Source organism: Kitasatospora sp. NPDC048545, assembly GCF_040651155.1.
In the GTDB taxonomy this organism is placed as follows: domain Bacteria; phylum Actinomycetota; class Actinomycetes; order Streptomycetales; family Streptomycetaceae; genus Kitasatospora.
Genome location: NZ_JBEZIQ010000019.1, coordinates 1 through 47,425 on the forward strand (window position 1 = coordinate 1; position 47,425 = coordinate 47,425).

A 47,425-nucleotide genomic window follows, 5' to 3' on the forward strand; every position below is an offset into this window, starting at 1 on the left:
CCGGGGCTTGACGCCCTGTCCGACGTTTCAAACTCTAGCCGATCCGTACTCCGAAAAGCGAATCCGCCGCAATCCGATAAAACGAACACGCCAAAGCAAGAACCGAGTCATGACGCGAACACGCGAACGTGACCCAGCCCGAACCTGGGAAGTGGTGTTTCAGAGGATTGGCTGCCTCGGGACCGTCCGCGCTGGTGCGTGTCCGGTGCTCCCTGCCAGGCAGCTCGAAGAACACTAGACCTCTGGGGTGGCCGAGTCAAGCGCCGCAAGTGGATTTTCGGCTACCGCATCCGCCGGCAGGTGGAAGGCCAGGACCGCGACGTCGTCGTCGTGTTCCGAGGTCACCCCCATGGCCCTCAGCAGCCGCGCGCAGATCACGTCCGGGGCGCCGATCGCACCGGTCAGGGTCCGGGCGAGGAGGTCCAGGCCCTGGTCGATGTCCTCGTCGCGGCGTTCGACGAGGCCGTCCGTATAGAGGACGCCGGTGGTGCCGGGGAGCAGGCGCAGGGTGTGGGACACGTGCAGGCCGTCGCCGGTGCCTAGCGGGGGGCCGTTCTGTTCCTCGCTGCGCAGGATGGTGCCGTCGGGGCAGCGCAGCAGCATCGGGAGGTGGCCGGCCGAGGCGTAGGAGAGGGTGCGGCGCCGCGGGTCCCAGACGGCGTAGGTGCAGGTGGCGATCTGGTTGGCGTCGATCTCCATGGCGAGGCCGTCGAGCAGGCGCATCACTTCGTGCGGGGGCAGGTCGAGCCTGGCGTAGGCGCGGACGGCGGTGCGCAGCTGGCCCATGACGGCGGCGGCCCGCAGGCCGCGGCCCATCACGTCGCCGATGACGAGTGCCGTCCGTCCGCCGTCGATGGCGATGACGTCGTACCAGTCGCCGCCGACGGCGGCCTCGGCGCCGCCGGGCTGGTAGGTGGCAGCGACCCGCAGGTCCGCGGGCTGGTCGAGCTTCTGCGGGAGCAGGCTGCGCTGGAGGGTGACGGCGGCCTCGCGCTGGCGGCGTTCGGCTTCGCGGAGCCGGGCGGCGGCGAGGACCTGGTCGGTGACCTCGGCGGCGAAGATCAGGACGCCGGTGGGCGGGCCCTCGACGGGGGTGTCGCCGGTCTCGCCAGGGCCGAGCGGGACGCAGGAGACGTTGTAGTAGCGGTTGCCGGTGAGGCCGAGGATGCAGCGGGCCTTGACGCTGCGCGGGCGGCCGCCGCGGATGACCTGGTCCATGAGGGGCAGGACGCCCATGGTGCCGAGTTCCGGGAGTGCCTCGCCTGCGGGCAGGCCGGTGGGGCGTTCGCCGAAGAGTTCGCGGTAGGCGCGGTTGGCGTAGCCGAGCTGGTGGAGCGGGCCGTAGGTGACGGCGACAGGGGCGGGGATGCGGTTGAGGACCTCGCGCAGGTTCTGGGGTTTGTGCGGGTCGAGGAGTTCGGCGGTGGTGGTGGGGCTGGTCGGGTCGCGGGGGCTGGGCACCACGACGCCGTCGGCGCAGGGCGCGCCCTCGTCGGTGCCGGCCCCGGCGGACGGGGTGGCACGCCAGGGGACTCCGGTGAGCCGCGCGCTCCAGCGCATGAGGTTCAAACGACGGCCGCTTCCTCGTTTTCCAGGCATATCATCACTTTTTGTGTACGCGGCGGCACACGGGGTAATGACCAGGTCGGGCTGATCCTGTCAGGCGGAGGCCCGATTCCGGAAGTCGCGCGCCCGGCGTGGCCGTCCGATCGACATCCGGCCCGGGTCGGCGGGGACCGTCAGCGGGGCGCATCCGGTCCGGTGTCGGACGGCCGGCCTAACGTCGGGCCGAACCCGCCTTCGAAGGCCGAACGCGGGTTCTCCATCGCGCCCAGCGAGACCGCCTCCCGGGAGAACACTCCGCCCAGCAGCCAGTCCACCAGCACCCGCACCCGGCGCTCGGCACTCGGCAGCCGTCGCAGGTGCCGCGCCCGGTGCAGCCACCAGGCCCGCCGGCCGGTGAGCTTGCCGCCCCGCCGGGTGTGCGCGACGGCCCGGCCCGGACCGAGCGAGGTCGAGCAGGCGGCGGGGCCGGGCTCGTACGCGGCCAGTCCCGGCGCGTGCGGACCGCCGTCCAGGGCCACCGCGATGTTGCGGGCGAGCAGCTCGGCCTCGGCGAAGGCGTGCTGGGCGTTGGGCGCGCAGGGGGCGCCGTCCGCACGGGGATCCGGCACGGCCGCGCAGTCGCCGGCCGCCCAGACTCCGGGCAGGGCGCGACCGTCCGGTCCGACCGCCTGCAGGGTGGCGAGGCAGCGGACCCGGCCGAGGGTGTCCAGCGGCAGGTCGGTGTCGCGCAGCAGCGGGGACGGCCGGACGCCCGCCGTCCAGACCAGGGTGCGGGCGCCGAAGCGGCTGCCGTCGGAGAGCGCGACGACCCGGTCGACCGCGGACTCCAGGGTGGTGCGCAGGCGGATGTCCACGCCGCGTTCGCGCAGTTCGCCGAGGGTGTGCTCGGCGAGGTCGGGTGCCTCCTCGGCGAGGATCCGGTCGGTCGCCTCGACCAGGACCCAGCGCAGGTCCTCCGCACGGACGTTGTGGTAGCCGCGCACGGCGGCACGGACCATGTCCTCCAGCTCCGCGAGCGCGCCGACGCCCGCGTAGCCGGCGCCGACGAAGACGAAGGTGAGCGCGGCCTGGCGCAGCGCGGGGTCGCGGGTGGCGGAGGCGAGGTCGAGCTGTTCCAGGACGTGGTTGCGCAGGCCCACCGCCTCGCCGACGGTGGAGAAGCCGAGGCCGTGCTCGGCGAGGCCCGGCACCGGCGCCGTCCGGGAGACCGAGCCGGGGGCCACCACCAGGACGTCGTAGGGCAGTTCGATCGGCGCGGGGGGTTCGCCGGGGCCCGCGGCGTCGGCCAGGGCGCGGCGGGCGGCGTGTTCGATCCGGGTGATCCGGGCGGTGATCACCCGGCAGTCCGGCAGGACCCTCCGCAGCGGGACGACCACGTGTCTCGGGTCGATCGAGCCGGCCGCGACCTCGGCCAGCAGCGGGTGGTAGGTGAAGTAGGCCTGGGGCTCGACGACGGTGATCTCCACCTCGCCGCGCCGCAGCCGCTCCCGCAGGCCGCGCTGGAGGTGGAGTGCGGTGGCCGTACCGGCGCAGCCTCCGCCGGCGATCAGGATCCTGATGGTGCACCTCCTGCCGATGTGACGTCTCGTCCCGGCCCCGCGGCCGGGGGTGTCCCCCCATCACGCCCCCCTATGAAGGACCGGCAGGGGTGGTCTTGTCCACAGTCCGTACGGGGCGGCTTGCGACGCGAGTGGCCGCCGTGGCCAGTTGTGCTTCCTGGGCGACTTTCTGACGCACTTTCGGCCGCGAAGAGCCGTGAACTATGGTCGGATTGTGTACCGGGGCAGCCGCCGCCATGACAATCGGCGGCGACGCACCGTGGAGCGGCCACTACGGCCAGTTCCAGCGTTGGCGTGAGAACCCGACTGGGGCGCAGTCATCCGGGGAAGGTTAGTTCCCGGACAGGGCCCCGGACGGTGCCGACGCGCCGAGCCGGACGTGGACCCGGCACGGCGGCACGAACCGTGGTCATCGGAACGGGACGGGCGGCACGAGCGATGGGTCATCGGGTCATTTCTGACGGGCTGAGCTGCACCGGGGGGTGCGGGGGCGGGCGACGACAGGGTCCGGATTCGGACGCCTGCGGGGGAGAGTTGGGATGATGGATCAGGAGCAGGTGTTGGGGCGGACGGGCGCACCGCAGGCCGGGCCGGGCGTGGTGCCCGAGCAGCGCGGCCCGGTGGACCTCCCGGCGCAGACCGGGACGGTGCAGGTCGGCGTGGTCCAGGCCGCCGTCCCGTACCGGAGCGAGCCCGCACAGGCCACCGTGCCGGTGCCCGGGGCCCGGCTGCGGGTGGACGCCCGGCGGAACCTGGAGAGCGTGCTGCGGGCGGCCCGCGAGGTGTTCGGCGAGTTCGGCTACGGCGCGCCGATGGAGGAGGTCGCGCGTCGGGCCGGCGTCGGGGTCGGCACGGTCTACCGGCGGTTCCCGAGCAAGGAGGTGCTGGTCCAGCGGATCGCGGCCGAGGAGGTGGCGTGGCTGACCGCGCAGGCCCGCGAGTCGCTGTACGGCGGCGACGGCGCCTGGGACGCGCTGGCCGGCTACCTGGCCCGGGCCGTGAGCAGCGGCGCCGGACGGCTGCTGCCGCCGGAGGCGTTCCGGTACGCGGAGGAGCTGGGCCGGGTGCCCGGGCAGCGGGCCCCGGAAGCGCCCGCGGCGGTCCGCTTCGACCTGCGCGGCGAGGAGGCCCGCTCCGGCGGGGCGGCCGAGCCGTCGGCCGCCGACGCCGATCCCCGGCTGCTGCTCCAGCTGCTGGCCGCGCTGGTGGCGCGGGCCGGTGCGGCGGGCGAACTGCGGCCGGGCGTCACGGTGTCGGACGTGGTGCTGGTGCTGACCGCCTCGGTGCCCGTGCACGCGGCCCGGCCGTCGGTCTCGACCCCGGCGCCGGTCGGGTTCTCGCCGGTCTCTCCGCAGACGGACGGTCAGGCGCTCGCCGGTCCCTCGGACCGGCTGCTGCAGATACTGCTGGACGGTCTGCGGGCGCGCTGACGCCCGGTGCCGGGTGCGCTCGCCGCGCCCGGCAGGTGCGGGAGTCGGAGGATCACCGGCGCGCGGGACAGGAGCGCGCGCCGGGTGCGGACGTCGCACGACCCGGCGCCGCACGCTGGGCGAACACACCCGCGACGGCCCCACGGAAGAGTGGGGAACGGCCGGTCCGGCTACCGCCGGTCCCTGCGCTATGCCATCCTTTGCCCGTGGTTGGAGCCAATGTCCGAATGCGCGCCCTTCGCGCGCCGTCGGCGCCGTACGACGGGGAACCTTGCGCCTACGCACTCCCGCGCGCCCTGCCACACTACGGGGGCTGTCGTGGAATCTGGGGTCCGTTGTGAGCGCCGAGGAACAGAACGACTACGGGTACGGGCTCGACTTCGGAGGCCTCCCCGGTAGTACCGCCGAAGGGTCCGCCGCGGGCCCCGGCGGGGTCGGCGGTCCGGGTGGCGTCGGCGGGCACAGCGTCGACGGGCGCGGCGGCAGCGGCGGACGCGGCGGCGGTCCGGCCCAAGTGCCGGGCGGCGCACCGGGTTCGGCGGCCGGACACGTCCCCGACCAGGCCGGGATGCCCAGCCGCGAATCGCTCTCCGCCTCCGCCGCCGCGCTGCCCTCCGGCCGGGTGCCCGGCCAGGCCCCCGCGGGCCGGGGCGGCGTCACCCCCGAGGCGTTCGTCGGCGAGCCGTTCGGCGGCGGCCGGCGGCCCGCGCGCCCGACCGTGCCCGCCCCCGCCGACCCCGTGGACGGCGAGCGCCCTCCCTCGGACGCCGAGTTGACCGCCCGGGTGCGGGCCGGCGACGACACCGCGTACGAGGAGATCTACCGCCGGCACGCCGAGTCCGTCCGCCGCTACGCCCGCACCTGCTGCCGGGACAACTTCACCGCCGAGGACCTCGCGGGCGAGGTCTTCGCCCGGACCCTGCAGGCGCTGCGGGCGGGCAAGGGACCGGAGTTCGCCGTCCGCGCGTACCTGCTGACCGCCGTGCGCAACGTCGCGGCCGCCTGGCACCGCAGCGAGCGGCGCGAGCAACTCGTCGACGACTTCGCCGTCTTCGCGCAGACCTCGGCCGCCGTCGTCGACCTCGACCTGGCCGACCCGGGCGCCGACGCCTGGGCGATGGCGATGGCCGACCAGCGGATGGTCATGCAGGCCTACGCCGAACTGCCCGAGGACGACCGGGTGGTGCTCTGGCACACCGAGGTCGAGCGGGAATCCCCCAAGACCGTCGCCGTGATGCTCGGCAAGACCGCCAACGCCACCGCCGTCCAGGCCCACCGGGCCCGCGACCGGCTCGCCGCCGCGTTCCTCCAGGCGCACGTCTCCGGCAGCCAGGACCGGGCGTGCGAGGCCTACGCCAACCGGCTCGGGGCGTACGCCCGCGGCTCGCTGCGCAAGCGGGCCTCGGCGGAGGTCGGGCGGCACCTCAAGGAGTGCGACCGCTGCACGGCGGCCTGCCTGGAACTGACCGAGATCAACACCGGCCTGCGTGCGCTGCTGCCCGGCGGCGTGCTCGTCTGGATCGGCGTCGGCGGCTTCGGTGCCGCCGCGGCCGCGGTCGGCGGTGTCGCCGCGGTCGGCGGTGCGGCGGCCGGGACCGCGGCGGCGACCGCCGGGTCCTCCGGCGCGGCGGCCGGCTCCACTGCGGCCGGTACCGCGGCCGGCGCGGGTACGGCGGGGTCCGGGGCCGGTGCGGGCGCCGGTACGGCCGGTGCCGGTGCGGCCTCCGGCACCGGTGGCGGCGGCGCCGCCGTGGCCGGCGAAGGCCTGGGCGCCGCCGCCAAGGCCGGGATCGCCGCCGCCGTCGCGGTGGCCGCGGCCGCCGTCGCCGCGTACGCGCTGACCGGCTCGTCCGAGCCGCAGCCCCCGGCGGCCGCTCCCCCGGCCGCCGGCGCCCCGGCCGTCCCGTCCCCGGCACGGCCGGCACCTCCGGCACCCGCCCCCGCGTCGCCCCCGCCACCCGCGCCCGGCACTCCGGGGCCGGCGCCGGCCCCGGAACAGCCCGCGCCGAGCCCCAGTGCGAAGCCGACCGCCAAGCCCACGCAGGCCCCGCCCGCCCCCCGGGCCTCGAAGCCCGCCACCCCGGCACCCAGCAGCCCCCCGGCCCCCGGGCAAACCCCGACTCCCCCGGTCGTGCCCCTGCCGACCCTGCCGCCGGTTCCCACGCCCGAGGTGCCCGTCGTCCCGACGCCCACCCTGCCGCCGGTGCCGACGCCGACCGCCACCCCGCCCTCACCGCCCGCGCCCACCGACTTCTGGGCGGACGTGCTGCCCGTGGTCAAGCCCGGCGGGAACCGGGTGCCGCCGTCCGGACCGAGCATCCGGCAGAAGGGCAGCGACGGCTTCTGGCAGCGCGTCGGCGGCTGGATCAGCGGCGACTACCACCGGCACGCCCTCACCGTGCACGCCCCGGCGACGACCCTGATCGACCTCAACCGCAGCTGCACGTCCTTCGACGCGGTGGCCGGGGTGGACGACGTGACGCTCTCCCCGGGCGGGGTGGTCTTCTCCGTCCAGGGCGGCGACGGCCGCACCCTGTGGCGGTCCGGGACGCTCGCCGCCGGTGACGGGGCGGTGCCGGTGCACGTGCCGCTGGCCGGGCAGAACTCGATCCGGCTGGTGGTCACCCCGGCGCACGGGGTCTGGTCGGCGCTGAACGTCGCGGACTGGGCCGAGGCCCGCTTCAGGTGCTCCTGAGGCGGGTCCCGGGGCGGTGACCGGCCGGGTGGAGCGCGGTCAGACGGCGCAGGCGCCGTCCGCGCAGCCCTCCCCGGCCGGGGCGACCTGCACCGGGGCCGGCCGGCGCTCGCCGATCTCGGCGGCGACCTGGTCCAGCACCTTGCGGAAGGTCCCGGCGTCCTGGCCGCCCTGGACCGCCCACTTGCCCTCGAACACGAAGGTCGGCACGGCACTGATGCCGAGCTCCCGGCCCTCGGCCAGCTGGGCCTCGACCTCGGCGGTGCCCTCGTCGCCCGCCAGGTAGGCGGTCACCCGGTCCCGGTCCAGACCGGCCGCCACGGCGACGTCGGCCAGGGCGGCGCGGTCGCCGACGTCGACGCCGTCGGTGAAGTGCGCCTTGAGCAGCGCCTCCTTCAGCCGCCCCTGGACCGCCGCGCCGTACTCGGCCTCGGCGAGGTGCAGCAGGCGGTGGCCCAGGAGGGTGTTGGCGTGCAGTGCGGCGTCGAAGTCGTACGTGATGCCCTCGGCCAGGCCCAGCTCGGCCACCCGGGCGTCCATCGCCACGGACTGCGGGCCGTAGCGGTCGGCCAGCCAGGCGCGGTGCGGGCTCGCCGTCGCGGGGGCGTCCGGGACCAGCTGGTACGGGCGGTAGACGACCTCGACCTGCTCCCGGCCCGGGAAGTCCGCGAGGGCCTGCTCGAAGCGGCGCTTGCCGATGTAGCACCAGGGGCAGGCGATGTCGGACCAGATCTCGACCTTCATGCGGGGGTCTCCAGGGGGCGTCTTGTCAGAAGTGGACGAGATGGGTGAACGATGAACCATCTCGGTACATTCCCGACAACTCCCTGACCTGCCGGTTCACCCCGCGGGCGGCGCCGGGACCACCAGGACCGGGCACGCCGCGTGGTGCACCAGCGCAGAACTCACCGAGCCCAGCAGCAGCCGGGCGAACCCCCCGTTGCCCCGGGTGCCGACCACCAGCGTGTGCTGCCGGGTCGCCGCCTCCAGCAGCACCTCGATGACGTTGCCCAGCACCACGTGCAGCGACATCTGCCCCTCGAACGGGGCGGGGCGCTGCCGCTGCACGGCGGTCACCGAGCGGCGCAGCCCGTCCGCCGTGCTCTCGACCAGCGTCTCCACGCTCTCCCGCACCAGCTCCGCCATGCCCGGCGGGTAGCCGGCCGGCGCCGGGTTCACCACGGCCAGCACGTACAGCGGCAGGCCGAACAGCTCGGCCTCCGTCATCGCCCGGTCCAGCGCCCACAGCGACCCGTCCGACCCGTCGCACGCCGCCAGCACCCCCGCCGGCCGCCCCGTCGGCGGCCGCCCGAGCACCGACAGCACCACGGGCACGTCCCGCCCCGCGCTCCCACCGGCCACCGCACACCCTCCTCGCCCGGGATCCACAACCCCGCCATCATGGCCCGCCCCGCCGACGCCGCGGCCGCCACCGCGCCGAGAGGAGGCGACGGGCGCCCGGGGGCGCGTCCCGGCTGTCAGGGACCGAGCGCCGGGGGCTCGGGGTGCGGGAGCCCGGTCCAGCAGGCGCCGTGGCGGCGGGCGCGGACGCGGCGGAGCCAGAGCTCGGTGGAGACGAGGTCGGCGAGGCCCGCGAGGGCGGCCGGGGAGAGGGGATCGGCGGAGCGGGCGAGGCCGGCCCGGACGGCGGGGAGGTCGATGAGGCCGGCTTCGGCGAGGAGGGGGGCGTCGAAGAGTTCGGCGAGGCCGTCGGCGGCGAGGCGCAGGCCCGCGCGGGCGGGGGCGGTGCGGTCGGGTCGGGGGCCGCGGCCCCAGTCCGGGGGCAGGTCGGTACGGCCGGCACCGGTGAGGACGGCACGCAGCAGGGCGTGCCGGGCGCCGGGCTGGAGGCGGACGTCGTCGGGGAGCAGCCGGGCGGCGCGGACGACCTGGTTGTCGAGGAAGGGTGCGTGCAGCCGTTGGCCGGGCTGTTCGGCGGCGTGGACGAGCGTGCGGAAGGAGCGCGCCTGACGGTAGAGGGCGTGCCGGGCTCGGTGCGCGCCGGGGTGTTCGTCGGGCGCCGGTTTGCGCGCCGCCACCCGGAGTCGCAGGGCCACCGAGGAGAGTGCCTCGTCGGAGAGCCAGCGGGCCGCCGGTCCGGGCACGCACCAGGCGAGGTCGACGGCCGAACGGCTCCCGGCCGTCCCGCCGCCGTCCGGGACGTGGCGGGCGGTCAGTCTGGCGGCGGCCTCGTCCAGCGCCTCCGCGTAGCGGACCCGGGAGAGCCGGTGGGCGGCCAGGACCACGGTGAGCGGGGTGCGCAGCGCTCCGGTCAGGACGCCCGCGGCGGCCCGGTCGGCCCCGGCCAGCGCGGCGACCGGGGACAGCAGTTCACGCGGGCGGCCGGCCCGGATGAGGTCGGCGAGGCGGGCCGGGTGGCCGTCGAGGACCTGGCGGGCGCCGTAGCCGGTGAGGTGGTCGGTGCCGCCGGCGTCGAAGCGGGCCTCGGCCCGCGCGGCGGCGACGAGTTCGGGCCCGGGTTCGTCGGTGAGCCGGCCGGCCTGCGGGTCGGTGCGCAGGCCGGCGTACGGGAGGGTGCCGGGGTCGGGGTCGAGCACGGTGTGCCGCAGTCGCGGGGTGTCGGGGGCGAGGGCGAGGGTGGCCGGGGGCTCGGTCTCGCCGAGCGTGACGGCAGCCAGTTGTTCGGGGGCGGCGGGGGCCCGGGGCGCGGCGCGGGCCCAAGAGCCCTTGACCGCGCCGTTCCTGGCCCAGGTGGCCGCTGCGGCCTCCGCGGCCCCCGGCGCGGCGTCGACCCCCGCCGTCCTGCGGGCCGGGACGGTCGCCGCGGGCACCGGTGGCAGCGGGACGGCGGCGGCGAGCAGGGCGACGGTGGCGGAGGCCGTGCCGTACGAGAGGTCGACGCCGAGCCGGGCCCGGCCGGCGGGGTCGGGGACCGGTGCGGTGGTGCGGACCCGAGAGCGGACGGACTCCAGCAGGGCGCGGGTGAGTTCGCGGACGGCGGGCGCCTCGTCGCGGGGCTGCTCGGCGGAGGCCGGACCGTCGTAGGCGGACAGGTACGGACGGCCGCCGCGGATCCCGAGCACGTGGCCGGGCGGCACCTGCTGGACGCCCAGGTACGGGGTGCCGGTGCCGAGCGCCTCGGGGGACTCGGGGCAGGCGAGGCGGGCGGCGAGGTGGCCGGTGTCCAGCGGGGCGCCGACCAGGTCGGCCAGCGGCAGGGCGGCGGTGGCGTAGGCGATGCCGTTGCCCCAGGGGGTGTGGAACACGGGCCGGGCGCCGGCGAGGTCGGTGAGCAGCAGGGTGGAGCGGGTGCCGGAGCGCAGCACGACGGTGTAGCTGCCGGGCCAGGCGGTCAGGTGGCGGACGGCGCCGCCGCGGGCGGCGGCGAGACCGGCGGCGAGTTCGGCGTCGGTGGCGCCGCAGTGGCCGAGGACGGCGAGCCGGGTGGTGGCGGGGGTGTCCTCGACCGGGTCGGGAGCGGTGGGCCCGGTGCGGACCACCGCGGGCGCGCCTGGGCGGAGGGTGGCCAGGCGGATCTCCTCGGGGCGCCAGTCGCCGACGGCCCAGAGCGGGTCGGGGCCGCCCCACAGGGGGCGCGCGGCGATCGGTGCGACCGCGCCGAACCCCTCGTGCACGGGTGCACCCGCCCGGGCCGCGCCCGTGCACCAGCCCGTCAGCCACCGCATCGTGCCTCCACCGGACGAGGACCTGCATCCGCGCGGCGCGTCCGCCGCCGGGCGGGCGGCCGGGTGGGGTGTGCCGTGGCGGCCCGCGCGCGTCCCGACGTGCCCCGCGAGCCCGACGCGTCGTCAGGGACATCGTGCCACCGCTCGGCGTCACCGTGGCCGGTGTTGCGGGTTCCGGTTCGGGGTGACCGGCCCGGGGCGGGGCGCGACGGTGTCCGGCGGGCGGCCGACGGTGGGCAGGGGCGGTGTCCGGCGGGCGGCCGGCGGTGGGCGGGGCGGTGTCCGGCGGGCGGCGGAACCGGGCGGGCCGGGCCTTCCCCTCCCCGGCCCGGACCGCCCGCGGGCCGCCTTGGCATGGGCATCGCGAGATGGCCGAAAGGCGTCGCCCGGCCCGGGAGGGCATCCGCATGCCCTCCCGGACTTCACCGCCGCCCGCGGGGATCGAGGCGGCGGCATCACCCGGCCCGCCGGGTCCTCGACGGCGGGCCGACCCACGACCACCAGCGAATCGCCGACCAGCCGGTCGGGCCAGGGGGCACGGCCGGGCGCATGTGAACACGGGACCGGAGCACAACGCTCCGGCGCGCGGGCCGATCGGCCGGATCCGAGTGGTCCGGACCAACCCCCGTGCGGCACCGGCGAGTGCGCGATCCCGCCATCCGGAATGGGACCTCTTAACCGTCGGAACGCGTCCGACTACTCTAGGTACTGCAGCTACGGCCCGGTGCCGCCCGGGCCCCGCGCACAAGGCCGCAGGAGGTGCAGCCGCCACCATGACCGTCAGCCCCCGTGGACCGAACGAACGGCTCGGCACGCTCCTGACCCTCGCCCAGATCAGCAACGCCGGGCTGGCCCGCCGGGTCAACGACCTCGGCGCGCAACGCGGGTTGACCCTGCGGTACGACAAGACCTCGGTGGCCCGCTGGGTGAGCAAGGGCATGGTCCCCCAGGGGCCCGTGCCGCACCTGATCGCCACCGCGATCGGCGGCAAGCTCGGCCGGCCCGTCCCGCTGGAGGAGATCGGCCTGGGCGACACCGACCCGGCGCCCGAACTCGGCCTGGCCTTCCCGCGCGACGTCGCCGAGGCGGTCCGCTCCGCGACCGACCTGTGGCGGGTCGACCTCGACCTGCGCCGGGGCCCCGGCGGCGGCCGGTGGAGCGACAGCCTGGCCGGCACCTTCTCGGTCGCCGCCTACGCGACGCCCGTCTCCCGCTGGCTGATCGCCCCGGCGGACGGCTCGGTGGCCCGCGAGGTGCCGCGTTCCCCGAGCGACACGTCCTCCTACCGGGTCGGCCACTCGGACGCCGCCAAGCTCCGCGAGGCCGCCCAGGAGGCCCGCCGCTGGGACTCCAAGTACGGTGGCGGGGACTGGCGTTCGTCGATGGTGCCGGAGTGCCTGCGGGTGGAGGCGGCGCCGCTGCTGCTGGCCTCGTACAGCGACGCGGTCGGCCGGGCGCTGTTCGGCGCGACGGCCGAACTGACCCGGCTGGCCGGGTGGATGGCCTTCGACACCGGGCAGCACGAGGCCGCCCAGCGGTACTACATCCAGGCCCTGCGGCTCGCCCGGGCCGGCGCGGACGTGCCGCTCGGCGGCTACGTGCTGGCTTCGATGAGCCTGCAGGCCGGCTACCGGGGCTTCGCCGAGGAGGCGGTCGACCTGGCGCAGGCCGCGCTGGAACGCAACCGGGGTCTGGCCACCGCCCGCACCATGAGCTTCTTCCACCTGGTGGAGGCCCGGGCCCAGGCCAAGGCCCGCAACGCGGCAGCGTGTGCGACGGCGCTCGGAGCGGCGGAGAGCGCACTCGAACGAGCGCGCGCCGGGGATCCCGATCCGGCGTGGATCGACTTCTACGCCTACGACCGGCTCGCCGCCGACGCCGCCGAGTGCTTCCGCGACCTCGGAGTGCCCTCCAAGGTCCGGCAGTTCACCCGCGAGGCGCTGGCCACGCCCACCGAGGGCTTCGTCCGCTCGCACGGCCTGCGGCTGGTGGTCTCGGCGATGGCCGAGGCGGAGGCGGGCAACCTGGACGCCGCGGTCGCCGCGGGCGAACGCGCCGTCGAGGTGGCCGGCCGGATCTCCTCGCAGCGCAGCCGGGAGTACGTGGTGGAGATGCTGCGGCGCCTGGAGCCGTTCCACGGCGAGCGCCGGGTGCGGGAGCTGGCCGAGCGGGCGCGGGCGGTGATCGTCGCCCCGGCGTGAACGGCGGCGGGCCCGGACGGCCAGGGCAGCAGCGCAGCCAGGGCAGCCAGGGCGGTGAACGACGGTCCGGACGGCGCAGGACGGCCTGACGATAAATGAGGTGCGACGGCGGGAGGGGCCTGGCTAGGGTCTCTCTCGTCCGGGTGCGCAGGCAGAGGTTACTTCCACTCCTAATGGGCAGGTCGCGGGTTCGAATCCCGTCACCGGCTTCGGGCCGGTGTAGCTCAGTGGCCAGAGCAGCTACGTCACCTCAGCCGTCTTGAACTCCGGACACTTACACGTGAATAGTTCGTCCGCACCTCCCGGTGCGACGGCAGCGGTTACTTCTGGTAGACGCCGGTTCTCCGGCGTAGCGGTTCGAGCCCGCGAAACACCGCCGCCGACCTGATCTCGGGAGGCAGCGCGCTCCGGAGTGCCCGGTGCGCAGGCGGGGGTTACTTCGGATCTTGCGGTTCCGGGTTCGAGTCCCGGGCGTGCCGTGCGCGAGCTCGGCCGCTGGCTCAATCGGGTAGAGCACAAGGCATACACCTCCGCCGACGTCGACCGTCCCACGGTCGGCACGATCTCGGGCACCCCGGACGCAGCATGCCTCCCTCCCACTGACACCAGCACGCCGAGGGGGGCTGTCGCATGTCCAGGTTCAACATTCGCAAGAGCAAGGCGGGTCCGAGTTCGCCGGTGGCCACGACCGGACAGCTCACCCGCAACCACAACGGCGGCGTCGGCCACGTCCGCGACCGCAAGTCCGAGCTGTTCCTGCTCGCGGTGGCCAACATGGTCGGCAAGGACACCTACTACGAGCACGGCGGCGACCGCGACGACCGCTACACCGCGCTCGTGCGCGAACTCGCCGTCGCCGAACCGGAGTGGACCCTCGGTCTGCTGCGCTGGCTGCGCTACGGCGCGCACATGCGCACCGCGGCCCTGGTGGGCGCCGCCGAGTTCACCCGGGCCCGGCTCGACGCGGGCGCCCACGGGCACTCCCGGCAGGCCGTCGCGGCGGTGCTGCGGCGCGCCGACGAGCCCGGCGAGCTGCTCGCCTACTGGACCTCGCGCTACGGCCGGGCGCTGCCCAAGCCGCTCAAGCGCGGCGTCGCGGACGCCGTCCGCCGCCTCTACGACGCCCGCTCGCTGCTCAAGTACGACACCGCGGGCAAGGGCTACCGCTTCGGCGACGTGATCGAACTGACCCACCCCTCGCCGGACCCGGACAAGCCGTGGCAGGGCTCCCTGTTCGCGTACGCGCTGGACCGCCGGCACCGGCCGGAGGAGGCCGTCCCGCCCGCAGCCGACCCGCTGCTGACCGCGAACCGCGAACTGCTCGCGCTGCCCGTCGAGGAGCGTCGGGACGCGGTGACGGCCGAGGACGGCGCCGAGCGGCTGGCCGCCGCCGGGCTGACCTGGGAGGCGCTGGCGGGCTGGCTGCGGGGGCCGCTGGACGCGCCGGTCTGGGAGGCGGTCATCCCGTCGATGGGCCCGATGGCGCTGGTGCGCAACCTGCGCAACTTCGACCGGGCCGGGGTGTCGGACGCGGTCGCGGCCGAGGTGTGCCGCCGGATCTCCGACCGGGGCGAGGTGCGGCGCTCGCGCCAGTTCCCGTTCCGCTACCTGTCCGCGTACCGGCACGCGCCCTCGCTGCGCTGGGGGCACGCGCTGGAGACCGCGCTCGGCCACTCGCTGGCCAACGTACCGGAGCTGCCGGGCCGGACGCTGGTCCTGGTGGACCGCTCCGGTTCGATGTTCGACCGGTCCGGCGGCCCGACCGAGCTCAACCGGGCCGACTCGGCAGCGATCTTCGGCACCGCGCTGAAGGTCCGCGCCGCCGAGGCGGACCTGGTCGAGTTCGGCACCACCAGCCGGGTGGTCGAGGTCGGCCGGGGCGAGGCGGTGCTGCGGGTGCTGGACCGTTTCTCCAGCCTCGGGGGCACCAACACCGCCGAGGCCGTCCGCACCCACTACCGGGGCCACGACCGGGTCGTGATCGTCACCGACGAGCAGACCGGGCCGAACCACTGGGGCGGCGACCCGCTCGCCGCCGTCCCCGCCCGCGTCCCCGTCTACACCTGGAACCTGGCCGGTTACGCCCCGGCCCACGGCGCCAGTGGCGGGGCGCACCGCCACACCTTCGGCGGCCTGAGCGACGCGGCCTTCCGCCTCATCCCCCTCCTGGAGGCCGGGGCGAACGCCCACTGGCCCTGGGAGGAGTAGCAGGACCGGCGGCCGGTGAGGCCGTCGGTCCGGCCGGCGGCCGGGAAGGGATCCACGGGGGTGGTCCCTTCCCGGCCGTCCGGCGTCGCGGCGCGCAGCGTTCGCGCCCTCGACCCGTGCGGGCCGCCGTGGCAGCATCGGCGGCGGGGCGGCCGGGCGAGGCGAGGAGCTTGCGGTGGCGGACGAGGTCGACGTGCTGGTGGTGGGCGGCGGGATCGTCGGACTGGCCACGGCGTACGCGCTGACCCGGGCGCGGCCGGGGGCGCGGGTCGCGCTGCTGGAGAAGGAGTCCGGCTTCGCGACGCACCAGACCGGGCGCAACAGCGGAGTGATCCACAGCGGCGTCTACTACCGCCCCGGCTCGTACAAGGCCCGGTACGCCGTCGCGGGCGCCGCCGAACTGGTGGCGTTCTGCCGCGAGCAGGGTGTCCCGCACGAGGTGACCGGCAAGCTGATCGTGGCCACCGGCGCCGCCGAACTGCCCCGGCTGGCGGCGCTGGCGGAGCGCGGGCGGGCGAACGGCATCCCCGTCGCCGAACTGGACCGGGCCGGGATCGCCCGGTACGAACCGGAGGTGACCGGCATCGCCGGACTGCACGTCGCCACCACCGGCATCTGCGACTTCCCGGCCGTCGCCGCCGCCTACGCCCGGCTGGCCCGGGAGGCCGGCGCCGACCTGCGGACCGGCAGCGGGGTCCGGACGGTGGCCCGGCGCCGGGACGCGGTGACGGTGGGCACCGCCACCGGCGAGCTGCGCTGCCGGGTGCTGGTGAACTGCGCCGGGCTGCACAGCGACCGGATCGCCCGGCTGGCCGGGGACGAGACCGGCGTGCGGATCGTGCCGTTCCGCGGCGAGTACTACGAACTGACCGAGCAGCGGAGGGACTTGGTGCGCGGCCTGGTCTACCCGGTGCCCGACCCGGCCTTTCCCTTCCTCGGCGTGCACCTCACCCGGGGCGTCCACGGGGACGTCCACGTCGGCCCGAACGCGGTGCCCGCGACGGCCCGCGAGGGGTACGACCGGCGCACCGTCAGCCCTCGCGACCTGGGCGGGACCCTGGCCTTCCCCGGTACCTGGCGGATCGCCCGCCGGCACTGGCGGTACGAACTCGGCGAGCTGCACCGCTCACTGTCCAAGCGGGCGTTCACCGCGGCCGTGCAGCGGCTGCTGCCCGCCGTCTCCGCCGAGGACCTGGTGCCCGCCACCGCCGGGGTGCGGGCCCAGGCGGTGGCCCGGGACGGCTCGCTGCTGGACGACTTCGCCTTCGCCGGCTTCGACCCGGCCGACCCGAGCTCCCCCCGCCGCGCGGTGCACGTGCTGAACGCCCCCTCCCCCGCCGCGACGGCCTCGCTGCCGATCGGCCGGGAGGTGGCCCGACGGGCGCTGGCCGCCCTGGAGGCGGGCGGATGACCGGGCGCGGGGGCGGACGGACCGGCGACGACAGCGGCCACCGCGGGCCCGGGGAGCGGGCGGCCCGGGCACCGGAAGCAGGCGGACCGGGCACCGGGAGCGGACGGCCCGGCCGCGTCACCGGACCCCGGATGAACCCCGTCACACACCCCGTCGGGCGCCCCGCGCGGCCCCGTAGACTCGGGGGATTGTGACTGCCACCGCCCCGATCCCCCAGCCCTCGCCGTCCGCCCGGATGTCCGCGGCACCGGCCGCCTACCCCGCGCCGATGTACCCGCACAAGGCCACCGAGGCCCAGCACCGGGAACGCCGCATCCGCAGCTTCCAGCCGCGCCGGGGCCGGATGACCAACGCCCAGGCGAGCGCGCTGGACCGGAGCTGGGAGACGTACGGCATCCCGATCGACGGCACCCCGCTCGATCTGCGGGAGCTGTTCGGCGAGCTGCCGGTGACGCTGGAGATCGGCTTCGGCATGGGCGAGACCACCGCCGCGATGGCCGCCGCCGACCCGGCCATGGGCATCCTCGCCGCCGACGTGCACACCCCGGGCCACGGCAACCTGCTCGGGCTGCTGGAGCGCGACGGCTCGGACAACGTCCGGACCGCCGCCGGCGACGCGGTCATCCTGCTGCGCGACATGATCCCGGACGCCTCGCTGGCCGGTCTGCGGGTCTTCTTCGCCGACCCGTGGCCCAAGCCCAAGCACCACAAGCGCCGGCTGGTGCAGTCCGGCTTCCTCGACCTGGTGCTGCCCCGGCTCGCCCCCGGCGCGCTGGTGCACTGCGCCACCGACTGGGAGCCGTACGCGGAGCAGATGCTGGAGGTGCTGTCCGCCTCGCCGGAGCTGGAGAACCTGCACCCCGAGGGTGACGGGACCGGCTGGCTGGAGCCCGCCGACCACCCGGACGGCAGCATCCCCGGTTACGCACCGCGACCGCAGTGGCGTCCGGTCACCAAGTTCGAACGGGCCGGGATCGCCAAGGGCCACGTGGTCCACGACCTGCTGTTCCGCCGCCGCTGACCCTCCGGCCGCCGTTCGAACGGCGGCCGCACGGCGACCGCGCCGACGCGCCCCGGGCGGACGGTTCGTCCCGAGTCCTCCCGGCGGACCGCCGCCGTGGCCTACCCTGTGCCGCATGGGCAGCCCGTCCGGCGGCGGGTCCCGGCCGACCGCCCGGACTGTCCGGACGGCTGTTCAGGTCGCCGCCGACGCACCGGAGACGGTCCCGCGCACCGGCGACACCCGGACCATCCCGGGCCCCCGGAAGCGCCGGGACCGCCGCCTGCTGCCCCGGCCGGGCGGACCGCCGCCGGCGGCCGCGGACGCCCCCGCCACCGGCCGGCCGCCGGGCCGCCGCCGCTCCGTGGCGCTCTCCTCGGTCACCGCGACCGCCGTCCTCACCCTGATCGGCTGCGGGGTGCTGATCCTGCACCTGGTCCAGCGGCAGACCGGCACCGTCGGGCTGCTGGTCGGGCTGGGCCTGGCGATGGTGCCGCTGCCCTTCGTCCTGGGCGGACTGGCCTGGCTCAACCTCACCGCCCGGGTGCCGCTGCGGCACACCGTGTTCTGCCTCGGCTGGGGCGCCTGCGCCGCCACGACCGTCGCCATCCTCGCCAACAACTGGACGGCCGACTACCTGACCAGGCACCAGGGGCGGCTCGGCGAACTGCTCGGCGCCGGGCTCGCCACCCCGGTGATCGAGGAGACCGCCAAGGCCACCGCGCTGCTGGTGCTGCTGCTGCCGTTCGGCCGACGACTGCGCTGCCGGGGCCGCCGCACCGGGCGCCCCTGCGCGCCGCTGCTGCGCAGGTCGCCCGAGCCCCGGTGCCCCCGCCCGTACCGGCGCCGCCCGGTCGGACCGCACGCCCGGGGCCGGCTGCGCCCGTACCTGCGGCCGCTGCCCTACCTCCGCCCGGCCCCGCCGTCCGGCGGAGCGCCGCACCGCCGCTCCCGGCCCCGCACCCTGGCCGCCGGGGTGGTGCTCGGCGGGATGACCGCGTGCGGCTTCGCCTTCACCGAGAACGTCCTCTACCTGGGGCGGGCCTTCACCAGCGACCAGCGGCAGCGACTGGACAGCATCGGCCTCGGCGATCCGCCCAGCCTGCGCGACTTCGACGGCACCGTGCAGACCTTCGTGCTGCGCGCCCTGCTCTCCCCGTTCGCCCACCCGCTGTTCACCGCGCTCACCGGCATCGGTCTGGCCGTCGCCCTGACCACCGGCCGGCGCCGGCTCGCCCGGCTGGCCGCACCGGCCGGGCTGCTGGCGGCGATGGTGCTGCACGGCACCTGGAACGCGGCCGCCGACCTCGGCACGGACGGCTTCCTGGTGGTGTACGCGGTGCTGATGGTGCCCTGCTTCGTCGCACTGGTCTGCTTCGCGGCCTGGGCGAGGGCCCGCTCGGCCCGTGCCGCCCGCCCGGACCGGCGCGCGGCACGGGGCGGGCGGGGAACCGCCGGGCACTCCGTCGGGGCGGCCTGAGGCCCCCGGCGGGCCGCCCGGGACCCCGCACCGGGGGCGGCCGGAGAACGGATTTCCCATTGCGGCGACTTCCACGTATTGTTGTGTTCACCGACGCGGGGTGGAGCAGCTCGGTAGCTCGCTGGGCTCATAACCCAGAGGTCGCAGGTTCAAATCCTGTCCCCGCTACTCAGTAGCCGAAAGGCCCGGAGGATTTTTCCTCCGGGTCTTTCGCGTTCCCCGGGCGGTTCCGGGGCCGGCTGCGGACCGCCCCGCCGAGGGCCGCGATTTAATCCGTTGCCCTCCCGCCGGTGGGCTGCCTATCGTGGCGGCACACTGAAAGGAGGTGATCCTGAGTTGAGTTCTTTCGGGATGCGTGAGGTGGCTGCTCGCTAGAGCCGCCCCTGCCTGCGCAGGGTGAGGCCCACGGCCTCCGGCAGGCGAAATCCACAGCAGTCACCCGGCCCGCGGGCTCACCGGTACATCCCCGGTGCCTCGGCGCCTGGCCAGTGCACGGGCCGGCGCGGAGGAGCAGCCCGCGGGTCGTCTGCGTTTCTCCCCCGTGTCTCGACCGGGGATGCCCATCGGTGCTCCGCAGGTCGCTGCTCCCCGTGTCGTAGCCGGGGCGCGCCCGGGACGTTCTCGTGGTGGGGCCCCGGCACTAGAGTCGGCGCGGAGTTCCGGAGCGGAGCGGCACGGGCACAGGGGGTAGGGGATGGCGATGGCGAAGGCGCGACGGCCGGGCGGCGGTCCGGCGCTACGGACGGCGCAGCGGGGTGCCGCCGCAGTACTGGCCGGGACGGGGCTGGCCGGGCTGCTGCTGTTCGCGCTCGGCCGGGACCACGTCTGGCAGGCGCTCGGCGGCGGACTGGTGACGGCCGGCGCCTCGGCGGTGCTCGGCGGCGGGCTGGGCTTCCTGTTCGGGGTGCCCCGGGTGCGCGGCGGCTCGGAGCAGCCGCAGGGCTCGTACGTGCCGAACACCAATCTGGAGCAGGTCTCGGACTGGCTGACAAAGGTGCTGCTGGGCGTCGGCCTGACCCAGCTCGGTTCGCTCGGCGAGCGGCTGCACGGACTCGGGACGGCGCTGGCGCCCGTGCTCGGCGGTGGTGACGCCGCGGTGCCGTTCGCGGCGGCGCTGGTGCTCTACTTCCTGGTCCTCGGCTTCCTGGCGGGCTGGCTGGTGACCAGGCTCGCGCTGCCGCAGGTGCTGAACGACGCCGACCGCGCCCTCGACCTCTTCCTCGCCGGGCAGGACCGCGACCGGCACGGCGACAAGGTGGGTGCGGACGACCTGCGGGTCCGCGCGATGCAGCAGCTCGGGCTGCTGGGCGGCAGCGCGGAGCACCCCGCCGCGCTGGCCGGGCAGTTGCCGCCCGCCGCGGGCTCACCGGCCGGGCCGGAGGGCGTGGTGGCCGAGGTCCGCTCGACCGCCCGGCGTTCGGCGCTGACCGCCGACCAGGTGCGGGACCTCTTCGCGGACGGCTCAGAGGGGCGGCGGATCCAGGCGCTCGCGCTGATGCAGGGCGACCCGGCGCTGGCGGACCTGGCGAGCGTGCTGGAGGCGATCGAGCACCCGCGGTCGGGCTTCGAGCAGTACCACGCGCTGCTGGCCGCCCGGGGGCTGCTCTCCCGGCTGCCGGCCGCCGGGGCGCAGCGGCTGCGGGACGCGGTGGCGGCGCAGCTGGTCGATCCGCGGGGCATTCCGTACGCGTCGGACCGCAGTTGGCTGGCGGAGAAGATCCTGTCCCGGCTCCAGGTGACGGCCTTCGTCCCGGCGCAGCCGTCCGGCCCTGCCGTACCGGCCGGGGACGCAGGTCCGGCCGGAGGCGCCGGGGGCGCAGGTCCCGCCGGGGGCGGTTCCTAGACGGTGAAGCGCAGTTCGGGCTGTTCCCAGGGGGTCTTGGGCTGCGGCGGCCTGGTGCCGGTGCGCTCGGCGCCCATCCGCAGGTAGAAGGGCTCGGCGGGCGGGTGGGACACGACCTTGACCGCGCTGATCCCCGTGACCCGGGCACGGTCGAGCATGTCCGTGATCAGCTGCCGTCCGATGCCGAGTCCCTGGGCCGGGTCGGCGACGAACATCAGGTCCAGTTCGGCCGGTTCGCGGATCAGCGCGTAGAAGCCGAGCAGTCGGTCGTCGGCGCCGTCGACGGCCATCCGCACCTCGTGCCGGGCGAGGTAGTCGGGTGTCACCCGGTAGCCGTCGATCATGGCGGCGTAGGCGCCGCGGTAGGCGGCGGAGGCCTGGATCAGCTCGGTGAGCCGGTCGGCGTCGGCTGCTCCGGCCCGCCGGATCGTGATCTCGCTCATGCGGCTAGTATAGGAGTGACACCCATGAATGACCATTACATTCCGGCTCGGCGGCGGCGGTCGGCCGCCCTCAGCACCAGGACGCGACGGGTGCGGCCGTCCTCCGCGCGGGGGAAGCGGCGGACCTCACTGGCGATCCGGCACTCGCCGAGCGCGTACCGCAGCGGGTCGAGGTGCCCGCAGCGGCGGCCGTGCCCGTCGTGCAGCGGCTGGACCCGGACCTCGCCGTCCTGCGAGGTGACCCGGACCAGTTCGATCAGGGCGGCCAACTGGCGCTCCGGATCGAAGAGTTCGGGATAGGCGAAGAGCAGGTAGCAGCTCAGGGTGAGGGCGAAGGTGCCGTCCGCGAAAGGCAGCCTGGGCAGCGCGGCGGCCACGTAGCGCTGCGGGTGCGCGGCCGAGTCGGCGGCGAACAGCAGGCGGGCCCGGTCCCAGCTGCGCAGGTAGCGCTCGGGCCGGTGCGGGAGCGGCGAGGGGTAGAGAAACGGGCGGGCGGCCATCGCGCCGGCCATCGCCGCCCGGGCGGTCAGGGCGCGGTCCGCGACCACCGGCAGCGGCAGCGCGTACGCCGGGTCCGCGGCGATCACCCGGCAGCCCAGTCCGCGCGCCTCGGCGGCCAGGCCGGCCGCGCCGCCGGGGCAGTCCAGCAGCGGCCCGGGGAGGGCGGCGAGCTGGGCCCGGGTGAGGTCGAACAAGGCGCAGTACTCGTCCAGCGGACGGGAGGTGACCAGAACGTCCGGGGGTTCGGGGGGAATGCCTGCGACGGCCACCCGGTCATCCGAACACGCGGCGGCCCCGGCCGCATCCGGAGTGCGGACGGGGCCGGGGCCCGGTGGTCGGCCCGTCGCCGACGGCGGTGTTCAGCGGCCCAGCAGGCCCTGGGCGGCGGCCCGGTTGACGTTGGTCAGGCCACGGACCAGCTGCGCGGTGAGGAAGACCAGCACCACCCCGACCAGCGAGAACCCGGCGATCTGCCACATCCCCTCGATGTAGTAGACGTGCTGGACGTGGTGGCCGTCGGTGTAGTCGAACAGCTTGTACCCGCGCCAGTCGGTGTAGGTCGGGAACACCCAGTGGTAGACGGGGTAGAGCGCCATCGCCCAGCCGACCAGCAGGAACACCAGCGTCATGGCGAAGCTGAAGACCGCCCAGGGGAACATCACCACCTGGTGCAGCGCGGCCTTCCAGCCCGCGCCGTCCGCCAGCCGCGCGGTGATCGCGCCCCAGGCGCCCGGACGGACCGGGCGCACCGGCTTCGGGCCGGGGACGTCCAGGGCCAGCATGCCGCGCGCCCGGGCCCGCTCCAGCCGGCCGAAGCCGCGGCCGGCGGCGGTCAGGCCGGCCAGCACCGGCAGGCCGAGGGCGGTGACGAAGGTGCCCAGGCCGAGGCAGAACAGGGTGATCGCGACGGTGAAGCCGGCGATCGCCACCGGCAGGCCGCTGAGCACGTAGCCGATCTCGCGGTAGTAGTGCGCGGAGAACGGCGCCGCCCAGAAGACGGGCGGCCGCTCGGTCCGGCGGGCTCGGTCGGCGCGCGGCTCGTCGGCGAACGGGTCGTCGCCGTATCCGCCCACGAGGTCCCCCGCGTGCTCCAGCGTGCTTCGGCTGCTGCTCATGTCCCGGCCCCCGGCCCTCGTCCTGACGGTCGTCCGCGTTCGCTGACGTCGTACAGTCTGGCCGGACCGGTGGGTCGGGGGGCATCCGGAGGCCTGGCGGATCGGGGGTGGGGTTAACCCCCCGCCCGCGGGCCCGCCGGTCGCCGGCCGGCCGCGGGCCGGCTCGGCGCAGGCCGCTCGCCCGGTTCAGCCGGTCGGGCCCGGCCACTCGTCGACGAGCAGCGCGTAGCGGTACGAGTCGGACCAGGCGCCGTCCTTGAACCGGTCCTGCCGCGCCCGCCCCTCCAGCCGGAACCCGAGCTTGGTGAGCACCCTGGCGGAGGCCGTGTTGTCCACGTCGACCCGGGCCGCCAGCCGGTGCAGGTCCAGGGTCCGGAAGGCGAAGTCGCAGAGCAGGCCGGTGATCTCGCCCGCGTAGCCGTGGCCCCAGGACGCGCGGCCGAGGACGTAGCCGAGGTGGGCGGAGCGGTACGTCCCGAGCGTGAGCGAGGCGTGCCCGATCGGCGTCGCGTCCTGCGGGTCCTCGGCGTCGACGAGCCTGGTGACGGCGAGCCGGTAGGTGTCCCGCTCCTCGGCCATCGCCTCCTCCAGGTAGAGCTCGATCTGGTCGGCGCAGGACTCGCGGTCGCAGGGTTCGAAGGGCAGGTGGCGGGTGACCTCCGGGTCGCCGAACAGCGCGTGCAGGGCGTCCACGTCGCCGTCGGTGTGGTGGTACTCGCGCATGGCCAGCCGGGGGCCGACGAGTCGTACGGGGACCATGGCTGCCGACCCTACCGGCCCCCGGCGACTACCGTTCGGACTATGAACGACGAAGACCTGCGGCTCGCCCCGCGCACCAGGGCCGCCGACCTGCTCGCCTGGGCGGCCGAGCAGGGCCGCACGCCGGTGGCCGAGGGGCCGCTGCGCGCGGTGCTGGCGCTGCTGGAGCTGGGCGGGAGCAGGATGCACGACGGCTGGCCCGAACTGACCTCCGACGCGGTGGAGCACCTGCTGTACGAGCGGCTCCACCTGTACGTCCAACCCCTGCCCGAGGAGGACCCGCTCGCGTACGGCGACGCCGTCCGGCTGCTGATCGACCACCAGCGGGCGGCCCGGCGGCTCAACGCCAAGCGCCAGGAGCGGCTGCACGCGGAGGCCGAGTGGCAGGGCGAGGTCGCGGCCGGGCTGCTGCGCCGCGCCGACCTGGTGACCTGGCCCCGGCTGTACACGCTGCTGCTGCACGCGTACGGGGTCGACGTCACGGACGGGGCGGCGGTGCGGGACTGGCTGGCCGGCTTCGGGGAGCTCGCCGAGGAGGAGCGGCTGGCCGCGTACGAGGCGCTGGCGCCGGCCGGCTGGCTGGACGAGCCGGACGAGCAGGGCTGGGGACCGGGCCGGGTGCTGTCGGTCGGCATGGCCACGGACGGCGCGCGGCGGCTGCTGGAGCAGGGCCTGATGCGGCGCAGCTACCGCAACCTGGCCGAGCTGAACGCGCTCGGCCGGCCGATGCCGGACGAACTGACCGGTGACTTCGGGCAGTTCGAGGAAGCGGCGGTCGACGCGGCGCTCGACCTGTTCGGGGTGTGGACGGTGCCGGGGCTGCCGCGGCTGCTGGTGGAGGAGTTCCCGGAGCTGGCGCCGGAGCCGGGCCCGGAGGAGATCGACGCGTACCTGGCGCAGCTGCCTGCGGAGGAGTGAGACGTCGTGACGGAGCCCCCGGTCGTCGCGTACGACCGGGGGCTCCGCACTGCTTCCGGGGCTGCCCGGGGGGCTCCGGGGGCTCCGCCCGCCTCCGGGCTCCGGGGCCCCGGCGGAGGGTCCGCTACGGGTTGAGGCCGCGCTGCTGGAGCCAGGGCTCGGGGTCGACCGGGGCGCCGCCGCCGGGGCGGACCTCCAGGTGCAGGTGCGGGCCGGTGACGTTGCCGGTGGCACCGACCTTGCCGATCTGCTGGCCCGAGGTGACCTGGCCGGCGCCCTTGATGATCGAGGAGAGGTGGCAGTACCAGATCTCGGTGCCGTCGGGCAGCGTCTCGACGATCCGGTAGCCGTAGGAGCCGGACCAGCCGGCCGAGGTGATGGTGCCCTGGCCGAGCGCGTACACCGCGGTGCCGGTGTCGGCGGCGAAGTCCAGGCCGGTGTGCACGTTGGCCCAGTAGCGGGCGCTCTGGCCGTAGTGGGCGGAGAGCCGGTAGTCCTTCACCGGCAGGGTGAGGGCGGCGGCGCGCTTGGCCTCGGCCTCCTTGGCGGCGGCCTTGGCCTCGGCTTCCTTGGCGGCGGCCTTGGCCTCGGCCTCCTGCGCGGCCTGCACGCGGGCGCCCTCCTCCGCGGCGGTGCGCTGGCTGTCGGCCTGCTGCTGGATGCGGGCGGCGAGCGCGAGGCCGGGGTCGGCGGAGAGGGCGACCGGGGTCTCGTCCGGGACCTCGACGGCGGGGGCGGCGGCCGGGGTGGCCGAGGCGAAGCCGGTGGCGCCCAGGGTGGCGGCGACCGCGGTGACGCCGAGCAGCGGGGAGGCGCCGCGGGTCTGACGCGGCATCCGGTGCCGGTTGGTCTCGACCTCGGGGCCGAAGGCCTCGGGCGCGTCCGCGCCGGGGTGGTCGAGGAGCTGGGTACCGGCTGCGGGGCCGGCCGGGTGTGCCGGGGTGTGCGTCGACGCCACGGAGGCGCGCTCCTTTCCTTCCTTCGCGCCTACCGGGTTAGCTGACGGGTTCGGAGCAGGAAGGTCTCCTACGGCCGGGCCGGGGCCCCGCCGATTCACCCCAAGGAACGTGGTTCCCCGGCTCCCTGACCTGCCCGGAGGCCGGCCGACGGGATTAGGCGACGGCGCACGGTGCCGTCTGGGTACGGCGTTGACGACCGCGCTGCGTTATCAAACGTTAATCCTAGGGCGCTCCGATTCCAAGCCATCCGTCCGGGACGACTGCGGAGCGGATGATCGGACGTCAACGAACGACCCCTCATGCGAGCACCCCATCTGAGTACCCCTACTCATGTGCGGTCACACCGGGCGGCCGCATCCTGGCACCATGAGCGCACCGATGCAGAACCGCACCACGGCCGCGTACTACGTCCAGGCCATCCTCTCCTTCGCCCTGTCGGGCACCGCCGTCGCGGTCGGGATCGCCTACCTGCCGGTCGGCGGGTGGACGCGGGCCTTCCTCGGGATCGGCCTCCTCTACACCATCACCTCCGCGTTCACCCTGGCGAAGGTGCTCCGGGACCGGCACGAGTCGAACGAGATCGTCAGCCGGGTCGACCAGGCCCGGCTGGACAAGCTGCTCAGCGAGCACGACCCGTTCAGGGTCGAGGGGGCCTGACGCGGGAGCGCCCGATCTCCTCCCGCGTCCGGACGCTTGACAGCTAAGGCTATTAGCCTTAGCTTTATGGCTATCGGCAGCACCGCCGATGCCCGCGACGGCGGACCGAGGAGGCCCACCATGAACGCCACCGACACCCCCGACACCCAGTACCTGGCCCTGCCCGGCGGGCGCATCGCCTTCGACGACACCCGGCAGGGCGACGGCACCCCCGTCGTCCTGCTCCCCGGCATGCTCGACAGCCGGGCCGCGTACCGGCACCTCCGCCCCCTGCTCGTCGCCGCCGGCCACCGGGTCGTCACCGTGGACCTGCGCGGCTTCGGCGAATCCTCCATCGCCTGGGACGACTACGGCCCGGCCGCCATCGCCGACGACGTCCTCGCCCTCCTCGACCACCTCGGAATCGAACGCGCCGTCCTCGCCGGGAACTCCTACACCGGCGCCACCGTCGTCAAGGCCGCCGGGGACGCGCCGGAGCGGGTCGCCGGAATCGTCCTGATCGACGCCTTCGTCGAGAACCCGCAGCCGGGCACCCTCATGCGCGGCGCCCTGCGCCTGATGGGCGCGGCGATCGTCCACTGGCCCACCTTCTGGGGCTTCTACCTGCGCCGGATGGCCTTCCCCGGCGCCAAGCCCGCCGACTTCGACCCGTACGTGAACGGACTGGTCGCCGCCCTGCGCACCCCCGGCCGCAAGACCGCCACCCGCGGCTACGTCAGCGGGGACTCCGCGCCGGCCGGCTGGACCGCCGCAGTGCGGTGCCCGGCACTCGTGGTCATGGGCAGCAAGGACCCCGACTTCCCGAAGCCCGAGCTCGTCGCCGACCGGCAGGTCGCGGCACTCGGCGCGCGGAAGGCGATGATCGAGGGATCCGGGCACTACCCGATGGCCGACGCCCCGCAGGCCACCGCGGACGCCCTGCTGCCCTTCCTCGCCGAACTCGCCTGACCGCCGGCGCCCGACGTTCCCCGCCGGCGCCCGACAGATTCCCCGCCCGACTCCCGTACGGAGAACCCGAAGCCATGCCCCGCGTAGGACTGACCCCCGACCAGGTCGTCGACCACGCCCTCGCCCTCATCGACGAACAGGGCGCCGAAGCACTGACCCTGGCCGCGGTCGCCGCCCGCGCCGGGGTCGCCACCCCCTCCCTCTACAAGCACGTCAGCGGCGGCCTCGCCGAACTGCGGCGGATGATCGCCGTCCGGGTCACCGAGGAACTCGCCGACCGCCTCGCGGACGCCGCGGTCGGCCGCAGTGGCGACGACGCCGTGGCCGCCGTCCTGCGCGCCTACCACGCCTACGCCACCGAGCGCCCGCACCGCTACAACGCCCTCCCCCAGGCCCCGCAGCCCGACGACGACCTGGCCCGGGCCGCCACCCGGCTCGTCGGCGTGATCATCGCCGTCCTGCGGGAGTACGGCCTCGACGGCTCCGAGGCGATCCACGCCGCCCGCACCGTCCGCTCCCTCGCCCACGGCTTCGCCTCCCTCACCACCGCCGGCGCCTTCCGGCTCTCCGAGGACCTCGCCACCACCCAGGAGCGCCTCATCACCACCCTCACCACCGGCCTCCGCAGCTGGCCCGCGTAGCAGGCCGGGCAGTCGGGGCGGCCGGCGGCCGATCCTGATGCCGTACGGGTGGCCGCCGTCGGCGCTGCCGCTGCGTCCGGTGCGCGCGGTGGCGCAGGACGGCCCGGACGACCGGACCCCGGTGCTGGTGCCGGTGTTGGTGCCGGTGCCGGTGCGGCGGCTCGGTCACCCTTCACCGTCCGGGGACTCGGTCACCCTTCACCGTCCGGGGAAATGGGGTATTAAGAATCAGTGCCCCCCTCCGAGGACGAGAACCGGACACCGGACGAGAACCGGACGCCGGACCGGCGCCGGACCCCACTGAGCAGTCCGACCGCCCGCAGTGCGATGCGCTGCGTGCGCCTGCTGCTCGGCTGCGCCGACGCCGCCGAACTGCTGGGCACCGTCCTGGCCGAGGGCCCGGTGTGGATCACCGGCGAGGGTTCCGCGCTCTACCTGCTGGATTCGGCGGGCATGCTCCGGCTGACCGTCTCGCACGGACTGCCGGACTGGGCGCACGAGCGCTACAGCGTGGTCGATCCGGCCGGTGAGCTGCCCGCCGCGATGGCCCTGCGGCTGCGCCGCCCGTACCTGTTGAGCCCGGAGCACACCAGCGTCGACTACCCGAACCGGAACACCGGCATGGGCACCGGGATGGTCGCCGTGATCACCCTGCCGATGGTCGTGGACGAGCGGCCGGTCGGCGTGCTCGCGCTGGCCCTGGCCCACCGGGGCACCGTCCCCCGCCGTGACCTGGACGTCCTGGAGACGATCGCCGAGGCCTGCGCGCACCGGCTCTCCCACCTGCTGGACCACGCGGACGCCAGGCTCCCGCGGGACGCCCGTTCGCCGCACGGCGTCCGGTTATCCGACGGCCCGGCGCCGGAGGGGGCGGACGCGCTCCCCATCGGGCTGGCCCACCCGCTGCTGTCACTCGCCGTCCGGTCCGCCGGGCACGGCGCGTTCGAGCGCGACCTGGTCACCGGGGAGAGCTTCTGGGACGCCGCGGCGTTCCGGGTGACCGGCCGGCCGGTGTCCCCGGACGGTGCCGCCCCCGAACTGGACCGGCTGGTCCATCCGGAGGACCTGCCGGACGTGCAGGCCGCGCTCGCGGAGGCGCTGGCCGCCGGCGGGCGCTACCGGATCGGCTACCGGGTGCTGCGCCACGACGGCGGGGTGGCGCAGGTGGAGGAGTCCGGCGAGGTGATGCTGGACGTGCACGGGCGGCCGGTGCGGATCGCCGGGCTGCTCTCGGACGTCGGGCACCGGGAGCGGCCGCCGGCCGACGAGGGGGCTTCGCCGGGCGCCGCCCGGACGGCGCTGCTGCTGGCGCTCACCCGGGCCCTGTCGCGGGCGGTGACCGTCCGGGACGTGACCACCGCGGTGACCGACATCGTCCGCCCGGCCCTCGGCGCCGCGGGCATCGTCCTCGACCTGGTGGACGAGGGCCGGCTGCTGCCCGTGTCGCACACCGTCTACGGGGGGCCGCGCCGCACCGAGCTCACCCGGCTGGCGGACCTGTCGGAGTCCGTGATGCAGCGTTCGCTGGCCCGTTCCGCCCCGCTGTTCAGCGAGCCCTCCGCCGCCCGCGCCCGGCGGGACCCGCTCGCCCCGGCCGCCTGGGCGGTGCTGCCGCTGGTCGCCTCCGGGCAGCAGGTCGGTTCCTGCCTGATCACCTTCGCCGCCGAGCGGGCGTTCAGCCGCGAGGACCGCACCCTGTACTCGGCCTTCGCCGGCATCCTCGCGCAGTCCCTGGAGCGGGCCCGGCTGTACGACACGCATCACCACCGGGCCACCGAGCTGCAGCGGGCGATGCTGCCGCGCACCCTGCCCCGGTTGCCTGGAGTCGCCAGCGCCGCCCGCTACCTGCCGAGCACCGAGGGGATGCAGATCGGCGGTGACTGGTACGACCTGCTGCGGCTGCCGGACGGCCGGATCGGGCTGGTGATCGGGGACGTCCAGGGACACAACGCCGAGGCCACCGCCGTGATGGGCCAACTGCGCAGCGGCCTGCGGGCGTACGCGACGGACGGGCACGACCCGGCCGCCACGCTGACCCGCACCAGCCGGCTGCTGTCCGAGCTGGACACCGACCTGTTCGCGACCTGCCTCTACCTGACGCTGGACCCGGCCGACGGCGAGCTGACGGCGGCCCGGGCCGGGCACCCGTCGCCGGTGCGGATCACCGCCGGTGCCCGGGCCGTGGAGCTGGACCTGCCGGGCGGGCCGCCGCTGGGGGTGGACCCGGACCTGCCGTACCCGCTGGCGGTGGACCGGCTGGCGGTCGACGAGACGCTGCTGGCGTACACGGACGGGCTGGTCGAGGACCGCGAGGAGGACTACGACGAGTCGGTGCAGCGGATGCTCGGCGGGCTGGAGCTGTGGGCCCGGCAGGCCGGACCGGGCCGGATCGGTCCGGCGCCCGCGCTGGAGCGGCTGGCCGACCTGCTCACCCTGAACGTCACCGAGCGGCGGTCCCGGCCGGATGACGTGGCACTGCTGCTCCTGCACCGGATGTCACCACTTCCGTAACACCTTGCACACACATCCCACACACCCCCTGGCGCGAATCGGCCATCGGACCGACCGGTGGCCCGTCCCGACCGCCCCGACGGGGCCTGGCCGACCCATCGTCAGCTGCGGCGATCGCGGGCGAACGAGTCCGGATTGAGGCCGGATTGACTCGATATTGACGAGATCCGGTCACTTGGCGAGATCCGTTCACACCTTCGTAGGATCATCACCCTAGAATTCGCGGCGTGACGATGACTCAGTGGTCCGTAACGGCAACCGGCGTACTCGCCGTCCTCGCCCTCGTGGCCGCCGCGCGGTACCACGCCGTGTCCGTCACCCAGCGCGGCCGTGCCAACCGGCTGCAGCACGAACTCGCCCGCCTCCAGGACCAGCTCACCGCCGAACTCTCCCGCCGCGGCGCCGAGCTGGCCGCCGTCCAGCAGGAGCAGGAACTCACCGCCTCCACCCAGCGGGCCTTCCTCAGCGTCGCCCGCCGGATCCTGGTGATGGCCCACGACCAGCAGGCCCTGCTGGACGAGATGGAGCGCACCCACGACGACCCGGCCCTGCTGGAGGGCCTGCTCAAGGCCGATCACGCCGCCGCCCAACAGGCCCGGCTGGCCCAGACCCTGGCCGTGCTGTGCGGCGCGCGGGCCGGCCGCCACTGGCCGGAGCCGGTCCCCCTGGAGGACGTCGTCCGCGGCGCCCAGTCACGCATCCTGCCGTTCCAGCGGGTGGTCGTCCGCAGCCGGATCGAGACCGCGGTGGTCGGCGCCGCGGCCGAGGCGCTGATCCACGCGATCGCCGAGCTGCTGGACAACGCCACCCGCTACTCCCCGCCCAGCACCCAGGTGTTCGTCACCCTCATGCCGGTGCACAACGGCGCCGTCATCGAGATCGACGACGGCGGCGTCGGCATGCCCGAGCAGGCCGTCGCCAAGGCGTCCGCCGCGCTCGCGGGCGGCAGCACCCTGGAGGTCTCCCGGCTGGGCGAGGTGCCCCAACTGGGCCTGGCCGCGGTCGGCCGGCTCGCCGAGCAGTACGGCTTCCGGGTCACCCTCAGCTCGGCGCCCTCGCCGTACGGCGGCGTGCGCGTGGTCCTCCTGCTCCCGAACGCGCTGCTCACCGAGCCGCTGCCGCCCACCGTCCCCGGCCTCGGGCCGGACGACCGGGCGTTCAACCCCGACCCCCGACCGGTCTCCCCCCTCGGCCACCCCCTGGTCGAGGCCCCGCCGCCGGGCCCGGGCCCCCTCCTCGGCGACACCCCGCCGCCACTGCCCCGCCGGAGCCACCGGCGCGACCGCGCCAACCGCCCCGCCCAGCACGCCGCTCCCCCACCGCCGCCCGCCCCGCCGTACCGCTCGGCCCGGGACGCGCAGGCGTTCATGGCGATGTTCCAGGCCGGTACCGCCAGCGGCCGATCGGCCGCCCGGGCCCAGGCCCAACCCGGCCCCACCGACCCTGCTTCCCCCCGACTTCCCCAGCGCTCCGGAGAGTTCCATGACCACCACCCCTGACCTCGGCTGGCTGCTCGCCGACATCATCGCCGTCCCCCAGGTCCAGCACGCCGTCGTCGTCTCCAACGACGGCCTGGAGATCGGTCGCAGCGCGGGCATCCCGCGCGAGGACGCCGAACGGCTCGCCGCCGCCTGCTCCGGACTGCAGTCGCTGGCCCGCGGCGTCGCGACCGGTTTCGGCGGACCGGGCAGCGCCACCCGCCAGATCATCATCGAGTACGGCGGCGGCTACCTGTTCATCGTCGCCGCCGGGGCCGGCGCGCACCTGGCCGTGGTGACCAGCGAGGCGGTGGACGCCGGCCTGGTCGCGTACCAGATGCAGGTCCTGGTCGAGCGGATCGGAACCCACCTCACCAGCCCGCCGCGCGTCGACCACGCGGCGGGGGGCCACCGGTGAGCGGGCCGGTCCGGCCGTACGTCATCACCGGTGGACGCAGCCGCTCCACCCGCCCCGAGCTGGCCGTGGAGAGCCTGGTCAGCGCGTTACCCGACCCGCCGGAACTGCCCGAGCACCAGCTGCTGAACCGGGAGCACCGGCGCATCCTCGGGATCTGCCACAGCCTGCTGTCCATCGCCGAGGTGGCCGCCCACCTGGGGCTGCCGTTCGGCGTCGTCAAGGTGCTGGTCGGGGACCTGTGGGACCTCGGCGCCGTGCAGGTGCTCCCGCCCGTCCCGCAGGCCGAACGCCTGCCCACAACCCTCCTGGAAGAGGTGCTCGTTGGCCTCCGCCAACTCCGCTGAAGCCGTCCCCGAGGCCGCCGGTGCGGCCGACGGGCCGCAGTACCTGCCGTCCTCGGTGCAGGGCGCGGTCAAGATCCTGGTCACCGGCCCGTTCGGGGTCGGCAAGACCACCCTGGTCGGCTCGCTGAGCGAGATCACCCCGCTGCGCACCGAGGAGACCATGACCGCCGCCAGCAGCGGCGTCGACGACCTCACCGGCCGCGGCACCAAGACGACCACCACGGTCGCGCTGGACTTCGGCCGGATCACGCTCAACCCGCGGCTCGCGCTGTACCTGTTCGGCACGCCCGGGCAGCAGCGGTTCTGGCCGCTCTGGGACGACCTGTCGCGGGGCGCGCTCGGCGCCATCGCGATGGTCGACCTGCGCCGTCCGGACGAGAGCTTCGACGTCCTCGGCCGGCTGGAGGAGCAGCGCATCCCGTTCGCCGTAGCCGTCAACACCTTCCCGGACAGCCCGAGTTACCCGGAGGAGGAGCTGCGCTCGGCACTGGACCTGCTGCCGGACGTGCCGATCCTGTTCTGCGACGCCCGCGACCGGCGGCAGTCGTACGACCTGCTGATCGACTTCGTCGACCACCTGCACCGCAGCTCGGTCCTGGAGCTGCAGGGATGAGCGCCACCGAACCCGGCGCCGCGGCCGCCCACGGCTGCCCGGTCGCGCACGGCGGCCCGCCCGTCGGGCCCGGTGCGGGCCTGCCCGGCGGACTGCCCACCGGCGTACCGCTGACCCCGCTGTACGGGTCGGCCGTCGCCGAGGACCCGCACGGGCTGTACCTGCGGCTGCGCGAGCGCTACGGCCCGGTCGCGCCGATCGAGCTGGAGCCCGGCGTCGAGGCCTGGCTCGTCCTCGGCTACGCCGAACTGCTCGAACTCACCCGCAACGAGGCGCTGTTCTCCAAGGACTCGCGCCGCTGGCGGGTGCCCGCCGAAGGCCGGCTGGCCGCCGACTCCCGGCTGCTGACGATGACCTCCTGGCGCCCGACGCTGCTCAACCTGGACGGCGCCGACCACCAGCGGCTGCGCTCCGCCGTCTCGGACACCCTCGCCCAGATCGACCACCACCAGCTGCGCGGGACCACCGAGGCCGCCGCCAACGGCCTGATCGACAGCTGGGGACCGGACGGCACCGCCGACCTGATCGCCCAGTACGCGCGGCGGCTTCCCCTGCTGGTCTTCACCCAGCTGATCGGCCTGCCGGCCGACGCCGGGCCCCGGCTGGTCGAGCTGATCAGCCACTTCGTGGACAGCAGCGCGCAGTCACAGCGGGCCGGCGCCGAGTTCCAGGCGATCCTGGTCGACCTGGTCCGGCGACGCCGGGCCGCGCCCAGCGCCGACCTCACCTCCTGGCTGCTCGCCCACCCGGCCGGGCTGACCGACGAGGAGGCGGTGCACCACCTGGTGGTGCTGATGGTCGCGGGCAACGAGACCTCGATCAACTGGACCGGCAACACCCTGCGGCTGCTGCTCACCGACCGGCGCTTCCGGGCCACCCTCACCGGCGGCCGGCTCACCGTCTCCGACGCGCTGGAGGAGGTGCTCTGGCGCGACCCGCCGACGCAGAACTTCCCCGGCCGCTGGGCCACCGGCGACACCGTGCTCGGCGGCCAGTACATCAGCGCCGGCGACATGCTGGTCCTCGGCCTGGCCGCGGCCAACGCCGACCCGGCCGCCCAGGGCGTCTCCGCCGCCGCCCAGGGGTCGCTCGGCGGCAACCGGGCGCACCTCGCGTGGGGCGCGGGCCGACACGTCTGCCCGGCCCAGCACCCGGCCCGGATCATCGTCGAAACCGCCGTCGAGACCCTGCTGCACCGCCTGCCGGACCTCCAACTCGCCGTCCCGGCAGGCGAACTGGCCTGGCGGCCGTCCCCCTGGTCCCGAGCCCTTACCGCCCTGCCGGTGCTGTACAGCGCCTTCACCCCGCCCCGCCCGCCAGCCCCCGAGAGGCCCGCATGGACACCGCCGTCGACTCCGCAGGAGCCCGCCCCGAACCCGTCAGACTCGACCCCTTCGGAGGCGACCAGCACGGAGAGAACGCCCGACTCCGCGCGGCCGGCCCCGCGGTCCTGGTGGAGCTCCCTGGCGGGGTGGTGGTCTGGGCGATAACCCACCACGACACCCTCCAGGCGCTGCTGGCCGACCCCCGCGTCGGCAAGAACGCCCGGCTGTGGACGACCTTCCGGGAGGGGCGCCTCCCGGAAGGCTGGCCGCTGACCAACTTCATCGCCGTCCCCGGCATGGTCACCGCCGACGGGGACGACCACCGGCGGCTGCGCGGACTGGTGTCCCAGGCGTTCACCCCGCGCCGGATCGCCCAGCTGGCCCCCGCCATCGAGGCCAGGACCGTCGCGCTGCTCGACGACGTCGCCGAGCTGGACGGCGAGTTCGACCTGCGCGAGCACTTCGCCTACCCGCTGCCGATGCAGGTCATCGGCGAACTGCTCGGGCTCGCGCTGGAGCAGCAGGACGAGCTGCACGAGCTGTCCGACACCCTGGTCTCCAGCTCGGCCACCCCGGCGGCGGCCATCGCCGCGCAGCGGGACCTGAACGCGCTGCTGGCCTCGGTGGTCGCGGCCAAGCGGGCCGAACCCGGCGACGACCTGACCACCGACCTGATCGCCGTCCACGAGGCCGGCGACCGGCTCAGCGAGGCCGAACTCGTCGGCACCCTGCTGCTGATGCTGGTCGCCGGGCACGAGACCACGCTCAACCTGATCACCAACGCCGTCCGCGCCCTGCTCGCCCACCCGGACCAGCTGCGGCTCGTCCTGGACGGCGCGCAGCCGTGGTCGGCGGTGGTCGAGGAGACGCTGCGCTACGACTCGCCGGTCGGGCAGTTCCCGCTGCGCTACGCGACCGAGGACATCGAGGTCGGCGACGTGGTGATCCGGCGCGGCGAGGCGCTGCTGGCCTCCTACGCGGCGGCCGGGCGCGACTCCGGACACCACCCCGACGCCGACCGCTTCGACCTCACCCGGCAGCCCGCCCGGCACCTGTCGCTCGGCCACGGCCCGCACTTCTGCCTCGGCTCCGGACTGGCCCGGCTGGAGGCCGAGACGGCGCTGCGGCACCTGTTCGCCCGGTTCCCCGCACTGGCCCTCGCGGAGGGCCGGACGAACGAGCCGATCGCGTCGTTCGTCAGCAACAGCGTGCGAACCCTGTGGGTGACCGTCCGGCCCGGCGGGTGACCTGAGGGCGGCCGGGTCGTTCGGCAGTGCATGACGAACCACCGCACCAAGGACCACGGCGCGAGGAGCCACGGCATGAAGACCCACGGCACGAAGAAGCTCGCCGCCCTGGCCGCCCTCACCATGGCAGGCCTCGCCATCGCCGCCCCCGCGGCCTGCGCCACCACCCAGACCGCCACCTCGCCGGACGCCACCGGCGGTCTGACCGACGGCCTCAACCTCTCCCCCGCCGACCTCGCCCTGCAGACCGCGGGCAAGCTCCCGGTGATCGGGCACACCGCCAACGAGGTGGAGGCCGTCGGCACCAACCAGATGAGCCACCCGGGGCTCAGCGGCCAGATCGGCTGACGGCAGTGGCTGCCGGGCCGCTCGCCCTCGCGCTCGCCGTGCTGTCCCTGGCCGTTCCCGCCGCCCCCGCGGCCGCCGACGAGGGCGGCAGGGTCCCCCCGGCCCGCGGCTGGGGCGTCACCGCCGCCGCCCTCTGCCTGCAGGAGGTGGCGGTGGTGCCGGTGCTCGGCGGCTCGCTCGGCGACCACGTGGACGACTGCGGCCGGGGCAACGCCGTCGACCACGCCCTCGGCTGAGAGCCCGGGCGACCGACCGACCCCCGTGCGGTCGGCCGCCCGGGGCCCGGTGTCAGCCCGTGAAGAGCCCGTTGAGCTCCGGGTAGGTCAGCCCGCCGTCCAGCGCGGTGTAGGTGCCGCTCGCGTAGACCTCCTCGGCGGCCCGGCGGACCGCCGCGTACGCCGCCTTGGCCAGGCCGGGGCCCAGGCTGATCCGGGCCACGCCGAGCTCCGCCAGTTCGGCGACCGACGGGGAACCCGGCCCGGCCAGCACGTTCAGCGGCGCCGGGACGGCCGTGACCAGGGCGGCGATGGTCTCCGGGTCGGCCACGCCGGGGGCGAACACGACGTCCGCGCCCGCCTCGACGTACACCCGCAGCCGGCGGACCGCCTCGTCCAGCCGGTCCTCCGGGGCGCCGGTCCCGTGCAGGAACACGTCGGTGCGCCCGTTGATGACGAGCGGGACGCCCGCCGCGTCGGCCGCCGCACGGGCCGCCGCGATCCGCTCGGCGGCCTCCTCCCGGGGGCGTCCGCCGTCCTCCAGGTTCACCCCGACGGCTCCGGTGGCCAGCAGTGCGGTGACGGTCTCGCCGACCCCGGCCGCGGTGTCCGCGTAGCCGCCCTCCAGGTCCGCGGTGACCGGCAGCTCGACCGACCGGACCACCTGGGCGGTCCTGGCCAGCACCTGCTCGCGGTCGGCGCCGCCGCCGTCCGGGCTGCCGAGCGACCAGCAGACGCTCGCGCTGGCCGTCGCCACCGCGCGCGCCCCGGTGGCCGCCACCAGGCGGGCGCTCGCCGCGTCCCACACGTTCGCCAGCACCAGCGGCTCGCCCGGGCGGTGCAGCTCCCGGAGCAGCCGGGCCTTCTCCCGCCGGACCGTCACGGTCCCGTTCGTCGTCACGTCCCCGGACCTCACTTCGCGGCCGGGCTCAGGCGGGTGCTCACACCGATCCGGTTCCAGGCGTTGATGGTCGCGATCAGCGCGACCAGCTGGGCCAGCTCCGCCTCCTCGAACTGTTCGGCGGCCTGCGCCCACACGGCGTCCGGCACGTGGCCCTCGGTCAGCCGGGTGACCGACTCGGTGAGGGCCAGGGCGGCGCGCTCGCGGGCGGTGAACCACGGGGTCTCGCGCCACGCGGGGAGGGAGAGCAGGCGGTGCTCCCGCTCGCCCTGCTTGACGGCGTCGGTGGAGTGCATGTCGATGCAGTAGGCACAGCCGTTGATCATCGAGGCGTGCAGCTTGACCAGCTCGACGATCACCGGGTCGAGGCCGGTGCGGGCGGCCTGGTCCACGGCGACCATCGCCTGGTAGTAGGCGGGCGCGAGCTTCGGCAGCACGATGCGCTGGGCCGGGGCCGGCACGGGCGCGCCGGCCGCCGCGTCGGGGGTCGTCACGGTCTCGTTCGTCGTCATGAGCGCCAGCCTAGAAGCACAGTGGCCCGCCGCCCTGGTTCATTCGGCACCCGGTTCCTTGGGCCACTTCCGGCGTACGAACGGGCGTGCGAGGATCGCTGACAGGGCACCGTCGGCAGGACACCGCCGACAGCACGAGGTCAGGGGGACAGGGTCGTGTGCACGGCGTTCGTCAGCGTCGAACCGGGAGCGGCCGTACCGGTCCTGCTGCTGTCGGTCCGGGACGAGTACCTGGGACGCGCCTGGCTGCCGCCGGACCACCACTGGCCGGACCGGCCGGGACTGCTCGGCGGCCTGGACCTCGCGGCCGGCGGCACCTGGCTGGCCGTCGACCCCGCCCGGAGGACCGCCGCCTGCCTGCTCAACGGCTTCGGCCGGCTCGCCCCCGCCGACTCCCGGCGCACCCGGGGCGGGCTGCCGCTCACCGCCGTCACCGAGGACGGGATCGGCCACCTCGACCTCACCCCGTACGACCCGTTCCACCTCGTCCTGGTCCGGCCCGACGGCGCCCGGGTCGCCAGCTGGGGCGACGGCCGGCTGGAGGAGCGCGAACTGCCCGCCGGGCTCAGCGTCGTGCTCAACGACGGACTGGAGGGCCTGGCCGCCAACCGCTCCGCCTCCGAGCGGATCAGCGCGCTGATGGCCGCCCGCGCCGACCACTTCCGGGCCCGATTCACCGCCGCACTCCGGCCCGAGCCGGCCGGCGACGGGCCGACCGAACGGGCCTGGGGCGCCTGGCTGCCGATCGTCGCCGGCGACGGACTGGCACCGGACGAGGACGCGGCCCTGGTCCAGCGGCGGGACTTCGGCGACGGGCGGATCTGGGGCTCCTCGTCGATCTCGCTGCTCGCGCTCGGGCCGGACCGGCTGCGGTACGACTTCGCGGCCGCGCCGGTCGCGGCGGACGGGGCCGCCGGGGCCGGCTGGCAGCGGATCGCGACGGACTGAACAGGGCCGGCCCGGGCACCGAGCGTCGCCACGGCGAAAAGGACTTGAACCTGACGCAGCGGGAGGCGCCATCGTGGCGTGCGTCGAGCCCGGAGCCGGGCTCGGAGCCGAGCACCGAGGAGCCACGATGCGCCGCCTGCCCGCCGTCCTGACCGTCGCCCTGCCCCTGGTGGCCGCCCCGCTCACGGTGAGCGCCGTCGTGCTGCTCGGCGACGTGGCCCACCGGGCCCTCCCGTCCGGCACCGTACTGGCCGCCGTAGCAGGGGCGTTGATCCACCACTTCGGGGCCGATGTCACCCAGACGTACGGTCGGTGAACTTCTGGCGGCGGGGCTGCCGGTCGTCTACATGCCCGTAGTAGCTTCGCGAGGGCCACCGGATCAGGCCGGCCGCTACCCCCCGAGCGAAGGTGCGCGATGTCCACCCTGACCTACCCGGAAGCGATAGGCGTCGGCCTGCTGCAGGGTGTGACGGAACTCTTCCCGGTCTCCAGCCTCGGCCACAGCATCCTGCTGCCCGCCCTGATCGGCGGGAAGATCCAGCACGACCTCGACATGACCGCCGAGGGCTCCTCCTACCTCGCCGCCCTGGTCGCCCTGCACCTGGCCACCGCGCTCGCGCTGGTCGTCTACTTCTGGAAGGACTGGGTCCGCGTCGTCAGCGGACTGGTCGGCTCGATCCGCCACCGCCGCGTGGAGACCCGCAACGAGAAGCTCGCCTGGCTGCTCATCCTCTCCACCATCCCGGTCGGGGTGGCCGGCCTCGCCCTGGAGAAGGCGCTGCGCAACGCGCTCGGCAAGCCCGTCCCGGCCGCCGTCTTCCTCGCCCTCAACGGGCTCGTCCTGCTCGGCGCCGAGCGGCTCAAGCGCGGCGGCACCGGCCGCCGCCGGGCCGGACACGCCGCCCCCGTCGACGAACCCGGCACCGACCCGGCGATCGCCTCCGACCACCGGCTGACCAGGCTCGGCTACGGACAGGGCGCCTGGATCGGCGCCGCGCAGATCCTCGCGCTGTTCCCCGGCATCAGCCGCTCCGGCGTCACCATGAGCGCCGGCATCCTGCGCGGACTGCACCACGAGGACGCCGCCCGGTTCTCCTTCCTGCTCGCCACCCCGGTCATCCTCGCCGCCTCGGTCCTGAAGGTCCCCGAGCTGTTCAAGCCGGAGAACTCCGCCGTCCTCGGCCCGGTGGCCGCCGGCAGCGTCGCCGCCTTCGTGGCCGGGTACGTCTCGGTGCGGTTCCTCACCAAGTACTTCGAGACCCGCAGCCTCACCCCGTTCGCGATCTACTGCTTCCTCGCCGGCGTCGGCAGCGCGGTCTTCCTGTCCGTCTGACCCGCCCGCCCGGCGTCAGAACCCGCCCAGGACCCGGGCGAGCTCGGCCGGACGGGAGAACATCGGCCAGTGCCCGGTGTCCAGCTCGGCCAGCCGCCAGTGACCGTCCGCGACCAGACCGGCGACCACCGGAGGCGGCTCCGGCCAGTCCAGCAGACACTTCACGTACAACGTCGGCAGAGCACTCAACGGGCCCTCCAGCACCGCCGGTTCGGTCAGCGAGGCGCCCGGGTGCGGGGTCGCCCGCTCGGCGATCCGGGCGATCTGCCCGGTCGTCAGCCCCTGCCCCGCGAACTCGGCCGGCGGCAACGGCGGCCACCAGCCCCTGTGCGCGGCGAGCTCCGCCCGCAACGCCGCCGGCTCCGGCATCTGGTCGGCGAAGGACTCCCCCGCCACCGGCACGTTGGCGTCCACCAGCACCAGCCCGGCCAGCCGGCCGCCGATCCGCTCGGCGGCCTGCCCGACCGGGACGCCCGAGTAGCTGTGCCCGACCAGCACCACCTCCCGCAGGTCGAGCCGCTCCACCTCGGCCACCACGTCCGCCACGTGCGCCCCCTGCCCGGCCGGCGCGTCCCGCCGCTCCGCCAGCCCGGACAACGTCAACGGATGGGCCCCGTGCCCGGCCGCGCGCAACTCCGGCACGACCTCGTCCCAGGCCCAGGAACCCAGCCACGCACCCGCTACGAGTACAAAGTTCGCCATGGGCGGCACCGTAGCGCGCAGGCGCGACCGCGGCCCGGGAAGCAACGGCGAACAACACGTGGAGGAAGCATGACGGAAGCATGGGACAGGCCGGACTCCCCGCAGGGCACGGCGGATGCGGAGCAGCGCGGGCCGGACTCCCCGCAGCGCAGGGCCGCAGTCGTCACCGGCGGCTCCCGGGGCATCGGGCGGGCCATCGTCCGCCGACTGGCCCGCGACGGCGCCGACGTGGTCTTCGGCTACGCCCACGACGACCGGGCCGCCGCCGAGGTGGTCCGTGCCGTCGAGGCCGGGGGCGGCCGCGCCTGGGCCCTGCGCGCCGACCTCGGCGAACCGGGCGCCGCCGAGCGGCTGATGGCCGAGGCGGAGGACCGGCTCGGCGGGCTGGACGTCCTGGTGAACAACGCCGCCACGTCCTTCGTCCCCACCCCGCTCGCCGAACTGGACGACACGGCCCTCGACGCCGTCCTGGCGGTCAACACCCGCTCCGTCTTCGCCACCGTCCGCTACGCAGCCCGCCGGATGCGCGACGGCGGACGCATCGTCAACATCTCCACCGCGAACACCGTCCGGCCCGTTCCCGGCATCGCCGCGTACGCCGCCAGCAAGGGCGCCGTCGAGCAGCTCACCGCCGTCGCAGCCGTCGAACTCGGCCCGCGCGGGATCACCGTCAACACCGTCTCTCCCGGCGCCACCGACACCGACCTGCTGCGCGGCACCAACCCGCCCGAGGCGCTCACCCGCGTCGCCGCCCTCACCCCGCTGCGCCGGCTCGGCGACCCCGAGGACATCGCCGACGTCGTCGCGTTCCTGGCCGGCCCGGACGGCCGCTGGATCACCGGCCAGAACCTCCGCGCCACCGGCGGCCTGGCCTGAACCCACTCCGGGTCCGCCCGGCACCCGCCGGACGGACCCGGAGCACGGCGCGGCGCTCAGGCCCCGAGGCCCAGGGCGGCCAACCGGGTCGGGTTGGTGAGGATGTCCATCGCGGTGATCCGGCCCCCGTGGATGGTGAACGACATCACCGACAGCGGACGGCCGTCGGCGAACGCCACCACACCCGGCGAACCGTTGACCAGGACCGGACGGCCGGCGGCGGCGAAGCGGGCGAAGGTGATCGCCTGCGAGGCGACGTCCGCCGCACCGCGTCGCAGCACGCTCGGCACCAGCGTGCCGCCGTCCGAACGCGCCACCACGTCCGGGTCCAGCACCGCCAGCAGAGCGTCGAAGTCACCGCCTCGGGAAGCGCTCAGGAAGGCCTCCACCACCTCGCGCTTGCGGGCCACGTCGGCGTCCGCGGCCGGGGTCGCGCCCTGCACCCGGCGGCGGGCCCGGCTGGCCAACTGCCGGGTCGAGGCCGACGTGCGGCCCAGCACCTCGGCGATCCCGTCGAAGGGCACCTCGAACATGTCGTGCAGCACGAAGGCCACCCGCTCCGCCGGGGACAGCGTCTCCAGGACCACCATCAGCGCGATCCCCACGGAATCCGCCACCAGGATCTCGTGCACCGGATCCAGCGCCGCCAGCCCGCTGACCACCGGATCCGGCAGCCGCACCTGCCCGTCCTGCTCCGGCAGCGGATCCTCCCGACGCGACGTCCGGGACCGCAGCAGGTCCAGGCAGACCCGGCCCACCACCGTGGTCAGCCACGCCCCCAGGTTCCGCACCCCGCCCACGTCACTGCGGGCCAGCTTCAACCAGGCCTCCTGGACGGCGTCGTCGGCCTCGGCGATCGACCCGAGCATCCGGTAGGCCACCACGCGCAGTTGCGGGCGCTCCGCCTCGAAACGCGCTGCCAACTCGGCCGGTTCGGCACGGCCCGGGTCAGTCGATGGAATTTCCTCGCTCACGCTGTCACATCCTCGCGTCGGGATCCGTCGGTCCGGTGACGGACGCTAACCGACGAGGAGACCACCGTGACCACCACCGCCCACACCACCCGCACCGCCCGCATGAAGAACCCCGCCGTGGTCCTGCCCGACGCGACCAAGGGCATCCAGACCATCTACAAGGCCATGCTCCAGGGCGGCACAGCCCCGCGGATCCTGGAACTCGTCCACCTGCGCGCCAGCCAGATCAACGGCTGCAGCGCCTGCGTCTTCTCCGGCGTCCAGAGCGCCAAGAAGCACGGCGAGACCGACGAGCGACTGCACACCGTCGCCGCCTGGCGCGAGGCCCCGTTCTTCACCGACGAGGAACGCGCCGCCCTCGAACTCACCGAAGCCGCCACCCGGATCGCCGACCGCACCGGCCAGGCCGTCCCCGACGAGGTCTGGGACGCCGCCGCCGACCACTTCGACGAGGAGCAGCTCTCCGCGATCATCCTGATGATCGCGCTGACCAACTTCTTCAACCGCATCAACGCCACCATCGAAGAACCCGCCGGAACCACCTGGTGAACCCGGTCCCTGGGGGGGATCCCGGCCGGTCCGGCACCGCTACCCGCCGTCGGACTCGGACGCCTCGGTGTCCCAGCGGTCACCGGCGAACCGCTCCAGTGCGGCTTCGAGCTCGAACGGCACGACGCCCGTCGCTCCCAGGTCCCACACCCTGACCCAGCCCTTGGAATCGGTCCGGGACTTGGGCCCGGTCCAGCCGGCCACCGGTTTCACTGCCAGGCAGTACATCTCCGGCAGGCCCGGCAGGACCGGCAGGACCGCCCGGAGCCGCTGCACCGTCTCCATCGGGCGGACCCCGACCTCCGCGACCTCGTGCCAGCCGATCCGGAGCTTCCGGCCACGATTGACCTCGATGGTCTCGGCGTCGACCCGCAGCCGGGTACCGACCAGACACAGCGACAGCACCGTCAGCAGGACCGTGGCGGCCAGCGGCAACACGAGGGACCCCCCGCCTCCGAAGCGACGCGCCAGTTCAGCCCGTAGCCGTCCCCGGTAGTGAGCGGCCACACCAGGACGGTGAAGGCGATCACCAGCACCCCGGGGGTGAAGGCGTAGTCCACCAGCGCGCGGAGGCTTTCGCGGCTACTCCACAACCGAAGCTCGGACCGACCGGCCGAGGACGGGCTCCGCTCGCCCGACCACGAGTGGTCGAGCCGCTGCTGCAGTCCGGCGTGCCGGAACTGGTGGATCCCGCCGACCTTGCGCAGGATCCCCAGTCGGTGGGCGTCCTCCAGGAACTCCAGGATCCGCCAGGGCAGTTTCCCGCGTACCGCGAAGACCGCCCGGGTGGCAGTCCACCGGCCCCACCAGCTGAGCCCGGTCAGCATCAGGGCCGCACACAGCCAACCGTCCAGGAAGGCGCCGACGGACACCGCCGCGCCGGCCCCGCCGGATCCGGGATGCAGGACCAGGACCCCCGCGATCGCCGGAGCGACGACCAGGGCCTTCACCAGTGCCATCCGCCGCTCCCCCACCGGCAGTGAGGTCACGGTCCCCATCGCACCGGACTCGACCGGCGTCGCGAGGATGGCGCCGGCCAGCACCGGCAGGAGCATCGTCAACGCCGCCGCCAGGTTCTGCCCGCCCCAGGCCGCCAGCCCGACCGCCGCTGCTGCCAGCACGGCCAACAGGACCCGGGAGCGCCGTCCGGCGGGCCGCCGTGGCCGGCCGTCGAAGCCGAAGAGGTAAGCCGCGACGAACCCTCCGCCCATGGCCGTAATCGTCGCGACCTGTCCGATCGTGCTCATCGCCTCGGCGGCGTACGTCCCGTCCGACCACCCGAGCACCCTGAACGCCAGTGCGAGACCTTGGCCGGCCGCAGTACCGAGCACCGCCGTCACGACCATGACCAGAGCCCCCCACACCAGCGGCGCCGTCAGGCGGCTTCGCAGGCGCCACCAAGCGAGGTTCTGGGTCCGTTCGCGGTTCAACCGCCCGGCCAGGAAGCGGAGGTGGTCGACCGCCCGATCCGGGTCCCAGCGCGCCACCGACCGGGGGAGATACGGAGACGGGGGCCCTGAGGAGAACTTCACCCGGATGAATCCGTCCAGCAGGTGTCCCGCGACCTCCCGCCCGGTTCGCAGCCCCGGCCCCGTCAACTCCCCTGGCTGCACGTCCTGCTGCTCGTACACGACCCGTGCCAACCACAGCATCAGCGGCGAGGAGAGGACCGTGGCGACAGGCCCGCCCGGGTTCCGCCGCAGCTCGTCCAGCACCGGCTGCCAGGCCGGACGCCGGTTGGGGTGGCAGGCCTCGGTGAGGTACACCTCAGCAGCCTCGGCCGACACCGGACGCGCCCGGAGGACGGGCATCGCGTGCAGGAACCGGAGGCGACCGGACTCCTTCTCGTACTCCCGCGACCGGGAGGTCAGGACCAGGGGACCGTCCCCGCGCGCGTCCTGCAGACCTGCCAACGCAGCCCGCCTGGTCGAGGGCTTGAGCTCGTCCAGCCCGTCCAGGACGGGCACCACCAGACGGTCCCGCACCAGCACGGCAACGGTCCGCGCGTCGAGGCTCGGGTCGGCGTCGCCGTAGTCCTCGAAGATCCGCTGGGCGAGCCACTTCTCGAAGTGCGTCGAGGGATTCCATTCCGAGAGCAGGAAGAGGACCGGAACGGGCTGACCGGCCTTGCGGGCCTTCAACAGTCCCTGCAGTACCCGGACGGCCAGCGACGACTTCCCCGCCCCGGATGGACCGGCGATCACCAGCCGGTACGCCAGCGCCCCCCGCAACTCCTCGACCAGGGCAGGCGAGTAGACCCGCACGGCATTTCCGGACTCTCCCGGATCCCAACCGGCTTCCCACTCCACGGAGATGTCGGCGCCGTCCTCCAGGCCCCGCAGTCTCGCCTCGGCGGTCCACTGCGCCTCGACCAGGCCGGCGAGGACGGTCAGCGCCGCCGGCTCAGTCGGCTCCGTCCGCCGAGGAGCACCGGACTGCTGGTGGACATGGAGAGCCTCGATGGTGCCCGCCTGAACGAGTGCGCCACCCACCGTGCCCGAGTTGTCGTTCCGAACCTCATCGCCCACGTCCCCATCATGCCGACACTCCCCGCTCCGGCTCCCGGGACTCGGCCGATCCCGCAGCACCGACCCCGCACCACCGCGCGAGAATGGGGCCGTGACCAGCTCCTGGACCTCCTTCGGCGGCGACCTGCACCTGGACCTCACCGAGCGGCGCGCCGCCGGCACCGGACTGCGGGTCGCCCTGGAGGACGCCCTGCGCGAAGCCGTCCAGGACGGACGGCTCGCCCCCGGCACCCGGCTGCCCTCCTCCCGGGCCCTCGGCGAGGACCTCGGGATCGCCCGCAACACCGTCGTCGAGGCGTACGGCCAGCTCACCGCGGAAGGCTGGCTCGACTCCCGACAGGGCTCCGGCACCACCGTCGCCCGGCGTGCCCGGCCGGAACCACCCACCCCCGGCCGACGGCCCGCGTCCGCCGCCGACCCGACGGCACCCCGACGGCGGACCGGCCGGCACGACCTCATGTCCGGACGGCCCGACCTCTCCCTCTTCCCCCGCACCGCCTGGCTCGCCGCCGCCCGCCGCGCCCTCGCCACCGCGCCCCACGACGCCCTCGACTACGGCAGCCCGCTCGGCCGGATCGAACTGCGGCAGGCCCTCACCCACTACCTGGCCCGCGTCCGGGGCGTCCGCACCGACCCCGACCACCTGCTCGTCTGCACCGGCGTCACCCAGGGCCTCGGCCTGCTCTGCACCGCCCTGCGCGACCGCGGCGCCCGCGCACTCGCCGTCGAGGAGTACGGGCTGCCGCCCCAGCACGCCGTCGCCCGGGCCGCCGGACTCACCACCCTCCCGCTGCCACTGGACGACGAGGGCGCCCGCGTCGACCGGCTCGACAGCCGCCCCGGCGCCGTCCTGCTCACCCCGGCCCACCAGTACCCCACTGGCGCCCCGCTCTCCGCCGAACGGCGGGCGGACGCCGTCCGGTGGGCCCGCGAACACGACCGGTACGTCATCGAGGACGACTACGACGGCGAGTTCCGCTACGACCGGCAACCCCTCGGCGCGATGCAGGCGCTCGACCCGGAGCGGGTCGTCTACGCCGGCACCGCCGCCAAGAGCCTCGCACCGGGCCTGCGACTGGCCTGGCTCGCCCTGCCGGACACCCTGGTCGAACCCGTCGCCCGGCTGAAGACACTGGCCGACACCATGTCCCCGGTGCTCGACCAGCTCACCCTGGCCGAACTGATCACCTCCGGCACCTACGACCGCCACGTCCGGCGCTGCCGCCTCCACTACCGGCGCCGCCGCGACCGACTGGTCACCGCACTCGCCGAACACGCCCCGCACGTCCGGGTCACCGGCATCGCGGCCGGCCTGCACGCCGTCCTCCAGCTGCCGCCCGGCTCCACCCCCGAACCCGAACTCCTCGCCCGTGCCCAGGCCGCCGGCCTCTCCCTCAACGGCCTCATCTGGCACCGCGCCACCCCGACCCCCACCGACACCCCGCCCGCCCTCGTCATCGGCTACGCCACCCCACCCGAACACGCCTTCCCGGCGGCGCTCCAGGCCCTCTGCGAACTGCTGCGCAGCGCTTGAGGGGTGGAGCGGAGGGGGACGGCGCAGACTGCTGCGAACTGCTGCGCAGGGCTTGAGGGGCGCAGAGGAGAGGGAGCGACGCGAGCCC

42 protein-coding genes, 1 tRNA gene, 1 pseudogene and 1 riboswitch are annotated in these 47,425 nt (G+C 75.1%); of the genes and pseudogenes, 28 read left to right on the forward strand and 16 right to left on the reverse strand.

Annotated features, from left to right (window positions below; genetic code table 11):
* Window positions 1–309 precede the first annotated feature (309 nt).
* Together AB0D10_RS19315 and AB0D10_RS19320 are read right to left on the reverse strand one after the other, a co-directional pair.
* A pseudogene (locus AB0D10_RS19315) lies at window positions 310–1,599 on the reverse strand (SpoIIE family protein phosphatase); the annotation flags it as partial.
* A 140-nt stretch (window positions 1,600–1,739) separates the two neighbouring features.
* Window positions 1,740–3,143 (reverse strand): FAD-dependent oxidoreductase, encoded by a 1,404-nt coding sequence (locus tag AB0D10_RS19320; protein WP_360257968.1) that lies wholly within the window; start codon window positions 3,141–3,143, stop codon window positions 1,740–1,742.
* A gap of 521 nt (window positions 3,144–3,664) precedes the next feature.
* On the opposite strand from AB0D10_RS19320, the gene AB0D10_RS19325 reads away from it, so the two are divergent.
* The gene (locus AB0D10_RS19325) at window positions 3,665–4,555 is read left to right on the forward strand and encodes a helix-turn-helix domain-containing protein (protein WP_360257662.1); all 891 of its coding nucleotides are present in this window, start codon (window positions 3,665–3,667) and stop codon (window positions 4,553–4,555) included.
* A gap of 337 nt (window positions 4,556–4,892) precedes the next feature.
* Complete coding sequence (locus tag AB0D10_RS19330) at window positions 4,893–7,250, forward strand: sigma-70 family RNA polymerase sigma factor (protein ID WP_360257664.1); 2,358 nt, start codon at window positions 4,893–4,895, stop codon at window positions 7,248–7,250.
* A gap of 39 nt (window positions 7,251–7,289) precedes the next feature.
* Here AB0D10_RS19330 and AB0D10_RS19335 read toward each other — a convergent pair whose 3' ends face one another.
* The 3 genes from AB0D10_RS19335 to AB0D10_RS19345 form a co-directional block, all read right to left on the reverse strand.
* A complete protein-coding gene (locus tag AB0D10_RS19335) occupies window positions 7,290–7,994 on the reverse strand; it encodes a DsbA family oxidoreductase (RefSeq protein ID WP_360257665.1) in 705 nt (234 codons plus the stop codon).
* A gap of 96 nt (window positions 7,995–8,090) precedes the next feature.
* Window positions 8,091–8,612, reverse strand: a complete 522-nt coding sequence (locus AB0D10_RS19340) for a universal stress protein (RefSeq protein WP_360257667.1) — start codon at window positions 8,610–8,612, stop codon at window positions 8,091–8,093.
* Between the two features lie 116 nt (window positions 8,613–8,728).
* On the reverse strand, window positions 8,729–10,897 hold the full coding sequence (locus AB0D10_RS19345; protein WP_360257669.1) for an asparagine synthase-related protein: 2,169 nt from the start codon (window positions 10,895–10,897) through the stop codon (window positions 8,729–8,731).
* A 773-nt stretch (window positions 10,898–11,670) separates the two neighbouring features.
* Between AB0D10_RS19345 and AB0D10_RS19350 the strand changes: the two genes are divergently transcribed.
* From AB0D10_RS19350 to AB0D10_RS19380, 7 genes are all read left to right on the forward strand, one after another.
* A complete protein-coding gene (locus tag AB0D10_RS19350) occupies window positions 11,671–13,098 on the forward strand; it encodes an MFS transporter (RefSeq protein WP_360257671.1) in 1,428 nt (475 codons plus the stop codon).
* Between the two features lie 630 nt (window positions 13,099–13,728).
* On the forward strand, window positions 13,729–15,306 hold the full coding sequence (locus tag AB0D10_RS19355; protein ID WP_360257673.1) for a TROVE domain-containing protein: 1,578 nt from the start codon (window positions 13,729–13,731) through the stop codon (window positions 15,304–15,306).
* A 175-nt stretch (window positions 15,307–15,481) separates the two neighbouring features.
* Window positions 15,482–16,717, forward strand: a complete 1,236-nt coding sequence (gene lhgO / locus AB0D10_RS19360) for an L-2-hydroxyglutarate oxidase (protein ID WP_360257675.1) — start codon at window positions 15,482–15,484, stop codon at window positions 16,715–16,717.
* Window positions 16,718–16,907: 190 nt separating this feature from the next.
* The gene (gene trmB, locus AB0D10_RS19365) at window positions 16,908–17,738 is read left to right on the forward strand and encodes a tRNA (guanosine(46)-N7)-methyltransferase TrmB (RefSeq protein WP_360257677.1); all 831 of its coding nucleotides are present in this window, start codon (window positions 16,908–16,910) and stop codon (window positions 17,736–17,738) included.
* Between the two features lie 115 nt (window positions 17,739–17,853).
* Window positions 17,854–19,197, forward strand: a complete 1,344-nt coding sequence (locus AB0D10_RS19370; protein WP_360257680.1) for a PrsW family intramembrane metalloprotease — start codon at window positions 17,854–17,856, stop codon at window positions 19,195–19,197.
* 94 nt (window positions 19,198–19,291) lie between these two features.
* Window positions 19,292–19,365, forward strand: a tRNA-Met gene (locus AB0D10_RS19375).
* Between the two features lie 532 nt (window positions 19,366–19,897).
* Complete coding sequence (locus tag AB0D10_RS19380) at window positions 19,898–21,040, forward strand: hypothetical protein (protein ID WP_360257683.1); 1,143 nt, start codon at window positions 19,898–19,900, stop codon at window positions 21,038–21,040.
* Here AB0D10_RS19380 and AB0D10_RS19385 read toward each other — a convergent pair.
* From AB0D10_RS19385 to AB0D10_RS19400, 4 genes are all read right to left on the reverse strand, one after another.
* Entirely contained in the window at window positions 21,037–21,483 is a 447-nt protein-coding gene (locus tag AB0D10_RS19385) for a GNAT family N-acetyltransferase (RefSeq protein ID WP_360257685.1), read from the reverse strand. The two genes, AB0D10_RS19380 and AB0D10_RS19385, sit on opposite strands and share 4 nt — an antisense overlap.
* Before the next feature lie 35 nt (window positions 21,484–21,518).
* The gene (locus AB0D10_RS19390) at window positions 21,519–22,253 is read right to left on the reverse strand and encodes a hypothetical protein (protein WP_360257687.1); all 735 of its coding nucleotides are present in this window, start codon (window positions 22,251–22,253) and stop codon (window positions 21,519–21,521) included.
* A 90-nt stretch (window positions 22,254–22,343) separates the two neighbouring features.
* Window positions 22,344–23,099 (reverse strand): sensor domain-containing protein, encoded by a 756-nt coding sequence (locus tag AB0D10_RS19395; protein WP_360257689.1) that lies wholly within the window; start codon window positions 23,097–23,099, stop codon window positions 22,344–22,346.
* Window positions 23,100–23,285: 186 nt separating this feature from the next.
* A complete protein-coding gene (locus AB0D10_RS19400; protein ID WP_360257692.1) occupies window positions 23,286–23,858 on the reverse strand; it encodes a GNAT family protein in 573 nt (190 codons plus the stop codon).
* Window positions 23,859–23,900: 42 nt separating this feature from the next.
* Between AB0D10_RS19400 and AB0D10_RS19405 the strand changes: the two genes are divergently transcribed.
* On the forward strand, window positions 23,901–24,776 hold the full coding sequence (locus tag AB0D10_RS19405) for a hypothetical protein (protein ID WP_360257694.1): 876 nt from the start codon (window positions 23,901–23,903) through the stop codon (window positions 24,774–24,776).
* A 124-nt stretch (window positions 24,777–24,900) separates the two neighbouring features.
* Here AB0D10_RS19405 and AB0D10_RS19410 read toward each other — a convergent pair whose 3' ends face one another.
* Complete coding sequence (locus tag AB0D10_RS19410) at window positions 24,901–25,734, reverse strand: M23 family metallopeptidase (protein ID WP_360257696.1); 834 nt, start codon at window positions 25,732–25,734, stop codon at window positions 24,901–24,903.
* A gap of 12 nt (window positions 25,735–25,746) precedes the next feature.
* Window positions 25,747–25,905: riboswitch (cyclic di-AMP (ydaO/yuaA leader) on the reverse strand.
* Window positions 25,906–26,101: 196 nt separating this feature from the next.
* Here AB0D10_RS19410 and AB0D10_RS19415 point away from each other — a divergent pair.
* From AB0D10_RS19415 to AB0D10_RS19470, 12 genes are all read left to right on the forward strand, one after another.
* Window positions 26,102–26,392: a YiaA/YiaB family inner membrane protein gene (locus AB0D10_RS19415; protein ID WP_360257699.1), complete on the forward strand. Its 291-nt coding sequence runs from the start codon at window positions 26,102–26,104 to the stop codon at window positions 26,390–26,392.
* A gap of 120 nt (window positions 26,393–26,512) precedes the next feature.
* A complete protein-coding gene (locus tag AB0D10_RS19420; protein ID WP_360257701.1) occupies window positions 26,513–27,340 on the forward strand; it encodes an alpha/beta hydrolase in 828 nt (275 codons plus the stop codon).
* Between the two features lie 74 nt (window positions 27,341–27,414).
* Complete coding sequence (locus AB0D10_RS19425) at window positions 27,415–27,981, forward strand: TetR-like C-terminal domain-containing protein (protein ID WP_360257703.1); 567 nt, start codon at window positions 27,415–27,417, stop codon at window positions 27,979–27,981.
* A 231-nt stretch (window positions 27,982–28,212) separates the two neighbouring features.
* Complete coding sequence (locus tag AB0D10_RS19430; protein WP_360257706.1) at window positions 28,213–30,492, forward strand: SpoIIE family protein phosphatase; 2,280 nt, start codon at window positions 28,213–28,215, stop codon at window positions 30,490–30,492.
* Between the two features lie 233 nt (window positions 30,493–30,725).
* The gene (locus tag AB0D10_RS19435) at window positions 30,726–31,991 is read left to right on the forward strand and encodes an ATP-binding protein (RefSeq protein WP_360257970.1); all 1,266 of its coding nucleotides are present in this window, start codon (window positions 30,726–30,728) and stop codon (window positions 31,989–31,991) included.
* Window positions 31,975–32,388, forward strand: a complete 414-nt coding sequence (locus AB0D10_RS19440) for a roadblock/LC7 domain-containing protein (RefSeq protein WP_360257708.1) — start codon at window positions 31,975–31,977, stop codon at window positions 32,386–32,388. Before AB0D10_RS19435 ends, AB0D10_RS19440 begins: the two co-directional genes overlap by 17 nt.
* A complete protein-coding gene (locus AB0D10_RS19445; protein WP_360257710.1) occupies window positions 32,385–32,732 on the forward strand; it encodes a DUF742 domain-containing protein in 348 nt (115 codons plus the stop codon). Before AB0D10_RS19440 ends, AB0D10_RS19445 begins: the two co-directional genes overlap by 4 nt.
* Complete coding sequence (locus AB0D10_RS19450; protein ID WP_360257712.1) at window positions 32,710–33,345, forward strand: ATP/GTP-binding protein; 636 nt, start codon at window positions 32,710–32,712, stop codon at window positions 33,343–33,345. Before AB0D10_RS19445 ends, AB0D10_RS19450 begins: the two co-directional genes overlap by 23 nt.
* The gene (locus AB0D10_RS19455; RefSeq protein WP_360257714.1) at window positions 33,342–34,835 is read left to right on the forward strand and encodes a cytochrome P450; all 1,494 of its coding nucleotides are present in this window, start codon (window positions 33,342–33,344) and stop codon (window positions 34,833–34,835) included. Before AB0D10_RS19450 ends, AB0D10_RS19455 begins: the two co-directional genes overlap by 4 nt.
* Window positions 34,799–35,917, forward strand: coding sequence for a cytochrome P450 (locus AB0D10_RS19460; protein WP_360257716.1), 1,119 nt, complete (start codon window positions 34,799–34,801; stop codon window positions 35,915–35,917). The genes AB0D10_RS19455 and AB0D10_RS19460 overlap by 37 nt, the downstream gene beginning before the upstream one ends.
* Before the next feature lie 75 nt (window positions 35,918–35,992).
* Complete coding sequence (locus tag AB0D10_RS19465; protein WP_360257718.1) at window positions 35,993–36,265, forward strand: hypothetical protein; 273 nt, start codon at window positions 35,993–35,995, stop codon at window positions 36,263–36,265.
* A gap of 5 nt (window positions 36,266–36,270) precedes the next feature.
* Complete coding sequence (locus tag AB0D10_RS19470; protein WP_360257721.1) at window positions 36,271–36,501, forward strand: hypothetical protein; 231 nt, start codon at window positions 36,271–36,273, stop codon at window positions 36,499–36,501.
* A gap of 52 nt (window positions 36,502–36,553) precedes the next feature.
* Here the strand turns inward: AB0D10_RS19470 and AB0D10_RS19475 are convergent, their stop codons facing one another.
* Both AB0D10_RS19475 and AB0D10_RS19480 read right to left on the reverse strand, forming a co-directional pair.
* A complete protein-coding gene (locus tag AB0D10_RS19475) occupies window positions 36,554–37,381 on the reverse strand; it encodes an isocitrate lyase/phosphoenolpyruvate mutase family protein (protein ID WP_360257723.1) in 828 nt (275 codons plus the stop codon).
* 11 nt (window positions 37,382–37,392) lie between these two features.
* The gene (locus AB0D10_RS19480) at window positions 37,393–37,893 is read right to left on the reverse strand and encodes a carboxymuconolactone decarboxylase family protein (RefSeq protein ID WP_360257725.1); all 501 of its coding nucleotides are present in this window, start codon (window positions 37,891–37,893) and stop codon (window positions 37,393–37,395) included.
* A gap of 156 nt (window positions 37,894–38,049) precedes the next feature.
* On the opposite strand from AB0D10_RS19480, the gene AB0D10_RS19485 reads away from it, so the two are divergent.
* The 3 genes from AB0D10_RS19485 (at window position 38,050) to AB0D10_RS19495 (ending at window position 40,174) form a co-directional block, all read left to right on the forward strand.
* Window positions 38,050–38,841, forward strand: a complete 792-nt coding sequence (locus tag AB0D10_RS19485; protein WP_360257727.1) for an NRDE family protein — start codon at window positions 38,050–38,052, stop codon at window positions 38,839–38,841.
* Between the two features lie 127 nt (window positions 38,842–38,968).
* Window positions 38,969–39,157, forward strand: coding sequence for a hypothetical protein (locus tag AB0D10_RS19490; protein ID WP_360257729.1), 189 nt, complete (start codon window positions 38,969–38,971; stop codon window positions 39,155–39,157).
* 99 nt (window positions 39,158–39,256) lie between these two features.
* Window positions 39,257–40,174, forward strand: coding sequence for an undecaprenyl-diphosphate phosphatase (locus AB0D10_RS19495; protein ID WP_360257731.1), 918 nt, complete (start codon window positions 39,257–39,259; stop codon window positions 40,172–40,174).
* Between the two features lie 15 nt (window positions 40,175–40,189).
* On the opposite strand, the gene AB0D10_RS19500 is transcribed toward AB0D10_RS19495, so the two are convergent.
* Window positions 40,190–40,876 carry an alpha/beta hydrolase gene (locus tag AB0D10_RS19500; RefSeq protein WP_360257733.1) on the reverse strand — a complete coding sequence of 229 codons (687 nt, stop codon included), beginning with the start codon at window positions 40,874–40,876 and terminating at the stop codon, window positions 40,190–40,192.
* A gap of 69 nt (window positions 40,877–40,945) precedes the next feature.
* Between AB0D10_RS19500 and AB0D10_RS19505 the strand changes: the two genes are divergently transcribed.
* Window positions 40,946–41,752 carry a glucose 1-dehydrogenase gene (locus tag AB0D10_RS19505; protein WP_360257735.1) on the forward strand — a complete coding sequence of 269 codons (807 nt, stop codon included), beginning with the start codon at window positions 40,946–40,948 and terminating at the stop codon, window positions 41,750–41,752.
* 56 nt (window positions 41,753–41,808) lie between these two features.
* Here the strand turns inward: AB0D10_RS19505 and AB0D10_RS19510 are convergent, their stop codons facing one another.
* Window positions 41,809–42,726 (reverse strand): sigma-70 family RNA polymerase sigma factor, encoded by a 918-nt coding sequence (locus AB0D10_RS19510; RefSeq protein ID WP_360257737.1) that lies wholly within the window; start codon window positions 42,724–42,726, stop codon window positions 41,809–41,811.
* Between the two features lie 102 nt (window positions 42,727–42,828).
* Here AB0D10_RS19510 and AB0D10_RS19515 point away from each other — a divergent pair, with 102 nt between their 5' ends.
* The gene (locus tag AB0D10_RS19515) at window positions 42,829–43,275 is read left to right on the forward strand and encodes a carboxymuconolactone decarboxylase family protein (RefSeq protein ID WP_360257972.1); all 447 of its coding nucleotides are present in this window, start codon (window positions 42,829–42,831) and stop codon (window positions 43,273–43,275) included.
* 39 nt (window positions 43,276–43,314) lie between these two features.
* Here AB0D10_RS19515 and AB0D10_RS19520 read toward each other — a convergent pair whose 3' ends face one another.
* Together AB0D10_RS19520 and AB0D10_RS19525 are read right to left on the reverse strand one after the other, a co-directional pair.
* Window positions 43,315–43,713: a hypothetical protein gene (locus AB0D10_RS19520; RefSeq protein ID WP_360257739.1), complete on the reverse strand. Its 399-nt coding sequence runs from the start codon at window positions 43,711–43,713 to the stop codon at window positions 43,315–43,317.
* Entirely contained in the window at window positions 43,683–45,803 is a 2,121-nt protein-coding gene (locus AB0D10_RS19525; protein ID WP_360257741.1) for an NACHT domain-containing protein, read from the reverse strand. Before AB0D10_RS19525 ends, AB0D10_RS19520 begins: the two co-directional genes overlap by 31 nt.
* A gap of 91 nt (window positions 45,804–45,894) precedes the next feature.
* Between AB0D10_RS19525 and AB0D10_RS19530 the strand changes: the two genes are divergently transcribed.
* Window positions 45,895–47,337 (forward strand): PLP-dependent aminotransferase family protein, encoded by a 1,443-nt coding sequence (locus AB0D10_RS19530; RefSeq protein ID WP_360257744.1) that lies wholly within the window; start codon window positions 45,895–45,897, stop codon window positions 47,335–47,337.
* The last annotated feature ends 88 nt before the right edge of the window (window positions 47,338–47,425 follow it).

What these genes read in the sequence shown, in the direction of transcription:
- AB0D10_RS19405 (WP_360257694.1), top strand. Translation starts at nt 23,901, where the DNA reads ATGAACGACGAAGACCTGCGGCTCGCCCCGCGCACCAGGGCCGCCGAC.
- AB0D10_RS19385 (WP_360257685.1), bottom strand. Translation starts at nt 21,483, where the DNA reads ATGAGCGAGATCACGATCCGGCGGGCCGGAGCAGCCGACGCCGACCGG.
- AB0D10_RS19395 (WP_360257689.1), bottom strand. Translation starts at nt 23,099, where the DNA reads ATGAGCAGCAGCCGAAGCACGCTGGAGCACGCGGGGGACCTCGTGGGC.
- AB0D10_RS19515 (WP_360257972.1), top strand. Translation starts at nt 42,829, where the DNA reads ATGAAGAACCCCGCCGTGGTCCTGCCCGACGCGACCAAGGGCATCCAG.
- AB0D10_RS19505 (WP_360257735.1), top strand. Translation starts at nt 40,946, where the DNA reads ATGACGGAAGCATGGGACAGGCCGGACTCCCCGCAGGGCACGGCGGAT.
- AB0D10_RS19425 (WP_360257703.1), top strand. Translation starts at nt 27,415, where the DNA reads ATGCCCCGCGTAGGACTGACCCCCGACCAGGTCGTCGACCACGCCCTC.
- AB0D10_RS19345 (WP_360257669.1), bottom strand. Translation starts at nt 10,897, where the DNA reads ATGCGGTGGCTGACGGGCTGGTGCACGGGCGCGGCCCGGGCGGGTGCA.
- AB0D10_RS19465 (WP_360257718.1), top strand. Translation starts at nt 35,993, where the DNA reads ATGAAGACCCACGGCACGAAGAAGCTCGCCGCCCTGGCCGCCCTCACC.
- AB0D10_RS19400 (WP_360257692.1), bottom strand. Translation starts at nt 23,858, where the DNA reads ATGGTCCCCGTACGACTCGTCGGCCCCCGGCTGGCCATGCGCGAGTAC.
- AB0D10_RS19380 (WP_360257683.1), top strand. Translation starts at nt 19,898, where the DNA reads ATGGCGAAGGCGCGACGGCCGGGCGGCGGTCCGGCGCTACGGACGGCG.
- AB0D10_RS19440 (WP_360257708.1), top strand. Translation starts at nt 31,975, where the DNA reads ATGACCACCACCCCTGACCTCGGCTGGCTGCTCGCCGACATCATCGCC.
- AB0D10_RS19420 (WP_360257701.1), top strand. Translation starts at nt 26,513, where the DNA reads ATGAACGCCACCGACACCCCCGACACCCAGTACCTGGCCCTGCCCGGC.
- AB0D10_RS19495 (WP_360257731.1), top strand. Translation starts at nt 39,257, where the DNA reads ATGTCCACCCTGACCTACCCGGAAGCGATAGGCGTCGGCCTGCTGCAG.
- AB0D10_RS19480 (WP_360257725.1), bottom strand. Translation starts at nt 37,893, where the DNA reads ATGACGACGAACGAGACCGTGACGACCCCCGACGCGGCGGCCGGCGCG.
- AB0D10_RS19350 (WP_360257671.1), top strand. Translation starts at nt 11,671, where the DNA reads ATGACCGTCAGCCCCCGTGGACCGAACGAACGGCTCGGCACGCTCCTG.
- AB0D10_RS19335 (WP_360257665.1), bottom strand. Translation starts at nt 7,994, where the DNA reads ATGAAGGTCGAGATCTGGTCCGACATCGCCTGCCCCTGGTGCTACATC.
- AB0D10_RS19355 (WP_360257673.1), top strand. Translation starts at nt 13,729, where the DNA reads ATGTCCAGGTTCAACATTCGCAAGAGCAAGGCGGGTCCGAGTTCGCCG.
- AB0D10_RS19455 (WP_360257714.1), top strand. Translation starts at nt 33,342, where the DNA reads ATGAGCGCCACCGAACCCGGCGCCGCGGCCGCCCACGGCTGCCCGGTC.
- AB0D10_RS19325 (WP_360257662.1), top strand. Translation starts at nt 3,665, where the DNA reads ATGATGGATCAGGAGCAGGTGTTGGGGCGGACGGGCGCACCGCAGGCC.
- AB0D10_RS19415 (WP_360257699.1), top strand. Translation starts at nt 26,102, where the DNA reads ATGAGCGCACCGATGCAGAACCGCACCACGGCCGCGTACTACGTCCAG.
- AB0D10_RS19490 (WP_360257729.1), top strand. Translation starts at nt 38,969, where the DNA reads ATGCGCCGCCTGCCCGCCGTCCTGACCGTCGCCCTGCCCCTGGTGGCC.
- AB0D10_RS19500 (WP_360257733.1), bottom strand. Translation starts at nt 40,876, where the DNA reads ATGGCGAACTTTGTACTCGTAGCGGGTGCGTGGCTGGGTTCCTGGGCC.
- AB0D10_RS19370 (WP_360257680.1), top strand. Translation starts at nt 17,854, where the DNA reads ATGGGCAGCCCGTCCGGCGGCGGGTCCCGGCCGACCGCCCGGACTGTC.
- AB0D10_RS19435 (WP_360257970.1), top strand. Translation starts at nt 30,726, where the DNA reads ATGACTCAGTGGTCCGTAACGGCAACCGGCGTACTCGCCGTCCTCGCC.